The organism is Corynebacterium lowii (genome assembly GCF_001412085.1).
GTDB lineage: Bacteria > Actinomycetota > Actinomycetes > Mycobacteriales > Mycobacteriaceae > Corynebacterium > Corynebacterium lowii.
The window spans coordinates 621232-678902 of sequence record NZ_LKEV01000001.1 but is presented as its reverse complement, the minus strand read 5'-3'; the positions used below and the strand labels follow the sequence as shown (position 1 = coordinate 678902).

At 59.0% G+C, this 57671-nt stretch carries 55 protein-coding genes, 1 tRNA gene and 2 pseudogenes (2 of these 58 only partly in view); 15 read left to right on the top strand and 43 right to left on the bottom strand.

The features are described 5' to 3' along the window. The 4 genes from ftsX to Clow_RS03280 all read right to left on the bottom strand — a co-directional run. Window positions 1-586, bottom strand: the 5' portion of a protein-coding gene (gene ftsX / locus Clow_RS03295) for a permease-like cell division protein FtsX (RefSeq protein ID WP_055176155.1). 317 nt of this gene lie to the left of the window's left edge; only the first 586 of its 903 coding nucleotides appear in the window; the start codon lies at window positions 584-586; the stop codon falls past the left edge of the window. An 18-nt stretch (window positions 587-604) separates the two neighbouring features. After that, the gene (gene ftsE / locus Clow_RS03290) at window positions 605-1291 is read right to left on the bottom strand and encodes a cell division ATP-binding protein FtsE (RefSeq protein WP_055176152.1); all 687 of its coding nucleotides are present in this window, start codon (window positions 1289-1291) and stop codon (window positions 605-607) included. Window positions 1292-1421: 130 nt separating this feature from the next. Next, entirely contained in the window at window positions 1422-2531 is a 1110-nt protein-coding gene (gene prfB, locus Clow_RS03285; RefSeq protein ID WP_055176148.1) for a peptide chain release factor 2, read from the bottom strand. A 105-nt stretch (window positions 2532-2636) separates the two neighbouring features. Then, entirely contained in the window at window positions 2637-3155 is a 519-nt protein-coding gene (locus Clow_RS03280) for a hypothetical protein (protein ID WP_211256916.1), read from the bottom strand. 107 nt (window positions 3156-3262) lie between these two features. On the opposite strand from Clow_RS03280, the gene Clow_RS03275 reads away from it, so the two are divergent. Beyond that, complete coding sequence (locus Clow_RS03275; RefSeq protein ID WP_055176142.1) at window positions 3263-4126, top strand: inositol monophosphatase family protein; 864 nt, start codon at window positions 3263-3265, stop codon at window positions 4124-4126. Next, window positions 4119-4892, top strand: coding sequence for a histidinol-phosphatase (gene hisN, locus Clow_RS03270; RefSeq protein ID WP_055176139.1), 774 nt, complete (start codon window positions 4119-4121; stop codon window positions 4890-4892). The genes Clow_RS03275 and hisN overlap by 8 nt, the downstream gene beginning before the upstream one ends. A gap of 6 nt (window positions 4893-4898) precedes the next feature. Here the strand turns inward: hisN and Clow_RS03265 are convergent, their stop codons facing one another. Then, a complete protein-coding gene (locus Clow_RS03265; RefSeq protein ID WP_055176136.1) occupies window positions 4899-5768 on the bottom strand; it encodes a GDSL-type esterase/lipase family protein in 870 nt (289 codons plus the stop codon). A 222-nt stretch (window positions 5769-5990) separates the two neighbouring features. Between Clow_RS03265 and Clow_RS03260 the strand changes: the two genes are divergently transcribed. Together Clow_RS03260 and Clow_RS03255 are read left to right on the top strand one after the other, a co-directional pair. After that, on the top strand, window positions 5991-6179 hold the full coding sequence (locus tag Clow_RS03260) for a hypothetical protein (protein ID WP_055176133.1): 189 nt from the start codon (window positions 5991-5993) through the stop codon (window positions 6177-6179). Window positions 6180-6341: 162 nt separating this feature from the next. Then, the gene (locus tag Clow_RS03255; protein ID WP_055176131.1) at window positions 6342-7940 is read left to right on the top strand and encodes an inorganic phosphate transporter; all 1599 of its coding nucleotides are present in this window, start codon (window positions 6342-6344) and stop codon (window positions 7938-7940) included. Between the two features lie 135 nt (window positions 7941-8075). Here the strand turns inward: Clow_RS03255 and Clow_RS03250 are convergent, their stop codons facing one another. Continuing rightward, a complete protein-coding gene (locus Clow_RS03250) occupies window positions 8076-9194 on the bottom strand; it encodes a glycerophosphodiester phosphodiesterase family protein (RefSeq protein WP_055176128.1) in 1119 nt (372 codons plus the stop codon). 157 nt (window positions 9195-9351) lie between these two features. Between Clow_RS03250 and Clow_RS03245 the strand changes: the two genes are divergently transcribed. The 4 genes from Clow_RS03245 to Clow_RS03225 all read left to right on the top strand — a co-directional run bounded on the left by Clow_RS03245 (window position 9352) and on the right by Clow_RS03225 (window position 12116). After that, the gene (locus tag Clow_RS03245) at window positions 9352-9615 is read left to right on the top strand and encodes a hypothetical protein (RefSeq protein ID WP_055176125.1); all 264 of its coding nucleotides are present in this window, start codon (window positions 9352-9354) and stop codon (window positions 9613-9615) included. A gap of 282 nt (window positions 9616-9897) precedes the next feature. Continuing rightward, window positions 9898-10785, top strand: a complete 888-nt coding sequence (locus tag Clow_RS12225; RefSeq protein WP_082418488.1) for a tyrosine-type recombinase/integrase — start codon at window positions 9898-9900, stop codon at window positions 10783-10785. Next, entirely contained in the window at window positions 10782-11384 is a 603-nt protein-coding gene (locus tag Clow_RS03235) for an AAA family ATPase (protein ID WP_055176120.1), read from the top strand. The genes Clow_RS12225 and Clow_RS03235 overlap by 4 nt, the downstream gene beginning before the upstream one ends. A gap of 267 nt (window positions 11385-11651) precedes the next feature. Further along, on the top strand, window positions 11652-12116 hold the full coding sequence (locus Clow_RS03225) for a hypothetical protein (protein ID WP_055176114.1): 465 nt from the start codon (window positions 11652-11654) through the stop codon (window positions 12114-12116). A gap of 640 nt (window positions 12117-12756) precedes the next feature. On the opposite strand, the gene Clow_RS03220 is transcribed toward Clow_RS03225, so the two are convergent. The 22 genes and pseudogenes from Clow_RS03220 to Clow_RS11650 all read right to left on the bottom strand — a co-directional run bounded on the left by Clow_RS03220 (window position 12757) and on the right by Clow_RS11650 (window position 31603). After that, window positions 12757-13545, bottom strand: coding sequence for an NgoMIV family type II restriction endonuclease (locus Clow_RS03220; RefSeq protein WP_082418487.1), 789 nt, complete (start codon window positions 13543-13545; stop codon window positions 12757-12759). Next, complete coding sequence (locus tag Clow_RS12280) at window positions 13494-13835, bottom strand: BglII/BstYI family type II restriction endonuclease (protein WP_483772854.1); 342 nt, start codon at window positions 13833-13835, stop codon at window positions 13494-13496. Before Clow_RS12280 ends, Clow_RS03220 begins: the two co-directional genes overlap by 52 nt. A gap of 142 nt (window positions 13836-13977) precedes the next feature. Then, the gene (locus Clow_RS03215; protein WP_245625675.1) at window positions 13978-15186 is read right to left on the bottom strand and encodes an esterase/lipase family protein; all 1209 of its coding nucleotides are present in this window, start codon (window positions 15184-15186) and stop codon (window positions 13978-13980) included. Between the two features lie 99 nt (window positions 15187-15285). Continuing rightward, a complete protein-coding gene (locus Clow_RS03210) occupies window positions 15286-16236 on the bottom strand; it encodes a trypsin-like serine protease (RefSeq protein ID WP_055176110.1) in 951 nt (316 codons plus the stop codon). Between the two features lie 2 nt (window positions 16237-16238). After that, window positions 16239-17108, bottom strand: coding sequence for a DUF418 domain-containing protein (locus Clow_RS03205; RefSeq protein WP_082418510.1), 870 nt, complete (start codon window positions 17106-17108; stop codon window positions 16239-16241). 884 nt (window positions 17109-17992) lie between these two features. Further along, window positions 17993-19144, bottom strand: a complete 1152-nt coding sequence (locus tag Clow_RS11335; RefSeq protein ID WP_211256915.1) for a DNA cytosine methyltransferase — start codon at window positions 19142-19144, stop codon at window positions 17993-17995. A 19-nt stretch (window positions 19145-19163) separates the two neighbouring features. Beyond that, window positions 19164-19676 (bottom strand): IS1595 family transposase, encoded by a 513-nt coding sequence (locus Clow_RS11665; protein WP_156334570.1) that lies wholly within the window; start codon window positions 19674-19676, stop codon window positions 19164-19166. Between the two features lie 459 nt (window positions 19677-20135). Then, the gene (locus Clow_RS11325; RefSeq protein ID WP_082418486.1) at window positions 20136-20981 is read right to left on the bottom strand and encodes a PrsW family intramembrane metalloprotease; all 846 of its coding nucleotides are present in this window, start codon (window positions 20979-20981) and stop codon (window positions 20136-20138) included. Continuing rightward, window positions 20974-21507, bottom strand: coding sequence for a hypothetical protein (locus tag Clow_RS11660; protein WP_156334568.1), 534 nt, complete (start codon window positions 21505-21507; stop codon window positions 20974-20976). Before Clow_RS11660 ends, Clow_RS11325 begins: the two co-directional genes overlap by 8 nt. A gap of 421 nt (window positions 21508-21928) precedes the next feature. After that, complete coding sequence (locus tag Clow_RS03180) at window positions 21929-22393, bottom strand: Abi family protein (protein ID WP_055176094.1); 465 nt, start codon at window positions 22391-22393, stop codon at window positions 21929-21931. A 556-nt stretch (window positions 22394-22949) separates the two neighbouring features. Next, complete coding sequence (locus tag Clow_RS11950; RefSeq protein ID WP_055176091.1) at window positions 22950-23192, bottom strand: Eco29kI family restriction endonuclease; 243 nt, start codon at window positions 23190-23192, stop codon at window positions 22950-22952. A gap of 402 nt (window positions 23193-23594) precedes the next feature. Beyond that, window positions 23595-24104, bottom strand: a complete 510-nt coding sequence (locus Clow_RS03170; protein ID WP_055176087.1) for a restriction endonuclease subunit S — start codon at window positions 24102-24104, stop codon at window positions 23595-23597. Continuing rightward, on the bottom strand, window positions 24098-24655 hold the full coding sequence (locus Clow_RS03165) for a restriction endonuclease subunit S (protein ID WP_055176084.1): 558 nt from the start codon (window positions 24653-24655) through the stop codon (window positions 24098-24100). Before Clow_RS03165 ends, Clow_RS03170 begins: the two co-directional genes overlap by 7 nt. Further along, window positions 24652-25719, bottom strand: a complete 1068-nt coding sequence (locus Clow_RS11945; RefSeq protein WP_211256914.1) for an HsdM family class I SAM-dependent methyltransferase — start codon at window positions 25717-25719, stop codon at window positions 24652-24654. Before Clow_RS11945 ends, Clow_RS03165 begins: the two co-directional genes overlap by 4 nt. A 69-nt stretch (window positions 25720-25788) precedes the next feature. Further along, window positions 25789-26646, bottom strand: a complete 858-nt coding sequence (locus tag Clow_RS11940; protein WP_211256913.1) for a hypothetical protein — start codon at window positions 26644-26646, stop codon at window positions 25789-25791. Between the two features lie 150 nt (window positions 26647-26796). Further along, window positions 26797-27555 carry a helix-turn-helix domain-containing protein gene (locus tag Clow_RS12020; protein ID WP_055176081.1) on the bottom strand — a complete coding sequence of 253 codons (759 nt, stop codon included), beginning with the start codon at window positions 27553-27555 and terminating at the stop codon, window positions 26797-26799. Window positions 27556-27899: 344 nt separating this feature from the next. After that, on the bottom strand, window positions 27900-28124 hold the full coding sequence (locus Clow_RS03150; protein ID WP_055176076.1) for a hypothetical protein: 225 nt from the start codon (window positions 28122-28124) through the stop codon (window positions 27900-27902). A gap of 715 nt (window positions 28125-28839) precedes the next feature. Continuing rightward, window positions 28840-29811, bottom strand: a complete 972-nt coding sequence (locus tag Clow_RS03145) for a hypothetical protein (RefSeq protein ID WP_069724555.1) — start codon at window positions 29809-29811, stop codon at window positions 28840-28842. Continuing rightward, window positions 29808-30749, bottom strand: a complete 942-nt coding sequence (locus Clow_RS11305) for a DNA-methyltransferase (RefSeq protein ID WP_211256912.1) — start codon at window positions 30747-30749, stop codon at window positions 29808-29810. Before Clow_RS11305 ends, Clow_RS03145 begins: the two co-directional genes overlap by 4 nt. Window positions 30750-30856: 107 nt before the next feature. Beyond that, window positions 30857-31113 (bottom strand): annotated as a pseudogene (locus tag Clow_RS12220) (helix-turn-helix domain-containing protein). Then, a complete protein-coding gene (locus Clow_RS12215) occupies window positions 31103-31240 on the bottom strand; it encodes a hypothetical protein (RefSeq protein ID WP_156334566.1) in 138 nt (45 codons plus the stop codon). Before Clow_RS12215 ends, Clow_RS12220 begins: the two are co-directional and overlap by 11 nt. Before the next feature lie 114 nt (window positions 31241-31354). Continuing rightward, window positions 31355-31603: a hypothetical protein gene (locus Clow_RS11650; RefSeq protein ID WP_156334564.1), complete on the bottom strand. Its 249-nt coding sequence runs from the start codon at window positions 31601-31603 to the stop codon at window positions 31355-31357. Window positions 31604-33014: 1411 nt separating this feature from the next. On the opposite strand from Clow_RS11650, the gene Clow_RS03135 reads away from it, so the two are divergent. Then, window positions 33015-33374, top strand: a complete 360-nt coding sequence (locus tag Clow_RS03135; protein WP_055176071.1) for a primase alpha helix C-terminal domain-containing protein — start codon at window positions 33015-33017, stop codon at window positions 33372-33374. 804 nt (window positions 33375-34178) lie between these two features. On the opposite strand, the gene Clow_RS11645 is transcribed toward Clow_RS03135, so the two are convergent. Then, complete coding sequence (locus Clow_RS11645) at window positions 34179-34349, bottom strand: hypothetical protein (RefSeq protein ID WP_156334562.1); 171 nt, start codon at window positions 34347-34349, stop codon at window positions 34179-34181. Window positions 34350-35463: 1114 nt separating this feature from the next. Here Clow_RS11645 and Clow_RS11640 point away from each other — a divergent pair. Then, the gene (locus Clow_RS11640; protein WP_156334560.1) at window positions 35464-35628 is read left to right on the top strand and encodes a hypothetical protein; all 165 of its coding nucleotides are present in this window, start codon (window positions 35464-35466) and stop codon (window positions 35626-35628) included. A 160-nt stretch (window positions 35629-35788) separates the two neighbouring features. On the opposite strand, the gene Clow_RS03125 is transcribed toward Clow_RS11640, so the two are convergent. The 5 genes from Clow_RS03125 to Clow_RS03110 all read right to left on the bottom strand — a co-directional run bounded on the left by Clow_RS03125 (window position 35789) and on the right by Clow_RS03110 (window position 41201). Continuing rightward, window positions 35789-36361: a hypothetical protein gene (locus Clow_RS03125; RefSeq protein ID WP_055176065.1), complete on the bottom strand. Its 573-nt coding sequence runs from the start codon at window positions 36359-36361 to the stop codon at window positions 35789-35791. Window positions 36362-36658: 297 nt separating this feature from the next. Continuing rightward, window positions 36659-37240 carry a hypothetical protein gene (locus Clow_RS03120; RefSeq protein ID WP_169786562.1) on the bottom strand — a complete coding sequence of 194 codons (582 nt, stop codon included), beginning with the start codon at window positions 37238-37240 and terminating at the stop codon, window positions 36659-36661. Window positions 37241-37437: 197 nt separating this feature from the next. Then, window positions 37438-37584, bottom strand: coding sequence for a helix-turn-helix domain-containing protein (locus Clow_RS12210; protein ID WP_425388404.1), 147 nt, complete (start codon window positions 37582-37584; stop codon window positions 37438-37440). A 432-nt stretch (window positions 37585-38016) separates the two neighbouring features. Next, window positions 38017-38093 (bottom strand) — tRNA-Met (locus tag Clow_RS03115). A 132-nt stretch (window positions 38094-38225) separates the two neighbouring features. After that, on the bottom strand, window positions 38226-41201 hold the full coding sequence (locus Clow_RS03110) for a UPF0182 family protein (protein ID WP_055176059.1): 2976 nt from the start codon (window positions 41199-41201) through the stop codon (window positions 38226-38228). Between the two features lie 203 nt (window positions 41202-41404). Between Clow_RS03110 and Clow_RS03105 the strand changes: the two genes are divergently transcribed. Both Clow_RS03105 and Clow_RS03100 read left to right on the top strand, forming a co-directional pair. Further along, entirely contained in the window at window positions 41405-41926 is a 522-nt protein-coding gene (locus tag Clow_RS03105) for a PPA1309 family protein (protein WP_055176056.1), read from the top strand. A 52-nt stretch (window positions 41927-41978) separates the two neighbouring features. After that, window positions 41979-42611, top strand: a complete 633-nt coding sequence (locus tag Clow_RS03100) for a hypothetical protein (RefSeq protein ID WP_055176053.1) — start codon at window positions 41979-41981, stop codon at window positions 42609-42611. Here Clow_RS03100 and Clow_RS03095 read toward each other — a convergent pair. The 3 genes from Clow_RS03095 to Clow_RS03085 form a co-directional block, all read right to left on the bottom strand. Further along, complete coding sequence (locus Clow_RS03095) at window positions 42608-43036, bottom strand: DoxX family protein (RefSeq protein ID WP_055176343.1); 429 nt, start codon at window positions 43034-43036, stop codon at window positions 42608-42610. The genes Clow_RS03100 and Clow_RS03095 overlap by 4 nt on opposite strands. A 75-nt stretch (window positions 43037-43111) precedes the next feature. Further along, the gene (locus Clow_RS03090) at window positions 43112-43777 is read right to left on the bottom strand and encodes a S1 family peptidase (RefSeq protein WP_156334558.1); all 666 of its coding nucleotides are present in this window, start codon (window positions 43775-43777) and stop codon (window positions 43112-43114) included. Window positions 43778-43885: 108 nt separating this feature from the next. After that, complete coding sequence (locus Clow_RS03085) at window positions 43886-44947, bottom strand: YlbL family protein (protein ID WP_055176047.1); 1062 nt, start codon at window positions 44945-44947, stop codon at window positions 43886-43888. 81 nt (window positions 44948-45028) lie between these two features. Here Clow_RS03085 and Clow_RS03080 point away from each other — a divergent pair, with 81 nt between their 5' ends. Both Clow_RS03080 and Clow_RS03075 read left to right on the top strand, forming a co-directional pair. Next, window positions 45029-46432, top strand: coding sequence for a zinc-dependent metalloprotease (locus tag Clow_RS03080; RefSeq protein ID WP_055176044.1), 1404 nt, complete (start codon window positions 45029-45031; stop codon window positions 46430-46432). 30 nt (window positions 46433-46462) lie between these two features. After that, window positions 46463-47907, top strand: a pseudogene (locus Clow_RS03075) (amino acid permease). On the opposite strand, the gene mmuM reads toward Clow_RS03075, so the two are convergent. Together mmuM and Clow_RS03065 are read right to left on the bottom strand one after the other, a co-directional pair. Then, entirely contained in the window at window positions 47816-48724 is a 909-nt protein-coding gene (gene mmuM, locus Clow_RS03070) for a homocysteine S-methyltransferase (protein WP_055176041.1), read from the bottom strand. The pseudogene Clow_RS03075 and the gene mmuM overlap by 92 nt on opposite strands. Beyond that, window positions 48721-49248 (bottom strand): M48 metallopeptidase family protein, encoded by a 528-nt coding sequence (locus Clow_RS03065; protein WP_055176038.1) that lies wholly within the window; start codon window positions 49246-49248, stop codon window positions 48721-48723. Before Clow_RS03065 ends, mmuM begins: the two co-directional genes overlap by 4 nt. A 28-nt stretch (window positions 49249-49276) precedes the next feature. Between Clow_RS03065 and Clow_RS03060 the strand changes: the two genes are divergently transcribed. Continuing rightward, the gene (locus tag Clow_RS03060) at window positions 49277-50146 is read left to right on the top strand and encodes a hypothetical protein (RefSeq protein ID WP_156334556.1); all 870 of its coding nucleotides are present in this window, start codon (window positions 49277-49279) and stop codon (window positions 50144-50146) included. Here Clow_RS03060 and Clow_RS03055 read toward each other — a convergent pair. The 4 genes from Clow_RS03055 to Clow_RS03040 all read right to left on the bottom strand — a co-directional run. Continuing rightward, entirely contained in the window at window positions 50120-52180 is a 2061-nt protein-coding gene (locus Clow_RS03055) for an ATP-dependent DNA helicase UvrD2 (protein ID WP_055176032.1), read from the bottom strand. The genes Clow_RS03060 and Clow_RS03055 overlap by 27 nt on opposite strands. Then, a complete protein-coding gene (locus tag Clow_RS03050; protein ID WP_055176340.1) occupies window positions 52177-53202 on the bottom strand; it encodes a potassium channel family protein in 1026 nt (341 codons plus the stop codon). Before Clow_RS03050 ends, Clow_RS03055 begins: the two co-directional genes overlap by 4 nt. A 124-nt stretch (window positions 53203-53326) precedes the next feature. Then, window positions 53327-56623, bottom strand: coding sequence for an ATP-dependent helicase (locus Clow_RS03045; protein ID WP_055176029.1), 3297 nt, complete (start codon window positions 56621-56623; stop codon window positions 53327-53329). After that, window positions 56613-57671 carry the final stretch of an ATP-dependent DNA helicase gene (locus Clow_RS03040; RefSeq protein WP_082418485.1) on the bottom strand. The gene runs 2013 nt beyond the window's last position, so the window shows 1059 of its 3072 coding nt (coding positions 2014-3072); its start codon lies beyond the right edge, outside the window; its stop codon occupies window positions 56613-56615. Before Clow_RS03040 ends, Clow_RS03045 begins: the two co-directional genes overlap by 11 nt.

Sequence of the window (57671 nt, the reverse complement as noted above, 5' to 3'; positions counted from 1 at the left end):
GCACCATGTTGGCGATGAGGAAGATGGCGGCCACGGCCTGCACGGCGGCGAGCAGGAAGGTGGCGTTACGCACGGAATCGAGGTTATCCGTGGCACCTTGAAGATCGTCCACCTGATCCACAATCTCGGAGACCTGGCTCATGGATTCCACGGCCTCCAAGGGGGTGGTATCCAACGGGTCGGTCAGCCGCACGTGCAGGGCGGCGGGCAGGGCGTCCTTATCGGTCTCCTTCACCAACTCGGGGTCGGTGTTTTGAAAGACCTCCACGAATCGCTCATAGGACTGCTCGCGGGAGCGGAACTTGACGGACTCCACTCCCTCCGCTCCGTCGAGAGCCTCGTAGACCTCTTGACACTCATCGGAGCTACAGGTCTCATCCTTGGCGGAAATCTCCTCGTCGAGCTGGATCATCACCTCCACGCGATCGAGGTAAATCTGCTTGGTTTCCGAGGTCATGTGGGTGACCAGGAAACCGGTGGCTAGCAGGGCCAGGGAGATCGCGGTGGTAATCACCAACGCGATGGTCATGGTGATATTGCGGCCGAGGCCCTTGAAGGCCTCGCGGAACACGAATCCGGTATTCATCTCGTGGCTATGCCTTTCTTATCGCTCGCCGTACACGCCGTGGGCGTCATCGCGCACGAGGTCACCGAGTTTGAGTTCAATCACGCGGCGGCGCATGTCATTGACGGCGCGGGCGTTGTGTGTGGAGGCGATCACGGTGGTGCCGGTGCGGTTAATGAGGGTGAGCAGGTTCATGATCCCGTCCGAGGTATCGGGGTCGAGGTTGCCGGTGGGCTCGTCGGCAAGCAAAACCGACGGCCGATTCACGAAGGCGCGCGCGATCGCCACGCGCTGCTGCTCGCCACCGGAGAGTTCGCCGGGCATGCGGTTGGCCTTGGCCGCCAGGCCCACCAGTTCCAGGGTCTCGGGCACGGACTTATCAATCTCGCGGCGCTTGGTGCCAATGACCTCCAGGGCAAAGGCCACGTTGTCATACACACTCATCTTGGGCAGCAGGCGGAAATCCTGGAATACGTAGCCGATGCTGCGGCGCAGCTCGTTAACCTGCTTGCCGCGCAGCTTATTCACGTGGAAATCGCCCACGTGGATATTGCCGGAGGTGAGCGTTTCCTCCCGAATAAGCAGTTCCAGGAAGGTGGACTTGCCCGAGCCGGAGGGACCGATGAGGAATACGAACTCCCCCGCCGGAATCTTGAGCGAGATCTTATTGAGCGCGGGCCGGGTGGAGGTTTTGTAGACCTTGGTGACGGAGTCGAACGTAATCACGTTTGATGAGTGTAGCGAACTCCCAGGACATATGAAACGCCTGTGGCGAAAGTGAAAGGTTTATGCCCGGCGCGCCCCACCGCACCGCCTGCGACCTCACCCCGGAGCGGCGTCGATAAGCCCCGTGCTGTTACGCCGATTCCTCCTGCTGCTGGGCCATGCGCCAGCGGATACCGGATTCCAGGAGACCATCAATATCGCCATCGAGCACCTTGGAGGGGTCTCCCACCTCGTAGCCGGTGCGCAGATCCTTGACCATCTGATAGGGGTGCAGCACGTAGGAGCGCATCTGATTGCCCCAGGAGGCATTGCCTCCGGCGCCCAGGGCGTCGAGCTCCGCGCGCTCTTCCTGGCGCTTGCGTTCCAGCAGCTTTGCCTGGAGCACCCGCATGGCCGAGGCGCGGTTTTGAATCTGCGACTTCTCGTTTTGGCAGGTCACCACGATTCCCGTGGGAATGTGGGTGAGGCGCACCGCGGAGTCGGTGGTGTTCACCGACTGTCCTCCCGGCCCCGAGGAACGGTACACATCCACGCGCACCTCGGTTTCTGGAATCTCGATGTGATCGGTCTGCTCCACCACCGGCAGCACCTCCACCTCCGCAAAGGAGGTCTGGCGGCGCCCCTGGTTATCGAAGGGACTGATACGCACCAGGCGGTGCGCGCCCTGCTCCACGGAGAGCTGGCCGTACATGTAATCGCCGTGCACCACAAAGGTGGCGGACTTAATGCCGGCTTCCTCGGCATAGGAGATGTCGTACACGTCCACGGAATGTTCGTTCTTTTCCGCCCAGCGGATATACATGCGCATGAGCATTTCCGCCCAGTCCGCCGCGTCCACCCCACCCGCGCCGGAGCGAATATTAATCACGGCCTCGCGGGCATCGTATTCCCCGGAAAGCATGGTCTTTACTTCCAGGGATTCGATGGCCTCGCGCAGATCGGCGCGCTCCTGATCCGCCAGGTCCAGGCCGCCTTCTTCCTCCTCGGCCAGCTCGTACATCACCGGAAGATCGTCCAGGCGGCTGCGCAGATCCTTGAGCCTGCGCAATCTCGCCTGCACATTAGATAATTCCGTGGTCACCCCCTGAGCATGCTCGGGGTCATCCCACAGGCTCGGATCTGCGGCCTGGGCCTCTAGCTCGCGGACGCGCGCCGCCATCTCCTCGGGGTCCATCACGCGCTCGATGGTCGTCAGCGTGGAGTCAAGGGCCTGAAGATCTGACGTAATTTCCGGTCGCATGGGTATTTATTCTACCGGCTCCCCTCCCCCATCTTGCGGTAGCCTGCCTCGCCGCTCACAGGGGCTGCCGATGCCGCGCAGCACTCACTCGGTACCGCTCAGTACTCACTCGGTGCTGCTCGGCGCAGGCACGCCGTGCACACGCAGGGCCGTCACCGCCAGGCTCACCAGGAAAAGCCCCAACCCGCCGCCAGCGGCGAGAAGAAGAAGCCCCGCCGCCGATTGCCCGGTAGAATCCTGGGCAACCTCGCCAAAACCAAAGGCCAGGCACACCCCGATCATCGTGCCCACCGCCGCGCTCAGGGGGCCGCTGAGCCGCCACCGCGCCCAGAAACCCAGCCCGACGGTGCCGGCTACCACGCAGGCCACCGAGCCGAGCACCTGCCAAAGCGGATAGGAATTGCGCGCGGCCCCACCGCCCCAGGAGTACCAGGCGATCATCCAGATCACCCCGCTGAGCAGGGCGAGGAGCAGCACCGCCCACCACTGCGGCCCCGTGCTCGTATCCCAACGCTCTGGGTTCTTGTGCTCCGCCACGCGGTAGAAGGCTATGAGAGCCGCCGCCATCGCCGCGGGGAGGGCACACACGAGGAGAATGGAGAGGAACACGCTGGGGTAATCCATGAGAATCATGGTTGCCAAGGAATCCGGTGCCGTCAAGGGTGTTACGAGAAAACATCACGGCTGTGCCTCACCCGACGCCGCCACGGCCTTGGGGCACAATAGAGACCATGACGAAACCCACAGAACAGCCCGCCAGCCTAGAAGATATGGTGGACGCCCTGGCCAAGACCTTTGCCGTGGCGCACGCCGAGGACCCCGACGAGCACCTTGCCACCGCGCTCGTTTTTAATGCCGGACGCCTGGCCTGGCGCATGAGGGAAAGCGGAATCACCACCGATTACAAGACCTCGCGCACCGATGTGGTCACCGATGCCGACCGCGCCGCCGAGTGCTTCGTGGCTGAGGTGCTGAATCTCTTGCGCCCCGAGGATGGGCTGCTGGGCGAGGAGGGCGCCGCGCGCGAAAGCCGCAGCGGCCGCACCTGGGTGATCGACCCCGTGGACGGCACCTATAACTTCGCCTCCGGCTCGGATTATTGGTGCTCCGCCCTGGCGCTGGTGGAGGGCTCGCCCCAGGACCCCACCCGGCTCATTCTGGGCGCGGTGCACCGTCCCGCGATGGGTTATACCTGGTGCGGCGGGCCGGAGCTGCCCACCACGCGGGATAAGGAGGGCGTCGCCACGCTGCGCGATACCCCCCTGGCGGAGATCAGCCTCGCCACTTACCTGCACCCCACCTGGATGGCCAAGCCGGAGGTGCGCGCCGCCTGGCAGGCCGCGGCCCTAGGGGCGGCCACGTTGCGCATGCTCGGCGCGGGTTCCGTGGACCTCGCCAGCGTGGCCGATGGCAGCCTGGGCGCCTGGGTGCAGCACAGCGTGCCCGCCTGGGATTGGTTGCCAGGCAAGGCGCTGGTGGAAGGGGCTGGCGGCAGCACCCGCGTGGTCAGCGCCGGTGGGGTGAACTGGCATATTGCGGGTAATGCCGCCGCCGTTAATGACATCGCTACCCTCTTGGAGGCCACCCATGAATGACCTTGACCTCGCACTGCGCCTTGCCGACGCCGCCGACGCCATCACCCTGTCCCGCTTCGAGGCCTCCGACCTCGCGGTGAGTTCCAAGCCGGACATGACGCCGGTCAGCGATGCCGACCTCGCCTGCGAGCGCGAGTTGCGCTCCCTGATCGCCGCCGCACGCCCCGAGGATGACGTGCTGGGGGAAGAGTTCGGCGGTACCCCCTCTTTCCAGGGCCGCCAGTGGATCATCGACCCCATCGACGGCACCAAAAACTACGTGCGCGGGGTGCCCGTGTGGGCCACGCTCATTAGTTTGCTTATCGACGGCCACCCCACCCTCGGCGTGATCTCCGCCCCGGCGCTGGCCCGGCGCTGGTACGCCGCCACCGATGAGGGGGCCTGGCGCACCTTTGCCGGGGGCGAACCGACCCGCCTGCATGTTTCCCAGGTGAGCGACCTCAGCGATGCCTCCCTTTCCTTTTCCTCCTTGGAGGGGTGGGCGGAGCGGGGCCTGCGCGATTCCTTCCTGGCGCTCACCGAGCGCACCTGGCGGCTGCGCGCCTATGGCGACTTCTTCTCCTATTGCCTGGTGGCCGAGGGGGCGGTGGACATCGCCGCCGAGCCCGAGGTATCGCTATGGGACCTGGCCGCCCTCTCCTGCCTGGTCATGGAGGCCGGGGGACGGTTTAGCGCCCTCGACGGCACCCCTGGGCCGCACGGCGGCAATGCCGTGGCCACCAATGGAATCCTGCACGAGGAGGTCTTGGCGGCGCTGTGGGCTTAGGCCTATTTAAACGTGCGGGGCGATCTGATCGGCCATGAAGTGCGAACCCACCACCGTGGGATGGAACACGATATTCCACTGCGGGCTGGTGAAGTCCACGATTCCGGCCACCATGCGCTCGGAATCCTTGGGCGCGCAGGTGCCGTTATCCCTGGTGCTATCGCGCAGGTTCACAAAGGTAAGGCCGTTTTCCGCGGCGGCCTGGGCCTGACGCGAGGAGTTTTCATCCTCCACCTCGCCCAACAGCGGGATATGAGTGCCGCCCGGTACTAGGCCGGGATTATCCGGGTGGATATTCACCGCACAGAATGAAGGCCCCGTGGATACCGAGGGCATGCCGGAGAGCACGATCTTGGCCTCCGGGGCTACCTCGCGGATGCGCTGGGTGGCGGTCCGAATATCGTCCAGGAAGGCCTGGCGATGGCTGGGGCCGTCGAGGGGGTTGGTGCCATCTTTCACGCCAAAGGGGCCAAAGTTATTCATGCCGATGGCCATGACCACAGCGCGGGTTTCCGCGTGCAGATCGCCCGTGGCTATCGCGCGATCCAGGCGGCCCAACATGGTGCGGGAGGTCTGTGCGGTGCAGGACCAATCCGCCACCGCGGCACCCACCTGCTGACCCACAAGGCGCGGCCAGTTATCCGGGGCTTGGAGGCAGCCCTCTTGATTGGGGTAGTCCTCCGGAACCAGGCCCGGCACGACTCCACCGAAGTTCTTGTACAGCGCCGAGGGATTGGCGGTAAAGGAATCGCCCAGGGTGACGATATTGCCCGCCGGGGCGGCGCTCGCGGCCGGAGCGGCGAGCGATGAGGCTACCGCGAAGAGCCCGGCGGCAACTCCGGCCCGACGTTTCAAGAGGGAAAAGAACGTATGCACGCAGCACAGCCTAGTGCTCTTCTACGGCAATCAGCCAGCCTTAGGCCAGACCTTAGCACCGGCTTTCTCGAAAAAGGCGCCTTTACCTCGGACGATGCCGCGTTTCCCGAACCGAAAAAATGTCACTCTAGCCACATCTGCCACATGCGCATTGAGCCAAGCAGACCTTTAGCCTTAGAATCATGAGAGTTCCTTACCCCCATCTAGCGCTCAGGAAACCCCATGAAGCCCCCTCCCCTTCTCGGCGTGGTTGCATTGGCCGCCATTGCCCTATCCCTCAGTAGCCTTATCCCCATTCCGGCCCTTGCCACCGGCAGCACGGCAACCGTGGAGGGGTCGTCGGCAGCCAATGCCCTGTACTTCATCGAGAACCTCATCCCCCTGGCCTCCCGCCTCGTTCCCCTCCTCTAGGTGCGGGACACGCGATTTTTAATATCTAGACTTTTTGGTTAACTCCGCGTTTACCTTAACCCTCTATAAATATGTGACTGGCTCAACGTTCTTCACGCTTTGTTGCTAAAGAACAAAAGAGCATACATGAAATACCTTCTTACACCGAGGACTTTTTCTATTATGTCTGAAGCGGCGGCTCCACAAAGCGCACAAACCGCCACCGGCGACAAATGGTGGCATCTTTCCTTTGGGCTTCTACTCGCAGTAACCTTTGGCACCTTTGTCCTGTGGGCGATTGGGGAAGTCGACCAATCCATTCACTACGGGGTGCTCATCCTCACCATCGTCTTTGGCTTCTTCATGGCCTTTAACATCGGCGGTAACGATGTGGCCAACTCCTTTGGTACCTCCGTGGGCGCCGGAACGCTCACGATGAAACAGGCTCTGATGATCGCCGCCGTCTTTGAGGTTGGCGGTGCCATCCTCGCCGGTGGCGACGTGACGGAGACCGTGCGCTCCGGGATCGTCGATCTCGACTCCACCGGCATGGAGCCGATGACCTTCGTGTACATCATGATGTCCTCCCTGCTGGGCGCCGCCCTCTGGCTCCTGGTGGCCACCCGCATGGGCTGGCCGGTGTCCACCACCCACTCCATCGTGGGCGGTATCGTCGGCGCGGCCCTGTGCGTGGGCTTCCGCGATCACAGCGGCGGCTGGGAGATGGTGCAGTGGGATCAGATCGGCCAGATCGTTATTTCCTGGTTCCTCTCCCCCGTGCTCGGCGGCGTGGCCGCGTACTTTCTCTTTGGCACCATCAAGCGCGGCATCCTCGTGTACAACGAGGAGGCCGACCGCAAACTGCGCGCCATCAAGCAAGAGCGCTTTGAACTCAAGAACCGCCACAAGGAATCCTTCGAGCGGCTCAGCGAGATTCAGCAGATCTCCTACACCAACGCTATGGCGCGCGACGCCGTGACCACCCAGCGCGGCAACTACACCCGCGATGATCTGGAATCCGACTACTACCGCGAGCTCTACGACATCGAAGCCAAGGCCGACGACGTCGAGGCGCACCGCGCCTTAGAGCGCTGGGTGCCCCTGCTAGCAGCCTTCGGCGCCATCATCATCACCGCCATGATGCTGTTCAAGGGCCTGAAAAACCTGCACCTGAACATCGACAACGTGGGCAACTTCCTCATCATGGGCATGATCGGTGCCGCCGTGTGGATGGCCGTATTCATCTTTGCCCGCACCTTGAAGCGCCAAGACCTCGATAAGTCCACCTTCCTGCTCTTCTCCTGGTTGCAGGTATTTACCGCCGCGGCCTTTGCCTTCTCTCACGGATCCAACGACATCGCCAACGCCGTTGGTCCCTTTGCCGCCGTGCTTGACGTGCTCAAGACCGGCGAGATCAACTCCAAGGCCGAGGTTCCCCCCGCGCTGCTGCTCGCCTGCGGCATCGCCCTGGTGTGTGGCCTCTGGTTCATCGGCCGCACCGTGATCGTCACCGTGGGCTCCGGCCTGACCAAGATGCACCCGGCCTCTGGCTTCTCTGCGGAGCTTGCCGCCGCAGCCGTGGTGATGGGCGCCTCCCTGCTTGGCCTGCCCGTTTCTTCCACCCACATCCTCATCGGCGCGGTACTCGGCGTGGGCATCGTCAATCGCGCCGCCAACTGGAATCTCATGAAGCCCATCGCCCTGGCCTGGGTGATTACCATTCCGGCAGCCGCCGGTGTGGGCGCGGTGAGCGTGGTGATTCTCCAAGCCATCTTCGGCTAATTCCGCTTAAGCGGAACTGCGGGGCTTAGGCCCCGCTTTTCTTTTTGCGCCGTTCTTTTGTGCTACTTGGCGGTGATGACTCTACTTTTCTGGTGGGATACTCCCGTGGGAATACCTCAGCGGGGTGCCTATTGCCTAAAGTAGCGCTATGCCCCGTTCATTGAGGATGGACAATGCGCGGCCCGGATAATCGGTAATGAGGCCATCCACACCATAATCCAGCATAAGGTGAATATCCGCGGCCTCATTTACCGTCCAGGGAAGCACCTGCAAGCCCTGCTCCTGGGACTCCACCACGGACTGAGCAGTGAGCATCGTGTAATCCGGGGAGAGAATCTGCACGCCGAGCTGCTTTGCCGCCGCATTTACGTCCCCACCTACCTCCCGATAATCAATCGGGGCAATCCAGGCAGAATCTTCTTTCCACGTGGTCTCATCGTAGAGCGCTGCCAAAGTCAAACCCGGCTCCTGCTCTTTGAACAGCGGCAGGGAGCGCCAATCAAAGGACTGAATGGTGCTGCGCTCCACGGCGTTATGCTCGCGGATAACCGGCAAAATGGCGGCCACAAACTCCTCCGGGGTGGCCGACTGCTCCGGGTTTTCCGCCTCAATCTTCGTTTCAATATTGAAGCGCATGGCCGGGTCCTTCTGCGCAATGGCGAAAACATCGCTCAGCCGAATCATCTTATTGCCCACCACCGGCTGCTGCTCGGGGTAAGCCTCCAGCTTCTTATCGCAGTTCAGGGTGCTCAACTGCGCCCAATTGAGCTTATTGACGTCCTTGCCCACATAGGGAAACTCCGGATCATTGGGGGTGGCCGGGGCGGTATCGGAACACTTATCTTCCTGGACCACCGGGTCATGCCAAACCACGGGGGTGCCGTCCTCGGCCACCACAATATCGAGTTCCAAGGTGCTCACCCCCTGAGCCACGGCGCTCTCGAAGGCGGTGGCAGACTCCTCCGTGTACTCCCCTCGCCCGCCGCGGTGGGCTTGGAGGTCGAAGGGGGTGGGCTCTTCTTGCGGCTGGGCCTGGTTTTGGGGCTGGGCGTAGGGTGCGCTGGAACCAACCGGAAGATAGGGGCTGTAACCAAAGTCTGCTCCGGGAAGAGCCGGGAGGCTCGGGAGTGCGGGGAGGCCGGGAATCACCGGGGTGCTGCTGGCTGCGTGAGCGGTGGTGGCAGCGGTTCCGGTGCTCAGGGTGATAAGGGCGGTGGCGGTCAATGCGGTGACGCGGGAGAAGAATCGTGACATAGCCAGCACGTTAGCAAGAGTGGAGGTGTTTGGCTGGGTGAACGGGGAAGGTCTGCTGCTAAGCCACTGGACGCCTACATGGTTCTACATTGGATATATCGCTGCCCTATCCACGATATGAAGCTAAGTCTCAGTACCGCAATAGAAAGAACAAGGCATGAACCTCAACATCACTCCCGATAGTTCCTACAAAGTAGGAGACCACATTAGTGGTTTCACGCAGGAAGAACTAGATGACATGGTTACCGAAGCCGAAGCAGGCTACGACATTGCTCCCGACGCATGGCTAGAGGGACCAGCCTCCATGCTCCATCATTTTCCCCAAGAGATACGCGCTGCCATTATTCAAGTTTGTCTTGATACCAACCAGTCTCCAAATGATGTTATTAAAAGCATCGTAGTGGAGCACTTCCACGGTTAGAGACTATAAAAGAAAAATAAGCCCTAAAGGGACATTCCAGCGCACAGGCCAAACATAGAAATATCCCCTGCCCAACATAGTTGCTGGTCAGGGGATATTTCCTAGTAGCGGGGGCAGGATTCGAACCTACGACCTCCGGGGTATCAAGCTAGCAAGCTGGCAAGCTGGCATTCTAGCTTGCTAGCTTGCCGACATGCCAGCATGCTTCCTTGCTAGCAAGCTGGCAAAGAAGTTTGACAGAAAGACCTCGCCCGTAGGCACGATAGGAGTAATGATTATCACATGCTTATATCAGACAGCCCATACCCACTCGGCATTCCCAATGCATGGAAGAATGAACTCCGCGAGTGGGAAATCTACCTGCGAGCTTCCGCCCTCAGTCCCCGATCTATCGACACACGGATCCGCCACCTACGCTATATCGCACGATCCATCACCACACCCCCACACCTGGTCACCTCCAGAGACATCATCCTCTGGTCAGGCAGTCGCGACTGGTCTCCGGAAAGCCGCCACGCTCTATACACCTCAGCCCGCGCCTTCTTCACTTGGAGATGCAAATGGTACCAGGCAGAAAACAACCCGACAGAGATACTGCCCTCGGTTCGGCGCACCACAGGAACACCTCGACCGATACCAGAAGGAGAACTCACAGGAGCACTCTTCACCGATAACCCTCGAACAAGCCTCATCTTACGACTCGCCGCAGAAGCAGGACTACGCAGGTCAGAGATCGCAGTGGTACACCGGGACGACATCGTCACCCATGAAGGCCACCACTACCTCACCGTCCATGGAAAAGGAAACAAAATCCGAACTATCCCCCTTACCCCTTCCTTACATCAGGCCATCACCACCTTCATGGGACCGACCCAGCACTGGCTCTTCCCCGGAGCAATCAACGGACACCTCTCACCGGGGAGAATTGGGATCATCGCCTCCAAAGCACTACCCGAAGGCTGGAGCCTCCATTCCCTACGCCATCGATTCGCCACACACGCCTACCACGCAACACATGACATCCTCGCCGTACAAGAAGCACTAGGACACAACTCACTAGAAACCACCCGCCGATACACCAAAGTCGCACCGAGCAGCCTGCACAAAATCACTACTGCCACAGAAATTCGACTCAGCTGCCCAGAACCACAACAGGAGAAAACATCATGAGCACCATCATCACCATCTGCCACCTTAAAGGGGGCACAGGTAAAACAACCACCACAATCCTCCTCGCAACCGCACTCACCCGTCTCGGATATAGCGTCACAGTCTACGATGCCGACCCGCAAGGGTCCGCATCCGAGTGGGAGGCCCAAGCCGCAGAGAATGGCAACCCCCTACACTTCTCCGTCACAGTGGCCAATCCGACGACCCTCACCCGTATCCACACGAACACCGACTACGTCCTCATCGATTGTCCGCCTGGTGGAACTGCCGCCATCAACACAGCAATCAAGGTGGCCGACGAGATCATCATCCCCACCAGTCCCAGCGAAATTGAAGTGGACCGCATGTGGGACACGCTCGCTCTAGCAGGGGATAAGACCGTGCGAGTCCTCATCACCAGCGCACGGTTAGGCACCAATGCGTTAAACAACATGAGGTCCGCACTGAAAAGCGAGCATGTCCCAACCTTCCGAACCGTGATTCCACTTCGTCAAAAAATCAAAGCCATGTGGGGCACCAACCCTTCAGGCTACCTACACGGATATGATTCCCTGGCCGATGCCATAGCAGGACCCATGAGACTGAAGGAAAGTGCCTAGACCATGAACAGCATGCTTCCGCGGCGCACGCGACCGACCACGAAAATCACACGCGCCGAAGACACTATGCTTAAAGCACAGGACAATCGTCCTAAACTAGCCATCAGGATCGATGCTTCCCTACGAAGCAGGTTCAAAGCCCATGCAGGAATGCGGGGAATCACGATGGAATCTCTCCTGAGCGATCTCATTGAGGATTACCTAGATGACAACGAGACCTAAACACATCAACGCCGCCACACCCCAAAGAGAAAAGAGCCGAGGTTCATGACAACCACAATCCATGCTCTTGACATCCCCTCCGCCACCGCCAGCATCTACGGAATCATATTCTGGGCAATACTACTGGGTCTCCCCCTTCTCGTCTTCATCCGAGGCAAGGGAATCATCAGTCGCACAGTCGGAGCTATATTCATGATACCATTTTCTGCGCTCCTTGCTTTTCTATGGGGACTATTCGGAATGGTTTTTGCATTCTCCGGAACTATCCTAGAGGAGACTAAAGATAATTATGTAAAAGAGCATAATGAAAGAGTGATAAGAAATGGTGAAGGGACCCTGATCCCAACACCCACTCTAGAGCCAGGGGAAAATCCCTTCGACAAAAGTTTTCACGGATACAAGTACGTGTACTACGAGAAATACGGCTGCGTACCGCAGGAAATCCTCTATCCATGCCCCGATTGGGTATTAGAACTTGACATGGCTGACGTCATGTCAGACTCCGAATAGCAGTAAGGAAATTGCCCTCCCACACAGGAGGGCAATTTCCTTATGCGCATTCCGGTCTATAGCACGTAGATGATGTATATAAGATTCATATTCGGCGCTTGTGCGCCTAGCGCCTCCGCTGTGGTGGCCAGTCTCGACCACCACAGCGGAGGCGAAAACCACCACCAGGATCGCGCAGCTAACCACAGAAGCGATGAAGCTGCCGCTCAGCTGGTCTCATCAGGAACATCACATATCCTTTCCGGGATACGTGGCCCCCTCTTTTTCACGACAGCCAGGGGGCTGCCACAACCTACTGCAGCATCCACCACGCTGCCTTGCCAGCAAGCCAGCAAGCCAGCAAGCCAGCAAGCCAGCAAGCCAGCAAGCCAGCAAGCCAGCAAGCCAGCAAGCCAGCAAGCCAGCAAGGATAAAGATACTCGCAGCATCATAAGGGGTACAACCGAGAGATCTCCGCCAGTACGCCCCCGACTTCCTCAGCGCCACTGCCACCATGTTCGGCGAAGCGATCCGGGATGCGTACCCCCAAAGCAACGGGCACCACCCTGAATCAGCTAAGAGAGAAACGGGCGACCCATGAACTTTGAAGAAGCACAGGAAGAATTCGTGGCCATCGAACCTTGCGTCGACTTCTTCGTCTTTAGACCGCAAGGTCAAGTGGCATGTCCGCGATGTCTCGCAATCGATCCCCTTTGACCAGGGTCTCCAACATCTCCTGTGCATCATCGGTGCCCACCTCTTCGGCAGCGCGCATCAGCTCTGGGAGGAAAGCATGGTAGACGATGTCAATGTCTCCTGTACCCAGCGCCAGTGACGCAATTCGCGACAGTGAAGGCTCTGCAGTAACCGCAACGATGTGTGGCGTCCTACCCTTGCGATTCCGAATGAGGTTAAGGGCCTCCGACCTCGTATTTTGCGATCGGTCACTTCGCATAGTCCATTTGCAAGATATGACAGCATGGACGAACTTTGGTATTTGGCCTGCTAGCTCGTCTTGGCGAATTGCGTTGGACGCACGGAATGGCGACATGAGCCCTGTGAGATCGTCAACGACCTGCTCCATACCAGAGTTGAGCTCTTCGTCAGTCACGGCATCACGCAGTAGCAGCACATCCGGGCTGACAGTGTAAGAATTGCCGAGGATCGACTGCAGCTCTCTATTGAGCTCGATTGCTCGCGCTAGATCATCAAGATGCCGGTAAGGGTGAAAGTGAGCCACGTGATCAGTGGCGCGTTTTCCTCCGACGTTCTGCACAGTCCAATTCCCTAGCCGAACAGCTGAGAGGTGAGGAAAGCTTGCTTCAACGAAATTCTTTACTGCGGTTTCGAAGTGTCCTCCGGCTGTTTGGCCAGGATTTTTTGCGAGTTCGAGTGCCCCTAGTTGACGTGCGGTATGTAGGGCGATGGCGCGTAAGGATGAAGGTGCCAAGCGATAAAAGAGCCCGTAAAGGCATTGAAACTGGGCAAATCTGAGAACAGTACGAGCAGGAGCGCATCACACGGAACGCCGGGCAGAGCGACTGTACAGACGCGCGCCTCGCGCCAACCGCGTGAGCGGAAACTCTCGTTGAAACGGCGTGCGAGGCCAGACTCCTGACCGCCTGCGAGAAGCAGATCATCAGTGATGACCTCGAACTCGTTGAGCGCGATGACAAGCTCGTTGAATAGTAACGGTTCGGTAGCCTGCAAAATCGTCGCAGCGTTACGCGTCTCCTGTATCTAGTAGCGAGACAGTATCTCTTCAGGAAAGACACTCGTATAGGAGTTGGTCAACTGCATGTATCCTAGAGTATCTAGCTAGCAAGCTGGCATTCTAGCTTGCTGACATGCCAGCAAGCTAGCAAGCTAAAAGCGATAAGCGCTAGGAAGACAGACGAGCAGACATCTCATCGACAGGGCTGAAACCATCCACAACTCCAGGCAACGTCGCAATATTCGACGATCCCACCTCCGGAGAGCTGTTCTCCGAGGATGCAGTCATGGGGGAACACGGAACTTCCACGTCGCGCCCTAGGGCTCGAGCCGTCATAGCAATCGCGCGGGGCGAGTACGTGATACCAAGATGCTCAGAGGCATCCAGACTACAGCCTTCCTGGAGAACATAGTTTTCTGCTCCAGGATCCGTGTACTGCGCCGCAGACAAGGGGGTAACGGCCTCATCAAACTTGCTAGCGATAGAAACATACTTCACACCGGGCACTTCGATGGGACCATCGTGCAGGGCCTTGTTGAAGTCGCTATTAGGCAGCAGGTCACGCACACTCGGGCTGGCAATCAAAGCAGTCACAAGGTTGCCCATGCCATTAAGGCCGTTGAGCTTTTCAAGCCCGTAGGACACTCCCAGCAACCCGGTACCGTGAAGAACACCAGCGATCGAGACAACCGTACCCACACCTTCACCGTGGACTTGCTTCGTATAAGCTGTGGCGATAGTAGCACCGGCTGAGTGCCCGACGAGATCAACCTTTTGCGCGCCAGTCATGGCCTTGACCTGGGCTATCTTTTCGCTGATCTCCGCAAGAGAATCATTGATAGGAGCCATAGCCCTAAACATCGGAATCGATCCTAGGACTGAGCTTCCATCCGGCTCCAGAGTGCCAGAAATCTTACCCACGTTAAAGGCATACACACACTTACCCATACCAGCAAGGTCTGGGGCCATAGCAGCAAAAGTTTGGTACGAGTTGGAATTGAGCCCGTGCAGAAGAATCACGGGATTCTCTCCAGGCTGCGGCACACATGCCACATTAGATCCCAAGGGGCTAATGTCCTCCGTGAGACCTTGCTTTGCCATCACATCAACAAAACCGTCAGCACGCTCCCCCTGCGGCCCCATGCCAGTCCACTCAAGCACATCACCACCAGCGCCGAACGCCGATTCGCTCGATCCAGGCTCAGCAAGAGCTTGCGCCCCCCCAGCAAAAGTCGCTATAGCCGCAGCACAGGCAAGCGATAGCCGTAAAGCTTTCATGAGATAGCGCACATCCTTCCAGAATAGGAAAATTCCTGCAAGTACAGGCAATATCCTAGAATAGAAGAAATGATCCAGACCTACAAGCAGAGACCACATGACATATACCACAATTTGGGCTTATAAAAAGCTACCATATGGTCTTAGGCAGCCGCCACCGCGCGAGACAACGATAGCGGTGGTGGCATGTCATCGCGATCACCTTAAAAATCTTTGGAACACGGTAGCGCCAATAAGACCAAGAACAGCGATAGCAAGGTAGAACCACATATGCTCCCCCGCAGTCTGAGGAACTGCGGGTATGCTACACTCAGACTGCGTCACAATACTTTTAGCATCTCGACCGCTGACGATGCCCTGAATCCAATCTTTACTATCACTAAGAGCAGTGATTGCTGCCCCTTGCGACGGCAGATCAGGGTTGCCCACATCAGTACCTGCGGTCATGACACCTGCGAGCCGCCCCTCCACAAAGAACGGCCCACCCGAATCCCCTGCCTGTACCCCCGCACCCGAAACAGATTTCGTAGCCATAAGAGTTCCGCCCATCAGCATAGGTGCCGCAGCAGATTCAGCCGGGAATTCTTCATTTTCCCCCGACGGAATTTCCGCCTTAAAATCTATTGCTTTCTCATCAAATTGAGCAGCACCCTCAGAGCCACCCCCAATTTGCCCAATAACCTCTTCGACCTTCATTTCAGACACAGGGAGCTGGTTCTTCCTTGCCATCCTAGAAAGATTACTCCACCCGTAAAAATTACCTTTTTCACCCTCCTGAGGAGTCCTGTCGGCTATGTCAGCAGGATGAATATCGGTCACCTTCTCCTCAAGACGCAGCAGACCAACATCAGAGACCGGTGATACAGCCCACGCATCCACGTTATAGACCTTGCCGCCTAAGCGCACTTGGCTCCCTTGATTATCCGTGGACTGTAGACAATGCCGAGCAGTAACAACCCATTGATCAGATATAAGAGTACCCGTGCAGTTACCAAAGCTACCAACTTTTCCAATTTTAAGAGCAGCAACAGAACTTGCCTCTTCACTACTTGGTGCGGATGAAGCGTGTTCCAGTGCATAAGATGGTACAGTGGTGGAAACTGCAATTCCCAGAGCAATAACGAAGGGGACTATTCTTGATGCCACCATAGTTAGTTCTCCTTTTCTTTCGGAACGATCTTATTTACCGACATGGAAACAAGCCGCTCGGCTGGCCCTTGGTGAAATTTTTTCTTCCATAAACTAGCAGCGAGAATAAACAGTGCAATAAACCCTACTGCAGTTGCCGTAGAATATAGGACCACGTTCTTCTGCCAGTAATAAGCAGTAAGAATATGGACAATGTAGAAAGTCAAGGACATGGAACCAAGAGCAGCAAAGGGATACAAAAGCTTCGGTACATAATCTCCCACAACTAGACAGATATGCATGATGACAGCACAGAGTGCGACAGAGAGCAGAATTTCCCCTAGCGCTCCGCTATGACCAGTAAATTGCAGCCAGTTCGGAACGCTTGTCTCAAACCTCAAGTACAGCCCTACCATAGATATAGGTAAGCAAACAGCGGTAATGAACAAACGTAGCCGCTGGGTATTCCTATGAGGATTAATGTACACCTCGTAGAGAATCATACCCGCAAGGAAATACGAAACCCATGCCATGATCGGATAGGTATTCGGCAAAGGCCGTGATGAATACAGTACCGTTGCGATCACCATAGACGCCAGGAAAAGTGCAATTTTCCACTTATAGTGAAAAGGCGGTACCCAGCATAGCAGAATCATAGATAATCCCATGGCAACAAGGACGATCTGTATCTCACCACCCACCGGCAATAAAACAATTCCCGCGAGAACAATAATACTTCCCCGTACAAGTATCCGCAGTAAACTATCAATATTGTTATTTGCGCTTACGAGCATCAGGGTTGTTCCGGCGATAATTGCAAACAAAGCAGCCGGAATACCGGAAATAATAACTTTTGCAGTCCACAGCAATGAAGCCATATGAGCGACAATCATACCCATAATTGCAATCGCCCTCACAACATCAACACCAATAATGCGAGATTGCAAAATCTATACCTCCTTCTTTAAATAAAGAAAATCCACTAAGGAAACTTACCTACCTCGAAGGTTGAAGTTTGTAAAACTTGCAACCTAAGAACAAGTATATAGATACATTTCGGAAATCGGTAAGAACGTGATACGACGCATGTGGGAAACATATAAGAGATTCATGTGAACGAATTCAGGCCTAAAGGAATCAACGCTAGGGGCACAGTCAAGTCAACTTCCGTGAAGGCTGCTCCCGAGATTCTACGCTGCACACGGGTGCCGAAAGGCCTCAACTATGGGCTTGCAGCATACAACCTTTACGGGGCTCTGCTACGGCGTACGTGGCTTACGCGTGATACACGCGCACGCGACGCAACCCCTTTTACCGTACTGCCTCCTTGCGATCACCACTGCACAAAGAGCACATTCTAAACCCCACGGCTGTAAACCACGTTGAACCGGGACTCGTGGATAGGATGATGTATCCTCCACGCTCGGAGCGGGTCCCCGCTGCTCGTATAGATTCCAACCAGATCCTCCGTGAGCTTCACCATCTAACTTTGCTGACCGACAACACAATATCAAGCGGTGAAAGCCCAAGGAAGCGATACCACCGAATTACTACGCAGGCCCGACAGCAAAAAATTAGGGACCCATATACTTGACTCACCACGAGAGTCTTATGCCCGCAACCGGCGTCATCTGGTTAATGATCATAACCGATTCTATATGAAGCGATGTCGTCAGGTGTAATTTCATCAGCGGGAACGAGTTGGTAATGAGCCTCGTTCCTGACACGCATGGCGTTGTCCTGTACTTCGAGTTCAAATAACGCAATTAGACCGTCGCTAGCAAACTGTGCTGCGACAGGACGTGCGATCATGTCCGGCCATCGCTGAGAACAAACAGCCAAGTCCTGTTCGGCTTGAGTGATGCCAATCTCGTCTGAGCCGCCCTTGGCCTGGACGGGGATGACAAACTGCCCCCCTGTCCGACGCAGTGCCCGCACGTAATGTATTACAAATACCATCGGGATGAAGTCGCAAAAATCGACTAATCGGCTCTGTCGTTCCGGGCTCAGTCTGCTCGAACCTCGTAATTGACTTTTCCGTATGAATAGTACGCGCAGATGAAGACAGTAGTTCGGGAGTAAGGGGACGTGGGCGCGAGAAGTCCAACGGGTCAGACTTTTCGCCACGTAAATACTTGGAATATAAAGAGGCCGAGAGGGGCCACTTTGTATTCACGGAGTCGACATGAAGCAACTCTTCAAAGGAATCCGCATCCGGTATATCCTCGATGGCCTCACGCACGCTGGGCCCTATCGGCAAATCGGTTGAGGTCACTATGGTGCCCTTTATGCTTCGTGGAGTGACGGTGGGCGCGGGATAATCAGGAAGTGGGACATCCGATCTTGCACCAAGGAGAATCATCCGCTTGCGCGATTGTGGCGTCCCATAATCAGCTGCCTGCAAAACGCGATACGGCTCAAGGATGCGGTATCCACCATCCCTTAGCAAAGCGATCACTTCGTCAAGAAGTTGACGGTGCTTACCTACTACCAAACCAGAGACATTCTCCATCAGACAATAGCGTGGCTTCAGTTCAACAACTAGTCGAACATATTCCTTCAGTAGGGCATTACGTGGATCATCAATCGCAAGCTTGCCGATTAGTGAAAATCCCTGGCACGGCGGCCCTCCGGCCACCAAGGCGATTTCCTGGTCGCGAATATCCGATTTCTCCCGAATCTCCCGACCACTGATCGTGGCTACATTTCGCGCAAATGTTTTCCCGTAAGGGAAGTTATATTCATGGACAGCAGCGTGGACTGGGTCGTACTCAACAGCAGCCGCGATGTCGAATCCAGCCTGCTCTAGACCGAGTGACAACCCCCCTGCACCAGCGAACAGATCCACTACAAGCGGCCTACGAACATCGATCGACACGCGTTTGAAAGTACCACAGCGCATGGCCTTGAAAGGAATTGAGCTGGCCACGCTTGCCCTAACGACACCTTCACCTTCCCACTACCTGTTTGTAGGTGATTCGTGTTCCTATCATCACTGCCAACACGTCGACTGCTTGTTGTTCTAGGCTCATGCGGCAGCGGGAGAGTCGGAAGCTGAACTCCGTAAGATAGAGCCGAAGGTGCGCAAGGCTTACGACATGGTACACACCGACGATGCCGCGCTTGAGTACTGACCATACAGACTCAATACCGTTGGTATGGATCCTGTCATCAACAACCTGCTTTGCTGAGTGGTTGACGCTATTGTGGTTGCCCCATCCGCGGTAGGCGGGGTGCTCATCACTGTAGAGGACTGTCTCCCGGCCAATGGTGCTATTGAGAAAATCCATGATCGTGACGGGAGTCGTATCGGGAAGATGCTTGGCCGTCACCTTGCCTTCACGAGTGCGTACACCCACAACAGCAGCCTTCCCCTTAGGCTCGCGTCCATCATGATTCTTCTTTGACTCATGCTTGTTGCGTTCTTTGCCACCGACGTAAGTCCCATCTGCTTCTACCACACCGGTAAAAGGCCAAGAGCCTCATTGTCGCACGCAGCGCGCAGGCGTTGCAGCATGAACCATGCAGACTTCTAAGTCACACCAATCTGGCGCGACAACTGCACCGAGCCGATTCCCTGCGGGAGGATACGAACAGATAGACCACGAAAATCCACTTATGCAAACCAATATGCGAGCGCTCCATCACCGTCCCCGTGCGCACAGTGAACTCCGCCCTACATGCAGACTCCCTGCACCAGAAATACCCAGGGCGAGACTCAAGCACATACGGAGTCCTCACGACCTCACACACAGGTCACACCTCCGGGAGTCGATCCTCACCCCAGCGCTGAGCCTCCAAGAGCACTCTTGCCGCCCCTTGGTCAGGGAATCTCTGAAACAAGTCCAATCAAACTGAGCTACTTCACAAGGGCTAGTTAAAAAAATCGTGGTGAAACAGGTATACAATCCTCGAATATATCATAACCCTACAGAATTCATCTCCCGATTCTCCCTATAACATTTTACTGCGAGGTAAATGAAAGCACCATACCCAATGACTGCCGCAGAGGCCATTGCCACAAGACTAACCGCCATCGACTCAGGAGAAATATTCCACAGGAAATGACAGCCGAAGCCAAGAGCAAAGAACGCCGCCGCCACCCCCCAACGCCAACGCATATACCTCCCCTCACTAAATAAAGCAAGGCCCAGACCAAAACCAATAATCCCAGAATAGACTGCGTGCTGGGCAGGTCCAGCAAGAGTCCGAATCATCCACACACCAACAACACCAGAGACATCAGAAGAAGGATCCAACAAACCAGCAACAGATCCGTAGCCAATATCCTCCAGAATAGTAAAACCGAGCCCGACAAAAAAACCTACAACAAGACCATGCCAAGGTTTATTCAAACTCCTAAAAGATAGGAGTATTAACAGGACCCCAACTGCCTTGCCAATCTCTTCTGGCCACGCGCCAGCGAAGGATGCGGCAAAAATCGAGAGGCCTAGCTGAGGAAAAAGATCTCTCATCCCCTGCCCCGATTCATATACGAGCGTCGTCACAGTTCCCGAGCCCCATAAAATCGCAGCAGGAAGCCACACCACATACCGAGAAGGAAGAAGCTTCAATAAAAAGAAAAGAGAACTAAAAATAACAATGTAGCACAGGCCAAAAAGGGAACCCAGGATCACGCCCGTAGGATTAAACTGAAGCGTAGCAGCAATATTGCGATAAATAGTTACCGCCCCCACAAAGAGACCGGAAATAAAAATTAAAACAAAAGGAAGCCGATTAGTTTCTTGGCTGGAAGACTTAATCACCTACATTATCTCCTATCTTTTCTGCAACACTATCCACATCGGAGATGTTCCCCGTAATGACAGTAACAACTTCCTTGCCGTTCTTCTCGAAAGAAACTGCAAGAATTTTCTCGGCTTCATCAACATGAGAAATACCGAGCTCTTCGGCCTGCATAGAATCAAGAGACAAAACATGAAACTGTCCGTCTTGCGTGGAATTCTGCATCGGAAGCTTCGATGAATGCGCCGCACGAAGCATACGCCGAAGAGTCAAGTCAGGATCATCGGTGACCCCAACCGCTATAGTAGATACCTTAGCGTCACCACAATGGTAAGTTGTCATAAGACTCAGGGAATCGTTACGGCACTCAAGATCTTCCAGAACCACAGAAGCCTCACCCTCCCCAAGCTCAACCGCCTTAAGCTCACTGACCTCATGAAGTGGGGGGAGAGCGTGGGAAATGACATTGGGCACCGCAATCAGGGCAAAGACCCCGCAGACAAGACCACCAGCACACAGCCAGGATCTCTTTACATCAGAAAGCATAGGATAACCATATCGAACTGCCAGATAAAAACCAACAACAACTTCGAACTAGTGGATGCCTGGCCCCACGCGCGTCGTTGACGCTCAATAGTGAGACCGCCCATGTACGGATCAAGCGAGTTCAGCAGATAAATAGCTACCCGAAGCGATACAACAGCAAGACGAGAGATGGTCATGCACATCAAAATGCTGTGAAGCTAGATTGAAACGAAAATCCATTCACATCGCTTAGCTATCACGTTGATATTTTCCAACCATATGATCGCATCCGCGAGATTCCAGAGAGACCCGCTCATTCTATCAGTTTTGGAATAATCATGAGAAGGTTTGCACCAGGTGTGTAGGTTAAGGAGGAACGCCCATTCTTACCCTCTCGTCTACCCAGTCGGGGCCATAGGAGGCACACAACACCACACACCGATCAGGGGGAAAAATTTCGACACGGTACGATACACATCATGGACCGTCCCCCCCCCACCCAGAGGAAAATCACGGGCGGTGCAGTCGGATAGCCACCACCCCGGCAAGCGGTATCCAGGTGGGTGCTACCGCGTGCGAACATCCCGGTTACCCCAACACGGCAACCATAGGCATAGGCGAACCGGGTGCGTAAGAGAACCTCAAGGGGGTGCAGGAGCTCATCACAGACAGCCATCAGCTCCTGCTCTGCGTCATAGAGAGCGCGAATCGTCTCAAATGAGGCACCCTTGAAGAACTGGTTGTCGCCCCGTGCTGGGTCATGCTGCCAATGCCGGAAGTATCCGGAGAAGCGATAGTAGTTGACCCGCGCGAGAAATTCAGCTGCAGATGCCTCGTCATCGATGCGCATACCGCGCTGACCGAGTAGCTCTACCTGTTGCTCGTAGCTCAACCAATCCTTCGGCATCGGGTATGCCTCCATAGAAATGAAAGGCCCCGGTCATTTGTGCATTCCCCTCACGGGGAAGAGGCCTGACCGGGGATCTATTGCAACCCACTATACAGCACCTCTCCCAACGGATACAAAGTTGCTGCTGTCAGGGTGTCCGGATTCGCGTGGGCTCAGGGGCGTATGCGTGAGAGCCCGACGCGGTCGCACCCGTGGCTTGCTGGAATTCACGTCAATCCTGGCTCTTAGAAGGAGCCAGTCATGGCTACGAGAGATCTATCGGTATTCGCCATAGGACCATCATACGCCCTGCCGCCGCACCACAGTCAGCGCGATCCCCGATCCGGCTCAGTCTCACCATGAATGGCATACCAACAAAAAAGTTTGCGCGGTACGCACGCCCAGACTGAGCTGCCTAGGGGCAACGAGTCCGGCGACGAGATTCAACCTCAGAGCAAAGCACACACAGGTTACGGCGGGGGCAGTGCAGTCGGATAGCCACCACCCCGGCAAGCGGTATCCAGGTGAGTGCTACCGCGAGCATACGCACGTGGAAGCCCTCTGCGTGCAGGTTTTAGGCGGCGTTCATGGAACTCCGGTGGTTGCGCACGCGGTTGAACAGCTTTGTTCCTACGGTGACGGTCGCTTGGTCCGCTTCACTGTTCCGGGCGCTTTCGGCTTCCGCTTTCCCGACGTACAACACCCAGAAGCCCGGCTGCTCGCGGTTGCACTCAGCGAGGAGCTCGTAGGCGGGAAAGTCGCCGGTGTAGTACAAGGCATAGATCCCAGCACCATCAAATCGCTGGATTTCGGTCAATAGGACGACGGGTTCGTCGTCTAGGGCGCGGGCGATGGAGACACCGAGGTTGCCATAAGGACAGGGGATCGAAGGCCATCATTTAGCTCACCGCCCGGAGGTGTCCTTGAATGGGCAGTTGGTGTATGTGACGCATGGCGGTGTCTCGTTCGAGGTGTTTTGCCACGCTGAGCATCACGATCTGGGCGAGGTGGACGGGCACGGCGTTGCCGAGTTGACGTAGTGCTTCTACCTAGGCCCCATGGAGGGCATAGCGGTCGGGGAAGGTCTGGATGCGGGCGGCTTCGCGTGTGCTTCCATGAGCCGTTCCGCGCTGACGTGTAACGCCATCAACCGAGGAGGGGGTGCGGAGTGCGCCCTGCGTTGGCGAGTTCAGGTTGAGGGGGTAGTTCTACTCATGGCTCACGCAGGCAAAGCACAATTCATGCGACTTTCAACTTGTGCAATGAGCCACCGGCCGTACAGCTCGATACTATCCCAATCGACCTTACGGTTGCCGTCATTGTCATAGCTGACCGGCACCATAAAGCGCGTCTTCGCCAATCTAGTTGCACTCGCCTTATGTCCCCACGAGAATTTTTCTAACGCGCGTTTGAGGCTAGCCACCAACACAAGGGCACTTGCCTCACTTAGCGAAGAGGATCGGAGCTCAAATACCTTTGTCGCACCGTAAAACGGTACCGGTTGATAGGCCACCACCTGTGTGTCGATACCAACTGTAATTGCGTTTCCTGGATTCGGGTGTTGCTGTTGTTCACTGATAAAACCCGCAACGCTGTTGGCATTGGCCGAGTTCGTAACGTGGGGATAAAGGGCGAGGCCCGCTACAACCTCGTTCAAGTTTAGCCAGGAAGGCACCTGCCTATACGTTTGAAAGACATCCGTGATCAGCATTGGCTCGAAGGTCAGCACAGGTGCCTCCCCGACATGATCCGTGACAGATGGTCGAGCACGGTGTGTGTGCGTGTGTGGATTTCAGTAAACAGTTCGCGACCGAATTCGGATATGCCGTCCCAGTCGACGACGATTTCACCCGAGCTGGAAACGGTCACGGGAACCATGATCTTTGTTGCCTTCAAGCGGACCAGGGATGCTCCGTTACCCCACTGGAATTTTCCCATTTGTTGCCGAAGTAGTGTCACAAGGACCGGCCCTGTAAGCTCGTTTAGTCGATGATGTCGGAGAACCTGAATCTTCACTGACGTATAGAACGGCATGGGTTGATAAAAGACTGTTTGTGTATCAACGCCAATAGTGATCGCGTGTTCCGGATTAGGGGGAAGACTCTGCTTCCCGATGACGTCTTCAAGGCCGTTAGCCATTGCGGACCGACTCACATATGCAAACTGCCCAGCAGAACTGACTACCTTGTTCTTGTCGTACCACGCCTGAGATGCCTGCATCGACTCAAACACGTCAGTAATCAGCATTGGCTGGAATTTCAGCGTGTCGTAGATGCTCATTTGACATCCTTTTCTACGTCTTTGGCCGGGGTGATGAGATCACCCAGTCCATGCGTGTGCATGTTGACTTGCCAGGTCACGTAGTCGGCAACGGTCGAAAGGAACTCTTCCTCTGTTGGTGGCTGGTCATTGAAATAGAAGTAGCTGTGTTGCCACTCATCTGTCGCCGTGACTTCAGTACGTACGATGAAGTGCGTGTCGTCTGGTACGCCGTCGTTAAAGACTGACATTAGATGCTTGCGACGATCCTCGGCCCGCCCATCGTCTACAAGTCCGACGTGTTGGCGAACCTTATATCCGTCATCCTTGAAATCAATGAAAGCTGTCTTTTTGTGTTCAGGATGAGGCACCCCTGCAGTGAACAGTGCAACTACGACGTGAGTCCCGATGCCGTGGAATGTGTCAGGGTTCATGGTCAGCACTGCGTCAAGCGTGTGCTTCTTCATGATTGCGGCCTTCAAGGCCTTGTCTTCGCGGGTCTTGCCTACCATCGCCGATTGGGGGACGATAGCGGCTAAACGCCCTCGTACTTCCAACAAGTCAAGCGCGTAGCTGATGAACGACAATTCAGAAAGATGTCGAGTCGTCTTGTCCTTCGATTGTGAATACGGAGGATTCATCAGCACCTTTGTAAAACCTTCTAGCCGTCCTGGACGCTCCGGATCATAGGGGAAGAATCCGTCACGTGTTACGTCGAAGATCGAATTGCGCTGGAAGTTCGCTTTACCGTCCCCTCGAAGAATCATGTTCGTCGTTCCAACAGCGAACAGCTTTTCCTGCAGTTCTACGCCATGGAGTTGGAACCGTTTGATTTCATTGAGTTTACCCTCCAGCTTGTCAGAGTCTTCTTTGAACCTGACTACTGCGTCATTGAACATCTGACGCATCGCCGCAATAAGAAAGGATGCTGAGCCTGCTGTGGGATCTAGAACAACGTCATCACAGTTGACGTCGATAAGCTCCGACATCAAATCCGTGATGTGGTGTGGTGTAAGCACGATGCCAAGGGAATTGCCGTCCGATCCGCCGTACTTGACAAACTCCCCGTAGAAGTTTCCAAGCACGTCAAACGCCGAATAGGTTGGGTCAGATACGACTTTGAATACGTCTCGATCCAGAACCTCCGCGAAGTGTCACAACGGGGTCTTCCCAAGATCATTGTTGTGAGCGTTCAGGAGTACATGGCGCTGAATGAACTTGAAGCGGTCGAACATGATGCCGATCTTTTGTTTGGGCCCGAGATCTGCTTCGTCACTTTCTAGGTACTTCTGGGCGGCACGATAAACCTTTTCCCCGTCTCGATAGCCATTGCGCTTCTCGCCAGTAAGGTCGTTAACAAGTTCCGGCCGGTATTTCAGAGCTAGCAAGATTGCGGAGACAAGGGTGGCTTTGTGCTCATTCTCCAACGACGCGTAGTTACGCATACCTTCGTGAAGCTCCGCTGCGACTTTGCGAATCTCGCGGACGCTTTTCTCCTCTTGAGGAAGCTCTCCAAGCACCGCTACTCGATAGAACTCATCAATCGCCTTAGGCGAAAAACTCGTGAATGTATCAATCTGCTTGTCAAGTACCTTAGGAGCTCGCTGTGGTGCTGAGAAAGCTACTTGAATGGCATTGTGTGTCTCGCTACCAGCCACTCCGATGGCAAAGACCTTCTTGCCTGTCTTCGCAGCAAATATCTCGGCATAGTGCATCGCACCGTTTAGAGCGAAGTCTTGTCGCGCGGGATACTCCAGATCAACGGCACCATCATCGGTGGTTTTCACAATCTGATCAGCACGTGGTTTGTCTTCGATGACAACGATGAACTCGCCTGACTCGACAACGAACTCTGGCTTTCCTCGACCGCCACCCTGCCCTTTCGAAGCGCCTTCCATGGCTTCATAGAGATAGGCGGGTGCATCATTGATGCTCTGTTCCCACGGCCGCGTGAAACCGATGTCTCGCAGCATATCTCGAACGAACTGATCCGTGCTGCGCTCATTCGCCATGTGAATGCTCCTTATCTATGGTGAAAACGTCTGAGTTGTATTGGCTGCCTTCTTGACTCGTGGATGCTTCCCAGAGTGGTTGCTTATCTGTATTTCTAGTGCCGTTTCTACCGAGCATTCGATATCCCTCGTTTAATTCGCTTCATTACCTTACGACTCGTTAGGTGAGTCAACAAGTACGATCTCGCAGATTTCTGGTAGTCCACAATCCAAGTACTGACAAATGCGTAGCAGGGTGTCTGTGGTGACGTTGTCACCTTTGTTGAGACACGCTATAGATGCTACCGATACCCCTGCCTCGCGTTTGAGGTCTTCCTTGTTTCGTTGTTTGTCAATCAGGAGCTTCCACAGATTGGCGTAGTCGAGTCTTATGGTCAATACGGACGTCTTCATGCCTTGTTGGACGAAATCGAGCCTGTCGATGCGTACCCGGTAGGACGCCGCGAGCTCTTCGTAGCGGGCCCCCAGAGCACTTGATTCTGCGAGGCCTTCACGCACCTGTTGGAGCTGCCCGACGATCCGTTGCCCCTCTGCCATGGCTAGAGCAACGCGGTCTTGCCCGGCCCCGGGAAGGCTACCTGCATGGCGCCCAGTACGGACTGCGTAGGAAAGATTCTCCGCTTGCGTTGAGACTACAACATGGCCCGGCCCAGGCCGCACGCACAGTGGTTCATTGCACTGATGCTCAGCGACCATCCCGAGAGGAATCTTTTCCCCGTTGGCGCAAAGCGAGAACCTGTGTGCGGACATCGTGCATTGCTCACCATCATGCTGCCAGGTGTAGCGCCCATAACCATCGGGAGTGGAGATAGCTCCCACCCAGATCCAGCATTCATCCGCGGCTACCACATGGGAGTAGAAGCGCTGCCGATCCGCCTCGGTGATCTCTAAGGACGACACAACCTTCACGCGAGACTGGTGCCTTTTCCCCGAACCTGATTCTTGAGGCCTCTCCGTAGCAGTAGGGCACGGAAAAAGAGACAGCTGCTCCCAAGGCTGTCCTGGATTAGACCGCGCTTGCTGCCCCATAGCTCACCGCCACATCATCCCAGTCAACATTGCGCACGTCATCTTCAATCATACAAGTCCCGAGCACGTGGGTAACCGGCAACCGCGTTCGCAACGCATAATACGACATGGCCACTTGTCAAAAGGCGATAAGCACGCCCGCCTGCTCGAGATTCTCGATGCTGTTTTCTTCTTAAGAGTTCGTCTCGCATCCGGTTGTGAAAAGACTCGACATACCCGTTATATCACCGCTGACCTGGCGGGATGAACGCTTGGATCGTTGCATCCTTAGCCGCCCAGTCTTCTAGGGCATAGGCGATAGCGACGTGCTCGCGAGTGTATTTATCGATGATGTTGCAGATCTTGATCATTTTACCATGCCACGTCGAATCGAACTGGAAATCCAAAGCATACACATCGCGCGGGTATTGTCCGGCCCAGAACATCTCGCAGGCCGTGGCTATTGACACGTGTAGGCTTCTTGCGCGGTAGGACGCGTAGCCCTTCCTTCACACCAGAGGCGACGGAAGGTTTCTCGGCATGCCCTGAGGGCCCTCAGCCAGGGCGCTCCTCCAGGCGCGCCGGTGTCTCCACCGGCGGTGATCACGCGCGAAGTCATGCATCCATTCGCGCAGCTGCGCGTATGTATCAGGCTCCCTGGCGCAGGTCCTGGCATGCTGATAGACGCTGTAAAAAAGCCCGACGATCTGGCAAGCGTCTCTGTTGGGAGTAGCCCAGCTCGACTAGGTGCCAGACGGCATCATGGCGGCGAGCTGGGCTCAGAAATTTGCCTTCGATAATTTTTTCCATGCCGTTTTTCTCGCTCTGCCTGGCCAAGTAGGTGTGTGAGGCGGGTGTTTTCCTCGCGCAGTCGCTGGAGTTCTTTGGTTTGGTTCTTGGTTATCGCCGCGTACGGTGACTGCCGTCGATTCAGTGTGGCTTTACTGATATCGAGCTTGGTTAAGATCTGAGCCGTGCTTGATCCTGTTTCTTTCACGTTCTCGAGCTTTATCGAGTTTGTGAACAATCTGTTCGGGAGTGTGTTTACTGAACTTCTTGACCATTTATCCATTCTCTCCTCCCCGCCCACAGGCAGGGCATCAATGGACAATACTTAAGCCACCTGGACCTAAAACCTAAGGCACTCCACAAGTGTTCTCAACCTTGACGAGCTCTAACTATCTCTTATGTGTCGAGGTGCCAGTCGGTTGCTTCCACTGGACGATCCCCTCGAACATCAGCATCATTATCTGGGGCTTGCTCGATGAAACGGGGTAGGTCGTCGATATAGAACTTGTCAATTCGATCAATATGGGCGGCCAGTAGAGGATCCGTCTCCATCTGAGGAAGGAGATCACAGTAGTAGACGCCGTCTAATGCGTTTAGCTTGACCGTGTATCCTTTGAAATGCCCAGGGAGGAACGTATTTGAAGTTCTATAGTTAGGTTCTCTTCCGGCTCGCTGTACGTCATGTAAGAAGATCGCGAAATGTGGTGTAGCAACCCCGGTCAGTCTGTTGTACAGGAACTTATCGATGAAAACCTTGTCCAGGCGGTCCTTACTGGAAGTTTTTACTGACCCAATCGCCCTTAGCTCACCCTCCACCTCGACCATCAAGTCGTGCTGGTATTTCATTCCGAAAAGTTCATTGTCTTCCGAATCTTTCACAGGAATCGTGAGAACTCCAGATCGACAATCGACTCCACAGGATTCGATAGTCAGGCCAATAAGGCGCTCAAAAAGATCCCCATTTACCTTCCTTGCTGTATTAGAACGCGAGGCGGGCAAGGCATCCAGAGACGCTCCTATAGATTGCTGAAAGGTGTAAATAGCACGATTAAGCGACTCTCTATGTACATCGGTGTGCTGCTCGCTGTCACGGACCATTTCTAGCGCTTCGCGGAATAAAGGAACGGCGCTATCGAGATCATCCGGCGTGTAGAAGAGATCAGAATTTATCGGTCGGGTGAGTTGATAGTCTGCCTCTGACTTGTATTGAAGAAATCGGTAGCTCGGATTGTTCCTTGCCACAAGCTCGGCCTGAAATCCCTGCTCTGCTCGGAAATCACAAAATGCCCGCGCAAAAGCTACATATCCTTCTAGGCTCTGAAATCTCTCCTTATCCGATACCCATCGACGGAGGCGATCTACGTTCATCGGATTCCTTCCCTCCTCTGCGCGTTAGAGCGATCATATTCAAACCACTCGTCTTCTGTTCGTTTTTGGATTCGCTTCAGGCGTGATGCCGCCCAGCTGTTGTATTCAGGATCCAGATCGCATGCAAGAAATTGGCGGCCTAGCTGAGCCGAGACGACCGCTGTAGTACCGGAACCTGAGAACGGATCAAGCACTACTTGCCCCGAAGTCGTTCCAGCAAATATGAACTTCCTTACGAGTTCCTCTGGCTTTTGTGTCGGATGAGGAGTCTTTTCATTCATCCCGTTACACGTCGTGGGTACCTCAATTACATCCTTCGGCTTTGCTCCCATTGGGTTAGGAGTCCAATTATCTCTCTTGATTTTTCCCTTCCCAAATGCAGACGAGTCCGCTTGGGGGTGTGATGGATACTTCAGCGTGTGAGCTCCATAAGGAATCCGTATATGGTCAATATCAGCCAGCTTTTGCGACTTAGATTTCCTGAAGTGAAGAATTGACTCGTGCGCTCGTCCCCAGTCGTTTCCCAAATTGGCCTTGTTTCGATAGTGCCAAACAAGCCAACGACAGCCTGCAAAGTACTTCATGGAAGGATGCTTTAGGTCGGCAAGAATCTCCGAAAAACCACAGACATAAAGGCTGCCCTTTGACTTCAGTACCCTACTTGCTTCACTGATCCACTCCATGCTCCACTGAATGTAGGCTTCTTGTGATTCAAAGCTGTCCCAATCAGCCTTCTTAATGTTGTATGGCGGGTCAGCAAAAATCATGTCTACTGACCCAGAATCTAATGACTGTAGCCAGCTGATCGAGTCTCCTTGAAATATAGAACCCTCGGGAGCCTCTACTTGCAACTGGTAATGAGGACTTCCGACAGCCTGAAACTCGCTAAAATCGGCGTAGTCTATCACTTTTCGATTCAAGACGGTCTCCTCAGACACAAGTACCTCTTGGGTTCCGATACCCTCCAAAGCCACTAATCCTTTCGTCAATCATGAGTAGAAGTCTCTTTGCTTGCGTGCTCGCCGAAAAGTCAATACCCCATCAACTAAGTAGGGATAACCACCGCATTCAAAACTCCTTTTCCTGTACTAGAAGGTATAACTTCGCAAATGTCGGAAATATCACAGTCGAGGACTTCGCACATTCATGTAAGGACTTCGGTGGTCACGTTTGCGCCTTGCCAAGTTTGGCCATGGTCGCGGGGCTGGCTCCTGCGAGGTCTTGGAGCTGTGTCTTATTGAGGTCCTTGTCGATGAGGAGTTTCCACAGCCGCTTATAGCTAAAAGTTCGACTAGTTGTCATCGGTCTCCTCCTTGTCGTTGAGGTCTTCGTCAGTCATATCGATGAGGAACCCGAAGCGTCCTTGGTCAGTGCGCCTCGTGAAGCGGATGAAGTTGCAATCTTTGTCAATGGTGTCGAGGTCCGGCATGAACTTGGTGTTGTCGGCGATGATGATCTGGCCATGGTCTTAGACGTTGATGAAGTGCTCATATAGTGCTTGAGGGATCTTTTCGCGGACGTCCATCAACTCCGGGTCAAGCTGCTAGTCATCGAGGCCCAGCAGGGGTGTGTCGATGACCAGCAGGCCGGGATTGTGGCTGGCTTCATCGCTGGCGAGGTAGTCGCGAAGCACAAGCATGACGGCGATGTTAACGAAGGAGCGGTAGCCCTTGCCTTGCTTGGCTTTGCTCTTGCCATTGATCGTCGCATCGAACAGCTGTCGTGAAAACGTGGCCGTCTTGAGTGCTGGGAACGCGCACGCACCGAGCGTGTCGAGCAGATTGGTGCCCATCGCAGTCCAGAACTTCGGGGAACTCTCCGAGTGGATTGAAGGTGCCTTTCGTGAACTGCTTCTCGCGGCGCTCCTTGATCGTCGCCCATTTGGCGCAAGGTCTGATTGAGATCTGCGAGGCGCTGCACTAGTTCGTCACGCTCTGCGGCGGTGGAATCAGGCACATGATTGGGCATCGCTGGGTCGAGCTTGTTGTCACAAACTGGGCATGAGTGGGCCGCAGGGCGCTCGCTCAATAGATGCATGCCTTGTTGGACGAAATCGAGCCTGTCGATGCGTACCCGGTAGGACGCCGCGAGCTCTTCGTAGCGGGCCCCCAGAGCACTTGATTCTGCGAGGCCTTCACGCACCTGTTGGAGCTGCCCGACGATCCGTTGCCCCTCTGCCATGGCTAGAGCAATGCTCTGCTGGACCGGCTCCATGCGCTGGCTTATCTCGCTGATGTGGTGCTTGATCTCGTCCTCATTGCTAGTGCCTAAAGCTTTCTTGATCGATTCGATACGCATCGCAAGCTTTTCTGGTTGCCGCTCAAGATACTCAATGACTGCGTTGTTCTTGAGCTTCTTCGTGTCTGTTGATTCGTCTCGTGCCCATGCCCCGTAGTCCCGTCCTGTAATGAGAGCTGCAAGCGCACACTTAGCTGCAGTCGCCGACGTGTTTTGGGATGGCAAGAGAACAGATGGCTTGCTCGCGATCCGGTCTTCATAGGCGCAGCAGGCTGGCCAGAAGGTCCGCCATGTAAAGGCCTTGGTCTTGAAGTCCTGGCGCGTGATGACCATGAGCTTCTCGGGATTCTCGTAGCCGATGAGCTGTAAAAGGGTCGAGCCTACTAACCAGTGGTTCTTGGTGTGTCGGCTCTTGTAGGTGCCGGACTCAACGCCGGAGTTGGTACTAGTGACTTCGACGTTGGTATTGCCCTTACCGATGGGGCGTTTGCGGGTGATGTTGCCGCCGAAGGTGACCTCGTCGCGTTGGCTAGCGATCTCACTAGCGAGGTTCGCGAGCAATAGTGACGAGCCATTCACATCCCCCTTCCACAACGCGACACTTCGAAGTTGAAGGGCGCTCCGCTCGCCGTGAGCGTCTTGGTCTGCTTGCATGCTCATGGCGATGAGCTCGGCCGTGAACACGTCGAGTTTTCGAGTGCCCTTCATGAGCGGACGCACGACAGTAATCACTTCACTGAACGGTGTTGTTCGAGCCATCACTGCCTCCTCTCATCGAGGTTCATCGCATCCCATCGCTAACCCAGCCGCTCAGCAATCGCCGATGCGGGATTGTTGAAGCATCGGATCGGCAGAGCGCGTAGATCGTCTACGGGAATCATACCGGTTCACTACGTCAACAACGCATTCATCTTCACAAACGTAAAGGATGCTTCACCTACGGCCACAATGCTCCGCAGGTCACCGTGGTCGAGGGTGACCACACCGTCGACGCCTGGCTTGCTGACGCGGTGGATGAGGACGTGTTCGCCCAGTGGGATGACGCCACACAGGCCATCGAGGAAGGCTCGCGTAATGCGACGTTGTCGAGGTTTGCTGGCAGGGTGCTGATTCGCCTCGGCACGACCAATGAGGCACGCGCCTTGTGTGACCGCAAGGCCGTCCGCCGCACCCCGCCGCTGCCCGAGGCGGAGGTGGAGTCCATCTGGCGGTCGGCCACCCGGTTCGCTAAGACGGTCGAGAACCAGCCGGGGTATGTGCCACCAGAGGATTTTGAGACGAGCCTGGATTCGGTACGCCCCGCCGATTACAGCGACGTCCGGTAAGCCCACGCCTTGACCAAGGGTTACCCGGACTCGCTGCGCTACTGGGAGGCCACCGACTGGCTCACCTATTACGACGGTGGCACATACTCGGGTTTACTCAGGTTACCGTGACTCATTTCTTGCCCCTTATATTAGGCCCTAACCTCGATCCTCGTACACCAGGGGAACACGACCACTCACCTAAATACCGCTGCAGATGCACCCCTCCCCCACGTGAGGCACCGGAAGCCTGACAGGGATCATCCCACGGTCCGGACTCAATCCCCACTCGCAGCTGCATCACTCACTGAACACGATCCAGAAGCCCCACCCGCATCCCGGCCTTCAGGTGATCCTTTTTCCTCATCGCAATCATCCTGGCCTCCCAACCCAGTCTCCCCCGCAGCATCTTTCGACAGCTCTTCTGCAAGCGTTACCAGCCTCCGACGCTCCGCAGGCTTGAGCCCCGTCTCTCGTGTCAATATCCGTGGCGACATGATCTCCAGCGCGCCCTTAAGAGCACGCCCCACCTCCACGCGTGCGTAATGAAGCTCTACTAACGCTGCGTCCACCTTCGCCAGCGCTACAAGCTCACGATCGCGATCAGCAAGTGCTTTCTCCCGCCGCGCAGCCAACGCAGCTTCCACACGTTTTTTCCTTGTCACGAAAGCTCACACCTTTCCTGGACTCCATCACGCCACCTGACTCCCATCGGCGTTCTCACGCTCACGAAGCCGCCGCGCAGGGCGGGGAAACCCTCGACCCCCACCACACACAGGCACCAACAGCCGAACACACATCACCCTACCAAAACCTGCAACAAAATCATCGACACACCGCCACCAACCAGACCCAAAGCACTACCACCACACCCAACACCAACGCCAGCAACATCACCACCCAAAAACCACAAAACCCCAGGCCATCTACGCCGACCAAGTCGCGCGCTGCGCGCACGACCACAAAAACCGACAAACCTCTATCCTGAGCAATCATCCATACCCCTGCCTTTCCCCGTTGTCGCTCGTGACGATGGCTTCCTCGATAAAGCTTGATCGATAAGCGCACGACGATGTTTCCGGGCTTCCACCCGCTGCTGCGGGCTCAACAGCTCGTCTGGTCGTGGTCTGTTCGGCGCACGAAAACTGCTCGGATGCCCACTCGCATTACCACCAGGCTTTTTCGGGGGTGCCGCATACGGTGGCACATCATCACGCAATCGGGCTTTCACCAAGCCCGGTAGATACCTCACCTCACTCGGTAACCCACGTGCACCAAGGGTGCTACGCAATCCACGTAACGTCCAACCGCCACGCATCCGCTGGCGGATCATCTCCGCGATCCCTGGGACCTCCCTCGGCGGAAGATCCTGCATCGCCTCGGGAAGAGCACCCTGGATCAACTCCCAATCATCCACCCGAACCGCAGATGGCAAATCAGGATCCTCGTGATGTTCAACCATCTCACCTGAAGGCCATTTTCCGGCGTCGAGACCCCCTATGTTACCCTCGGTACCACTGGAGGGGTTTTCATTCACGAGAAGGCCCTTCTCGCGCGTTTTTGCCCCATCTGGGATCATCACCCCCACTCCAGCATTCTGAGAAGCAGCCCCAGAAGCGGGACCCGCGGCATCTGGAGCAGGATTCTCATCCCCGCCAGATAAGCGCACGGCAGGAGCGTCACACAGCTCAGCAGTCGCAGACTCGGCTGGGTACCCAGCCGCATCCGGCGTCGCATCGCTACGGCCGGTCTCGGGCGTGGAATCGGGGCCGATCCCGCCAAGATGATCACCTCGCGGCGATGATGAAAATTCCTCTCGGGGATCCTGCCCCGCCCCAGGCGCGTGAGCGCCGTCCCGCCCCTGCCCGGTCGTCACGTCTGGCTCGTCGGTGCCGAGGGGGATGGAGGGGGAGGGGTTGGTATTTATGTTTATCTTTCTAGGGGTGTCACCAGTGACACCCATACTCGGGGGTTTTTGACACCCATACTCGCCTTTGGGTGTCACTTTGACACCCTTAGCCTTACCTGCGGTTTTGGGTATGGGTGTCATTTTGACACCCATAGGTGCCTCATCCTGATTTTCCCGTCTTTTAGGCCTGTGGATAACCCTGTGGATATCCTCGCCGTGGAACCGGCCTGCCAGGATTCCCGGGAGATCGATGACGTACTTTTTGGTCGCTTGGCGGGCCTGGCCGCCCTCATCAACGCACCACCGCTTCTCGATGTCGATGATCCCGATCTCATGCAGGAAGCTCAGCTGGCGGAGCACCGTTGACCGCGACTGCGCGGTCCTTCGTACCAACTCACGGATACTTGGCCAACACTCCGCTTTACCATCACCGCGATCCTTCTTATCTGCACGATCCGCCAGCATCGCAAGAGTAAACTTCGGCCCGGGCTTTAACGTGGTGACGTGCTCGACGACGATGCCCATTTCAACGAATCCCATCACGATCCCCTTTCAAGCGCTGATGCACCGCAGCCATAAAATCTCCTACCATCTCAGCGGTGTCCACGATCGGCGCGGCGCACTCGGCCACCGTCACGACGCGATCCCCACATCGGTGCCCACGCAGACTCACCCAAAGGCGATCAACAGGATGACAGAAGAAGTACTCAGCGGTGACAGCAGAACAATCCCCACCGGCAGCCTCGACCGGCCAAAGCACGGCCTCGTAGGCCACCTGGGCGCTGTGATCAACCCAGGAGCATGTCACCGCTACGATCTCCTGCGCGAGGCAATGAGACCGCCCATCACACCCAGACCCAAGCACCACCCCGAGTGCCGTGGTCTGCGGGATAGCAGGCAGCACCTGCCAGACGCGGTGAAGATCACCACTAGCAATCCTTAGGGGTGTCCCTGTATCCATGGTGGCCACCCCAGACCGACAATCGATCTGACATACGCGCTGGCACACCTGGGTGATATCCACCCGGGCGGCAACCTGCCGGGCTAACCCCACCACGGCGATGCCGTAGGCGAGGTCGTACTCGTCGGATAAAAACACGTGGTGTAGCCGCCCGTATAGACCTGGTGGCGCTGGGCTATACGGGTAGTCCTGCCATCGACAGCGCAGATAACGCCCCGCGTGGCGATCACCAGTAGTAGCGCTGTTGTAGTGGCAGGTACCCCAAAGATCCGGGGCTGGACCAGCTGATACAGATTCAGGTTGCGGGTGGGACTGTGCCATGCTATCCTCCTTCACAAGAGGTTCTCCCTCTTTTTTAGATGATTTTCGGGTTTTCCTTCTCAGGAAAAACGGGTCAAGTACCCCCTCTACTCTGCGGAGGGGGTATTTTCATGCCTACTTCCGAGCACCTATGCGATGGGTACGACGTAGCATCACGGCGATCTGCTGCGGGGCCCGCACGAAAAAGTGCGGCCATAAATGCAGCTGCAGGGGGAGCTCATCATCGGGGTCGATGGTGTGGCGGCGTGTAAGCCAGGCACGCGGTACACCATGGCACAGGGGCATAAAACACGCCTGGTAGGCCCACTGATGGTCTTCCCAGTGATATCCCACACCGACTAGTCCCCTCCCCAGCCAAGGGTCAGGCTCCTCGCCGTGGATGACAAGGCCGATCAGGCCGCAGGGTGCCGCGTCCATCACAGGGCGGATCAGGCCATGTGCGTAGTCCTCAAGGGCATCCGGATCGTGCTGCGTGCCCGATGCATGGGGGTGCGCCATCACAATCGGGTCGATGACCACACTGGTGGTATCCGGGACATCGGGGATGAGGTGGTCGGCAGCGAGCTGAGTAGCAAGCCCGTGGAGGGCATCACAGTAGCGCGTGTCCTCGTGGTGCGTCAGCGGGATCGCACTGATGGGATAATCCCAGTGATGGGGTGCCCACCCGTGCCACACCCGAGCAGCCACACCAGCCACGGGTACTGTAGCGGCCTGTCGTATCGAGTCATGCTTGATCGTGGTGGGAGGGCCGATCTCTACCGGGGACAGGCGGGAAGCAGGACGCAGGCAACGGTGTGACCCTATCAACAGCACGTCTACCCCCGACGCGACAGCGCGCGGGGTCCCGATCATCGGTGACGGTGGCACCTCGGCCAGCAGTGCAGCAGACGCGCTCATGCCGCTACCTCCCCCGCGATGATCGCCTCCACCGCAGACACAGGGATACGCCATCGGCCACCAGGAGTCTGCCACGCACCCGGCACCCTGCCCGCATGACACCACCCCCTGACCGCCTGCCCGGACACACCACCAGGCACCATCCGCCCCACCTCAGCAGGACTCACCCATCCACAATCATCAAATATGAAACTATTAATTTCATCCATAGTCACAGAATGCCACTCGCTTGATGCTTGTGCAACTTTGAGTTGCACTTATTCTTTGAGTGGGCTACCATGTAGTCATGACAGCAAAACCCGCATCCATGAGTGCAAGTGAAGCCATTGGCTTAAAAGTAAATAACCTCATGCTTCGCAACCGAGGAACACGCAAAGAGCTGGGGTCTGTCCTGAACATCAGTCCCCAGGGCGTCAGTCGCAAAATCCTCGGCCAGGTCGCCTGGTCGATCGATGATCTCTATAGTACGGCTGATTTTTTCGGGGTGGATATCACGGATCTGCTTCCCCGTCGGGTGGTAGCCTCAGACATGCAAGAATCCCCGGAGACCGTGGTCTCAGGGGATTCCCGGAGGATGGTAGCGGGGGCAGGATTCGAACCTACGACCTCTGGGTTATGAGCCCAGCGAGCTACCGAGCTGCTCCACCCCGCGTCGAATACTTTTCAGTATCGCGCCGCCTTGGCGACGTGTAGGAACTATACGCACTATCCCCACAAAGAACAAACTCCCTGCTCACCGCCTTTCGAACGGCAAGCAGGGAGCAGACCAGAAAGAACCCGAGCCTTAGGAGTTATTCTCCGCAGAACGGTAGTTCTCCACGGCACGGTCGAGGTCGTCGAGAGCCTTGCCGTACTCCTCGAAGGAGCCGTCGCGGGCGTCCTCCAGCTTGCGCAGGGCGTCGTTAATGCGCCCGATGGCCTCGCCTTGGGCGCCGGAACCACCGGCGGGCGGCGTCGGCGTCGCGGCTTCCTGCTTATCAGTAGACTCCGCGGAATCAGCAGAATCGGCAGAACCCTCAGCTGTGCTGCCGTCTACCTCTCGAATCTCCTGGGCGGCGCGCGGGTCAATGCCCACCTGGGTCAGCGCCTCGGAGATGGTGGGCGCATAGCCGATGGAGCCCTTGTAGCTCACCAGCACGCGCAGCAGCTTGGGGAAGGCGGAATCCTGGTTCTTGCGCTGCGAGTACAGCGGTTCGACGTACAGGATCTCTCCCCCGCCCACCGGGAGGGTGAGCAGGTTGCCGTCCTTGAGATCGTTGGTGCCCTCCCACAGGGTGCGGTCGCGGGAGATTTGGTCGGAAGAACTCATCGTGTCCTGCACCAGGCGTGGCCCCTGGGTGAGCGTGTCCGTGGGGAGCACGCGCACGGTGATGTGCCCGTAATTCTCCGGGTCGGAGGTGGCCGTCATGTGCGCGGAAAGGAAGTGGCGCTGAAGGCCGCGGAAGGGGGTGATGAGCTGGAAGGCTGGGTTTCCGGTCTGAGGGTGGGCCGCCACGATGTGATACGGCGGCTGGGGTAGTTCCTTGCCGCTGTCATCGGTGGGGTCGGCGGGCACGGACCAGAAGGCATCGTTGGTGAAGAACACGTGGGGATCGTCCACGTGGTAGCGGGCCAGCAGTTCGCGCTGCACCTTGAACAGGTCCTCCGGGTAGCGCAGGTGCTCGCGCAGGTCCTCGCTGATCTCGGAGTTGGACTTCACGGCGTCGGGGAATACGCCTCGCCAGGCCTTAAGCACCGTGTCCTCGGTATCGAACTCATAGAGTTCCACGGTGCCGTCGTAGGCGTCCACGGTGGCCTTCACGGAGTTGCGGATGTAGCCCACCTCGTTATTGATGAGGCGCTGGGTGGTTCCATCGGGGGTGAGCGCGTCCTCCGTGACGTTTTGCAGGGAGGTGCGCGTGGAGTACGGCAGAGCGTCGAGGGTGGTGTAGCCGTCCACGATCCACTTCACGCGGCCGTCGATCACGGCCGGGTAGGTCTTGGAATCCGTGGTGAGCCAGGGAGCCACCTTCTCCACACGCTGACGGGGATCGCGGTCAAAGAGAATCTTGGAATCGGAGCCCACGCGATCGGAGAGAATGAGCTTCATCTCCTGGTACTTCAGAGCGAAGGCCGCACGGTTAGCCCAGTTGCCCACATCGACGCCGCCCTGGCCGGTGTAGGTGTAGCTCTGGTCGTCGGTGTCGTACTCCACCGGTCCGTTGCCGGTATCGCCCACGATGGCGTAATCCGCGCCGTCGCGCGCCGAGGCAATCACGGGGCCGAAGTAGATGCGGGGCTGGTCCACCTTCATGCCCAGCTTCTCGGCGTCGCTATTGCCGGAGGCATTGGATTGGAGATCGGAGACGGTGTACACCGGGTAGCCACCGCGGGTGGAGCCCACGTCGCGGGCCACCTCGTCCACCTTGTTCGCGGGCGCGGCGATGAAACCATTGCCGTGGGTGTACACGGTGTGGCGGTTAATCCAGTCCGCCTGGTTCTCCCGCAGGGAGTTCGGGTTGAGTTCGCGGGCGGCCACCACGTAATCGCGCATCTCGCCTTCGGCCTCGTAGCGGTCCACGGAAAGGGTCTCCGGGAAGCCGTAGAAGTTCCGCAGTTGCTGCTGCTGGGTGAAGGTGGGGCTGAGCACGTCGGGGTCGAGCAGGCGGATATTGGAGATCGTGGCCTCATCGGCGGCCACCTTCTCATCGCTGGCGCCGTCGGCTCCCCAGTTATCCAGGTAGGTGACCTTATCGTCGGTGAGCCCATAGGCCGTGCGCGTGGCCTCGATATTGCGGGCGATGTACTCGCGCTCCTTGGCCTCGCGGTTGGGGTTCACCGAGAAACGCTCCATGAGCAGCGGCCAGGCCGTCCCGATGGTCAAAGAGGAAACGAGCAGCAGCACCGCACCCAGGGCCGGAATACGCAGATCCTTGATAACCACCGCAGAGAAGAAGGCCGCGGCCACCACCAGGGAGATAATCATGAGGATGATCTTGGCCGGGAGCTGGGCATTAATATCCGTGTAACTAGCACCCGTGAAGGTCTCATTGGCGTTATTCATCAGGTCATAGCGATCCAGCCAGTACCCGAAGGTCTTAACCAGCATCCACAGCCCGGCAATCACCGCCAACTGAATCCGCGCCGCGCGGCTCACCTGGCCCTTCATCCCGGCGGCCTGGTTACCCACCCGGATACCACCAAGGAGGTAGAAACCCACGGCGGAAACGAGGAAGGCGATCACCAGCAAGAGGGACAGGGAGGAGGACAAAATACGCAGCAAAGGCAAGTCAAAAGCATAAAAGCCTAAGTCCTTGCCGAACTGCGGGTCCGTGGTGCCAAAGGATTCCCGGTTGAGGAAGAGCATGGCGGTGCGCCAGGTGTTCTGCCCCACAAAACCCGCCAGGATTCCCACGAAAATGGGAATAACGAGTAACAGGCCGCGCACGGACTGCTCGATCACCTTGCGGTACTGGTGCACGGGAGAATTGAGATCGTGCCCGTAGAGTTCCTTGGGGCGATTGCGCCAGGTGAAGTACCCCGCGAGCCAAGTAATCAGCCCGGCGACCACGCCAAAGAGAACAAAGAGGACAATGCGGGCAATGACCACGGTGGAAAAGACACCGCGGAAATCAACCTCACCGAACCACAGCCAATCCGTATAAAACCCCACCACGATGGGAGCGAGCATCACCACAAAGGCGAGAATGCCAACGATCCAGCCGATAGCTTTAGGCGGCCGCTTGAGGGGAGTGGACGGTTGGGAAAAACCATTCGCCAACGTGGGCTCCTTACCATATATGTATGCCGATGACAGCGTGTATTACGCGATATAAGCGTATTCCCCTACCATACGGAAGCAGAGGGATAACTGACCACACGCGGCCCCATCGACAAATGCAGCCGACGCCGCCCGACATCACAGCAACAGCGGCAGCAGCCCACCTGTAGCACCCGACGTCGAAAAGCCAAAGAAGGAAACCCATGCCCGCCAAAGCCCAGCAAGCACTCAACCGCGCCATGATGGAGGCCGTAGACTTCATCCACGCCGAGGGATGGGATGCCTCCCCCACGCTTTTTGGGCTGGTACCCAGCGAATACATCCCCGAGCACGTGGATGATTCCGAGGGCGCGGCGCTGACCCTCGTGGTGCAAGATTCCCTCCCCGACCTCGCCCCCGGCTCCCCGGAATTGGCGGATTATCTCTCCCGCATCGCCTGGCCGCCCCAGGTAGAGGGCGTAATTCTGGCCCAGGAGATTCGCTTCCGCGATACCTCCGAGGGCGAGCAAGCCCTGCCCCAGCAGGCGCGGCTTTTTTCTGGGGTTCTGCGCAGCGGGGAGGAACTAACCCTGGTGCAGCGCCGCCCCTCCGAGGAGGAGATGGAGGCCGCCGGGAGCTTCGCCCAGGATGAGGTGGAGCTGCGCGGAGGCGATGCCGTAGCCCCCGAGGTGATTGTGGCCCTACGCTACGGGCTGGAGCAAGACCCCACGGCCTTCGATGTCTAAGATAAGAACCGTCGCCGTGCCAAGAAAACAGGAGCATAAGGAGAACACAGCCGTGCGCAGCAGCAACCAGTGGAAGGCCCTTCCCCTCCTCTTTGCCGCAGGGCTCGGCTTAAGCGCCTGCTCTTCCGGTACCACGCAGCCAGCAGAAGAAGCCGAAGCAGAAAGCACGCAGGCCGCCGACTCCTCCACGAGCACTACTCCCAGCGAAACCAAGGGAGCCACGGAGGTAGAGCAGGTGGCCGCCACCTATTCTTCCCTGGCCCCCAAAGATCTCTTTGAGAAGTTCGATTCCTGCACCCCGAACGGGCTAGAGGGTTCCCACGAGTGTTCCGGCTCCGAGGTGGGCCAGTTCCAGTTCTACGACTCCTCCGCCAAGGCCACCTCCAGCACCCAGCAACTCACGCAATTGCGCAGTTCTCACGTGATGCGCGATACCGGGGACATGGTGGTGGGGTGGTCCACCCTGGGTACCTCCGCCGTTATCACCGTGGTGGATAACAAAAAGGGCCTGGTGATGCAGCAACTGGTCTCCTCCGACAAGGTGGACCCCGAAAAGCGCATCGTTGAGCTGGGGCTTGCCGACGCCGAGGAGTCCCCCACGAGCGCCACCCCCAGCACTAGTACCGCCGCGGGAACGACCTCCGCTGCGGCCGAGGGGGCGTCGGAAAGCCCCGAGAAGGACTAGCGCCGACGCTCCGGGAGCCCCGCAGCCCACAGCGCGGCGGCGATGAGCGGGATTTGGCCGAAGAGCCGAGCCCTGCGCTTGGCGTCGGTATCGAGCCCGAAGGAATCGCGGCGCTCCACGTACTGAGCCACGTTGCCGGGGAAAATGAGCACGTAGAAGGCCGCCAGAGCCAAGCCGGTGAGACGGTGGTGCTTGGGCAGCCCCAGCAGCGCGGCGCCCAGGCCCATTTCCGCGATGCCGGAGCCGATCACCACGGCGTCGGGATCAGCCGGGAACCACGGCGGCACCTGATCCTGGAAGTCCTTGCGGTGGAAGGTGAGGTGCGAAAAACCGGCGTAGGACATGAAGGCACCCAAAAGAATACGGGTGCCCTTCTGAGAGCGGGTGGGCTGGCGGCGGGGCCGAAGGAATGATGGCAATTTCATCGTCATAAGAACTCAGGCTACGCCTGCCCCACACCCGCGTGGCGACGACCCGGGCACATTCAAGCAAAGTCAGAATTAAACGGAACCAGTTACGGGAGCGATCGTGCTATAAACCCAGGGCAGCAGCGGAGCAACGGAGGTGTAATTAGCCCCAACGTGCCCCTCGTCGTCCTTGGCTCCCACCGAGGAAAGCACGCCAAAGACCATCGGTCCCATGTGGAAGGGGCCTCCGGAATCACCCGGCTCCTGGTTTCCCTCCACCCCACGAGTGACGAACATCGAAGCCCCGCCGCGTGCGTTATCGGTATAGCGTCCCTCTACTCGCGCGCTACCCTGCTGCATGGGGAAACGCCCCGCGCCCCACCCGGACGTCTGGCTGAATTGCCCCCGCACCGGTTCCACGGTGGAAAGCGCCGCCGGGATCACCGGCATGGGCTGCGCGGTGTGCACGAGGGCCACATCACTGCCGCCGGGGTCCACCACCACTCGATCCACGGAAAAGCTCTGCTCCGCGCGCTCCCCGATGCGCACGGTACCCGCCTGATAATCTCCCACGCAGTGCTGGGCGGTAAGAATCCAGTTCGGGGCGATCACGGAACCGCTGCACAGGCCCTTCACCAGTATCTTGGCGGACCACGGCGTAGCAATCGCGTCATGGCCGCCTTCGATGGCACCGGAGGTGGGAGCGGTAGATACCGCCAGCGCCAGGGCCGCAGCGGCGGCGGCAAAAGTCTTTTTCATATTTTTCACCCGGCTAATGTAGCCCACCCCACCATAAATCACAATGCCTTATCTACAGGACTTTCCACTCATTGCCACAAATAGTTGCCATATCTAATTACCGCAGGACTAATTACCGCAGGTTTTTATCTCGCGCCCGGCGGCAAAATCCGACATCGCCGTGATGGCATCATCCAAGGTATTCACCGAGGCAAGCACGGTATCCCCGCCCTCCGGCAGGCCCGTCAACGCTTCCTGACAATTAGCCTCCGGGGCCAAGAAAAGCTCCGCCCCCAAATCCGCCGCCGCGCGCACCTTGTGCTTAATTCCGCCGATCGGCCCCACTGTGCCGTCCTCGGCAATAGTGCCCGTGCCCGCCACAAACTTGCCGCCAGTGAGTTCCCCTTCGGTGAGTTTATCCACCACGGCCAGGGAGAAAATCATGCCGGCCGAGGGGCCACCAATATCGCTGAGGTGATAATCCACGCTCACCCCATCGGCCGATTCCGACCCCATGAGCACCCCCAGGCGCGGGCGCTGCGAATCCTGCGGGTCCTCCCCCAGCTGCACCGCGACGTCGGCCAAATGCCCCTCGCGGCTCACCGCCAGGGTTATCTCATCCCCCGGCGCGCGCTCCCCGATGAGATCGCGTACCTGGCCCGGCTTATCCACCGGCGTGCCGTCCACCGCCGTAATCACATCGCCTTCTCGTAGGTGCTCGGCTGCCGGGGTGTCCTCAATGGTGCCCGCCACCGTCACGTGCAGGGGACGGCCCAGGTGATTTAACGCCGCCACCGTGGCGCTGGCCTCGGAGGTATTGAAGGCCACCGCATTAGCCTCCTTGACCTGTTCCGGGGTGCTTCCCGGGGGGAAAATCTGCTCGATGGGCACCAGGGAATCATCGGTGAAAAGCCAGCGCGCGGTGGCCTGCGCCAAAGTCATATTGCTGCGCACGGACACCGTGGTCATATTCAGCTGCCCGGTGGTGGGATAGGTCTGCGCCCCCTCCACCTCAACGACGTCGGTGCCCTCAACCTGCCCCAAAGTATCCACGCTCGGCCCCGTGCCCTCTGCGGCATAGGGCACGGTCAGGGCGATATTCGTGCCGGGAATATGGTCGGTGGATACGAGCACGGCGAGCGCCACAACGGGCAGCGCTCCCCAGGCGACGGTTCGGATTCGGCGGTTCACATCGCATTAGGCTACCCGTGTTCGCTCTCAGCGTTGCATATTCGATGGCTCAACCCCTCAGATCGCCGGTAGGTTGGTGCTATGAATAACGGCGGCTTTGGTTTTTCCTTCGGCAATAACAACGGCGACGATGACGATGAAAATAAGCGGCGCGGGGAGCAGCCCTTTGGGGCCTTCGGCTTTAGCGGCGGCGGCCTGGGCGATATTTTGAATCAGTTTGGGCAAATGCTCTCCGGCATGGGTTCCTCCATGAACTCACCGGAGGGGGCCGGGCCCGTTAATTATGACCTCGCCCAGCGCATTGCCCGCCAGCAATTAGGCGGCAATACCCAGGACATTCCCAAGAAAGAAGCCGAGGCCGTGGCGGAATCCGTGCGCCTGGCCGAACTATGGCTTGGCGACGCCACCGCGCTGCCCGAGGCGCATAATTCGGTGGCCTCGTGGACACCCGAGGATTGGCTGGATAAGACCATGCCCATGTGGAAGCGCATGGTCACCCCCGTGGCGGAGAACATGAACCAGGCACAGCTGGATTCCCTGCCCGAGGAGGCCCGGCAGATGATGGGGCCGATGAGCCAGATGATGAAGCAGATGTCCGGCATGAACTTTGGCATGCAACTCGGGCACGCCCTGGGCGACCTCGCCGGGCAGGCGCTCACCGGCTCGGACTTCGGCATGCCCGTGGCTCCCGCCGGGGTCACCGCGATTCTGCCCACCACCATCGAGCGGGTGGCCAAGGATCTCAACGTGCCGCACCAGGAGGTGCTGGTATACATCTGCGCCCGAGAGGTGGCCCGCCAGCGCCTCTTCCACCACGTGCCCTGGCTGGTGGAACGCCTGGTTTCCTCCGTGGAGGAATACGCTCAAGGCCTGGTGATTGATACCTCCCACATCGAGGAGGCCGCCCGCGGCCTGAACCTGGATTCGGGCGATCCCCAGGCCATCCAGGAGGCCATGCAGCAACTGCAAAACATGGACATGAGCCCCAAGATCAGCTCCCGCAACGCGGGTGCGGTGTCCCGCCTGGAAACCCTGCTGGCCCTGGTGGAGGGCTGGGTGGAATACGTGGTCACTCAGGCGATGGGCGAGCGCATCCCCTCCACCGCCGCGATGAATGAGGCGTGGCGACGCCGCCGCGCCACCGGGGGCTCTGCCGAACAGGCCTTTGCCAAGGTGGTGGGCATCGAGTTCTCCGCCCCCAAGGTGGCCGAGGCGATGGAACTGTGGCGGCGCGTGGATACGGCCGTGGGCGTGGAGCGGCGCGACGCCGTGTGGGATCACCCGGACTTCCTCCCCACCGCCGAGGACCTGGATAACTCCGCCGAGTTCATCGACGGCCTACTCGATGAGGGCGGCGTGCACGGCTTTGACCCCATCAGCGAGATTGAGGAGCTGGAAAAGCGCCTGGCGGAGGACTCCAAGGGGGACTCCCAGGATGATTCCCAGAGCGAGGATGAAAATAAAGGGGAGGACGGTTCCCAGTAATATCTCGCCCCTGGGCTAGTCTCACTGCACATGACGGCTCAGGAATCCCAGGGCGTGCAGCGCGCTCTCCGCTCCCGGCACCTCATGATGATCGCCCTGGGCGGAGTGATCGGCTCCGGGCTCTTCGTCAGTTCCAGCTACACCATCGCCCAGGCCGGGCCGCTGGGAGCGGTGCTGGCCTATCTCATTGGCGCGGCCGTGGCGTGGATGGTCATGGCAAGCCTGGGGGAATTGGCCGTGGCCTTCCCCGATTCCGGGGCTTTGCCACCTATGCGCACAAGACCATCGGGCCCGCCGCAGGCTTCGTCACCGCCTGGTTGTATTGGCTGTGTTGGGTGGCGGCCCTGGCCTCGGAGTTCACCGCCAGCGCACTCATTATGGGCCGCTGGTTCCCCGGCGTGGATACCTGGGTGTGGTGCCTCCTTTTTGCCGCCGCGCTCTTTGGGCTCAATGCCTATTCCGTGCGCTGGTTCGGGGAGGCGGAATCGTGGTTTTCCACCGTCAAGGTGGCCACCATCGTCGTCTTTATCGTTCTCGGCGCCGCCCTGATTCTGGGCTGGCGCGCCCCCGATTCCGGCGCCCCGCTCCTGGGGAACTTCCTCACCCCCGAGGGCCTCTTTCCCACCGGGTTGAGCGGTGTGGCGCTGACCACCCTGGCGGTGTTCTACGCCTTCTCCGGCACCGAACTCATCGCCATCACCGCCGGTGAAACCGCCGAACCACAGCGCACCATTCCACGGGCCCTGCGCGCCACACTGCTGCGGCTGCTGCTCTTCTTCGTCGGCGCGATCTTTGTGGTCGCGGCCCTGCTGCCCTATTCTCCCAACGGGGAGGCTGCCGAAGAGACGGTGGAGAACAGCCCCTTCGTGATGGTCTTTGAGCAGGCCGGTATCCCCTATGCCGCGGACCTCATGGCCATCGTGGTCATCATCGCCCTGCTCTCGGCCGGGAACTCCGGCCTCTACGCCTGCTCGCGCCTGCTTTATTCCCTGGCGCACAAGGGGCAATTACCCGCCGCCTTTGGGCGCACCACCGCCAAGGGCGTGCCCCTGCTGGCGGTGGCGGTGAGCCTGGCGGGCGGGCTCTTCTCCCTGTTCAACAGCGTGCTCTCCCCCGGTGGGGTGTACCTGGCCCTGGTCTCCATCGCGGGCTTTGCCGTGGTGGCCGTGTGGATCATTATTGTGGTGGCCCACCTGAGTTACCGGCGCGCCTACCTCGCCGCCGGTGGCTCGCTGGCCGATCTCCCCTACCGCGCCCCCGGCTATCCCTGGGTGCCCTACCTGACTCTGGCCGCCTGCCTCGTCTCCCTGGTTGCCGTGGCCTTCGACCCCAATCAGGTGGCCGCTCTCCTCTTCGGCGTCCCCTTCGTGGTGTTGTGCCTGGCTATCTACTATCTCGTTGTTGCGCCAGCCGGGCGATCTCCCCAGGGCCTACCCGGCAACAGCCGCCGAGAAGGGCCACGGGGGCGTCGATAAGCGCCAAGGGTGATTCCTGGGGTGCGGATACCCAGCGCCGGGCGGCGGCGTCCCAGCGTTCCCCGGAGTTGGGGTAGGCCAGCAGCGGCACCGTGGTTTCCTGGGCCAGGAGGTTGAGGGCCTGGCGGGCCTGCCCGGCGCTGCAACAATTGACCCCCACCGCGCACAGGGTGGGAATCTGCTCCACCAGGCGGGTGGCGTCGAGCAGGCTGGACCCATCGCGCAGGCGGCCACCTGACACCGTGAAACTCACCGCCACCGGGGTGGTGCCTGGCATGTCAGAGAGCACCCGCGCCAGGGCCTCGGCCTCGATAAGGGAGGGGATGGTTTCCGCGAGGAGGAGGTCAGGGCCGGTGCCCGCCAGAATCTCCGCGCGGGGTGCGTGCCAGCGCGCCAGTTCCCGCGCACTCTTGCGATAGGCGCCGTCGTACTCCGTGCCCTCGCCCGGCCCGGCCCCATAGGGGCCTATCGACGCCGCCACCCAGTGAGGTTCGCCCGTGGCTTCTTCCGCCTGCCGGGCCGCCTCGCGGGCAAGACGCACGCTGCATTCCAGCAGGTCCTGGGTGCGCTGCCCGCAGCCCTCGAAGGTCACCTGATAGGAGCAAGTGGTGGCGATCTGCGCCCCGGCGGCGAAGAAATCGGCGTGGGCGGCGCGCACCTCGGCGGGCTTGTCCTCCAAAATCTGGGCGGACCACAGCGCCCCGCTGATGTCATGGCCGCGCTGCTCTAGGTGGGTGCCCAGGCCGCCGTCGAGAAGCAGCGGGGTTCCTGCGGTAGCGGTTTTTGCGGCGGCGCGCAGGTGCTCCAGAAAGGTCATTGCCCCTCCCCATAGCGTTGATAGGCTTCCAGGAAACCTCTGGCGCGCTCGGCCTTGGGGGCGCGGTCCGCCCAGCGGTAGAACTCCGCGTTGTGCCCGCCGGGTACGAAGGTGTGCACGAGTTCGTGGATCAGCACGGCGTCGAGCACATAGCCCGGCACCTCCCGAAGCCGATCGCTGAGCCGAATCTCCCCGGTGCCCACGGTGCAGGAACCCCAGCGGTGCCTCTGATTGCTCACCCACCGCACCGAGGTGGCCCGGGCGCGCCCCTCCAAGTACTGCTCGTTGAGCCTGCGGGCGCGCTGCTCTAGCTCCTCGGCGCTATCGCGGGTGGAAATCTTGCGACGCAACGAGGCCACCACCTGCGCCACCGCGTGCTCCCGATCCGCCGCACTCATCGCGGCGGGCACGCGCACCTGAATCCGCCCATCGACCAGGCGCGCCTGCACGGACTTCCGACGCCGCGCCGAGGCAATCACCTCCACCTCGGGTTCTTCTGCGCTTTGTGGTTGTGCAGCGGACATGCCACGGAAGTGTACCTATGCTGTATCTGTGGAGGGAAGAAACGGGGGATTAACGATGGATATGGTGGTACTCGCCCAGGCCGCGCAGGTGTTGGTGCGCGATGAACGGCACGTGCAATGCGGGGTGGATTCCCGGCGCGCCGGAATTATCGAGGTGCCCGACGCCCGAGCCGTCGCTACGGCTCTGAGGGAATTGCGCCAGCCCACAGCGCGCACCGAGGTCATCGCGCGCCTGTGCGAGGCGGGGTTGCCACCCCTGGCCGCCGCCTCCCTCCTCCACGAGCTGCTGGCCTATCGGGTGCTGCGTGTGCCCTCCCACCTGCGTCGGCCGGTGACCATCGTGGGGCGCAGCCCCTTAGCCCGGCTCAGCGCCGACCTGCTCCGCCAATCCGGGCTCACCGTGCGCCACGCCCTCGGTGCGCGCGACCTCGCTCAGGCGCGCGGCCCGGTGCTCGTGATTGATTGCGCGGATCGCTACGCCCACCTCAGCCCGCTGCTCCTCGCGCACTGCCCCACCTTCCTGCCCGCCCTGCTTATCGACGCCCAGGGGATCATCGGCCCCTTACGCCTCCGGGGAGCAGGCCCCTGCCCGCTGTGCTACGTTCTGCACCGCAACGAGGAGGACCCGCGCTGGTTCCCCGTGCTCGCCCAACGGGATTCCGCCCGCTCCCCCGCCACTGTTCTCCACGCCACGGCGGCTCGGTTGAGCGCCCTGGGTGCTTGGTTGGCGGGCGTTCAACCCGAGCCTCCGGGGCATGCCCCGATGACCTTGAGGCCCGGCGAGGTACTGCGCCTCTCCCCCTATAGCCCCGGCGATATGGAGGAACGCAGCGCGCTAGCAGCCCACCCGCGCTGCGTGCTGTGCGCCCCCTCAGCGGTAGGCGTCCAGGGTTTCTAGCAGCGAGGTCCCAAAGCTCTCCACCTTCACCGGCCCCACCCCGGAAATATCCAGCAGCTCCTCCTCCGTGGCGGGCAGGGCCTCCGCGATAGCCACGAGGGTGGCATCGGTGAACACGATATAGGGCGGCTTCTGCATTTCCTTGGCCAGCGCGCTGCGCCAGGCCCGCAGCCCCTGGAATACTGCGGCGTCCTCTCCCGCGGGGCAATCCTCGTGGCGGCCCAGTTGCTTCTCCGTGGCCCCGTGCAGGGGGCGGCCACACACCCGGCAGCGCTTGGCCTTGGTGCTGCGCGGGGGCACCTCTCGCACATCGAGTTCCGGGGCCACCCCGTCGAGGAATCGCGTGCGCTTGCGCGAGGCCCGGCCACCCTCCTGACGCGCCAGCGACCAGGAAAGATGCAGGTGCTCCCTGGCGCGGGTGATACCCACGTAGAACAGGCGGCGCTCCTCCTCGATCTGGTGGTCACCGGCCTTAATGGCATGGCTGATGGGCAACATATTCTCGGTGAGGCCCACCAAAAAAACCGCGTCCCACTCCAGGCCCTTGGCCGCGTGCAAGCTCGCCAGAGTGACCCCCTGCACCGTGGGGGGCTGCTTGGAATCCGCGCGGCGGCGCAACTCCGCGAGCAGACCGAATAAGTCCAAGCCCTCAATATCCCTGGCCAACTCCTCGGAGAGATCGGCCAGGGCTCCCAAGAGCTGCCAGCGCTCCCTGGCCTGGGCACCGCTGGGTTCGGTTTCCGTAAGACCCAGGGGCGCCAGAATCCGGCGCACCAGGGCGCCCAGAGGAAGATCCGGGAGGTCGCCCGCATTGGCCGCCCGCACCATCTGCCCAATGGCCTGAGTGACCTCGGCGCGCTGAAAGAAGCCCTCCCCGCCGCGCACCTGGTAGACAATTCCGGCCTCGGAAAGCGCCTGTTCAAAGGCCGCCGATTGGGAGTTAATGCGGTAGAGCACCGCTATCTCCGAGGCCGGTACACTCCGGCTGAGCAGAGTGAGAATCTGCCCGGCCACCTCGCGGGCCTCGGTGGGTTCATCGGCATAAGAGTGGTATTCCGGCTCCGGGCCGGGCGCGCGCATACCTTCCAAACGCAAGCGGGTACCCGCCAGGCGGCCACTGGCTTTATCAATAACCTCATTGGCCAGCTCCGTGATCTGCGGAGTGGAGCGATAATCGCGCTGCAACTTCAATACCGTGGCGTGCGGATAACGGCGGGAAAAACGCAGCAGATTCTCCGGACTGGCCCCGGTGAAGGAATAAATCGTCTGGTTGGCATCTCCCACCACCGTGATGTCGTCGCGTTCCCCCAACCAGGCATCGAGCACCCGCTGTTGAAGGGGTGTGACGTCCTGGTACTCATCCACCACAAAGCTGCGGTAACGCTCGCGGAACTCCTCGGCTACCGCCTGGGAACTCTCCAGGGCTCCGGCGGTGTGCAAAAGGAGGTCGTCAAAGTCCAACAGCATGCCCTCGTGTGAGGTCTTGGCGGCTTCGTAGCGTCGGTACACCTCCGCCACCTTCTGCGCGGAGGTCGGCGGGGTGCGGTGGGTGCCCTGGATACGCTCGGCGTACTCGTCCGCCGTGACCAGGGAGGCTTTGGCCCACTCGATCTCGCCCAGCAGATCGCGCAGCATTTCCGTGGTTGGTTCTACCCCTGCCCCACGCGCAGCGCGGCCAATCAGGGGGAACTTATTGTCCAACAATTTCCACGGCAAATCGCCCGCCACCTGCGGCCAGAAGTAGCGCAATTGGCGCAGCGCCGCCGCGTGAAAGGTCAAAGACTGCACCCCGCCAATACCCATGTGATTGAGGCGATCGCGCATCTCTCCGGCGGCCCGAGAAGTAAAAGTTACCGCCAGCACCCGCTGCGGGGCCACAAAGCCCTGACCAATGAGGTGGGCCATGCGATAGGTAATCGTGCGGGTTTTACCCGTACCCGCACCCGCCAAGATACACACCGGGCCGCGCGGCGCAGTGGCCGCTACCCGCTGATCTTCGTCGAGGTCAGCGAGATTCAATGCCGACTGACTCATAGATCGTCCACGTCCTGACCCATCACGCGGCGCACGTAGAGCAGACGGTCCCCCGGCTCCACCGTTTCCGCCTCCGGGGAGTCAATGCGGTACAGCTCCCCGGAGCGCACCACGCCCAACACAATATCGGCCAGGTGGCGCGGGTTCGCTCCCACCTCGTCCTCGGCCACCGGACGCTCCGCCACGGAGAAGCCCTCATCCGGGGAAAGCAGATCCTCCATCATCTCCACCACCGAGGGGGTCACGGTGGCCAGGCCTAGCATGCGCCCGGCCGTCTCCGAGGAAATGACCACGGAATCCGCCCCGGATTGTTCCAGGAGGTGTTGATTTTCCGATTCCCTCACGCTGGCCACGATCATGGCGCTCGGGGCGAGCTCGCGCACCGATAGCGTGACGAGCACCGCCGTATCGTCCAGGTTGGGGGCCACCACCACGGAACGCGCGCGGCTCACACCTGCGATCTTGAGCACATCGGCCTTGGTAGCCGAGCCATGTACCGTCACCAACCCTTGATTCTCAGCCTTGGATAGCGCCACGCGGTCCGTATCAATCACCACGATCTGGTGGGCCGGGACGCCGTCGGCAAGCAAAGCCGCCACGGCGGAACGTCCCTTGGTGCCATAGCCAACGACGATGGTGTGATTGCGCACTCGATTCCTCCAACGCTGTATTTGCAGAGACTTCCGCGATTCCTCCGTGAGCACCGAGAGCGTCGTGCCCACCAAGATGATAAGGAAGGCGATGCGCAAGGGGGTGATGAGCAAGATATTGACCACGCGTGCACCCTGGGTGACCGGCGTAATATCGCCATATCCCGTGGTAGAAAGCGAGACGGCCGAATAATACAGCGCGTCAATGAAGGTGAGCTGCTCCGAATAGCCATCACGGTCCATGTAGACGATGACCGCCACAAATACCAGCAAGATGAGCGCATAGCCCACGCGGGTACCGATGAGCACCCACGGGCTGCTGCGCGGCTTGCCCGGAATGGAGATCACCCCGAGGAGGGCGTGCACCGGCATGGCGCTGAGCTGACCATCGGCGCGAAAACGCTCCCGAAATCTCTTAGCCACCGCTCCTCCTTGCTTGCCTTCTTAACGATCCCCTGACACCTTAATCCCCTTCTGTGTCCCCGTGGGATGGCACCTAAGAATCCCGGGTGGATTGTGTGATGAGCTGAGCCAACTCCTCACGATCCGGCAGATGCTCCGGCTCCAAGGTACGATTCCAGGCCACGTAGTGAAACACCGCCCGGATATTCTGCGTACCCAAAAGCTCGCTCAGCGCCACCCGGTACACCGCCAGCTGAATCTCCGCCGCGCGGCGCTGCGGCCCCATCGGCGGAGCTCCTGTTTTCCAATCCACGATGATCCACTCGCCGGTTTCCTGATCTTGGAAGATCGCGTCCACGCGCCCGCGCACCACCGCCTCGCCAATGCTCACTTCAAAGGGGTGCTCCACATACACCGGCGTGCGCTGCGCCCACTCGCTTTCCAGGAAGGCCTTTTTCAGCCGCTCCACATCCACCGGGGTTTCCTCCGGCTCTCCCAGGCCCGGCAACTGGTCCTCATCGAGCAAGCCCGCGCCACCAAAACGCTCCTCCAACCACTCGTGGAAGGCCGTGCCGCGCTTGGCATAGGAATTGGGTTTAAACGGCACGGGGCGGCGCTGACGCCGGGCAAACTGCACTGGGTCTGCTTTGAGATTCACCAGGTCACTCGCCGTGAGTTCACCGGGGAGCTCCACCTCCACCACGGGGGTACTCAGGGCCTCCTGCTCCTCACACAGCGCGGTCACGTCCGCCTCCCACTGGCTAAAGAGCTCGCCTTCCTCCTGAGCGGGCAGATTTTCCAGGGCCGCGCGCACTGCTTCCGCTCCCCTACCTAAGGCCGCCGGGACCCCAGCAGCGGGGAACCGAGCCTCGGCGGGGGGCGGGGGGCTGGGAAGTTCCTGTTCCTCGCCATCTGCGAGGTCTTGGGCGCCGTACCACGTCACGACGCCCCCCGGAGCCTGCTCTTTGAGGGCTTCCAGGTGAGCGTAGGGGGCCACCGGCTTTGTGGCCCCACGCAGGGAACTACCGCTGACCATGAGGCAACGCTCCGTGCGGGTGAGCGCCACGTAGAAAAGCCGCGTGGCCTCCTCGGCCTCGGCCTCGCGCACGGCGGCCAGATACTCCTTGCCCGCCTCCTCAAACTCCTTGCGGTTTTCTACTCCCGCAGGCAGGAATACCGGGCTATCCTGGCTCGCGCTCGTGGCCTCCTGCACCTCCCCGCGCAGGGTGGCCGGAACCCTCTTGATCTGGGTGAGAAAGGTCTGCGCCTTGGTATCCCAGGTGGACTTATCCGCGTGCGGCACCGCCACGTATTCCCATTCCAGACCCTTGGACTTGTGCACCGTCATAATCTGCACTCGGTCGCTGCGCAGGCTCACCGCCCCCGGTTCCAGGCCACGATCCTTGGAACGAGCCAGATCGCAATAATCCAGGAAACCACCCAGGGTGGCCCCCGGAATGGCAGAGAAACCCGAGGCCTCTTCTAAGAGGCGATCCAGGTGCACGGTGCCCACCGCGCCATCGGCAAAGGGATCACGGCGCGCCAGCACCTCCGTGCGCACCCCCATCACCTGCTCAATATCACCCAGAATCTCCACCAAGGGCTTGCCCAGGCTACGGGTGCGTAACAAACGCAGCTTTGAGGCGAGGGATTCCACACGTCGGCGGCCCTCCTCGCTGATTCCAGCCCCCTCGCCCAGATCGGCCACGGCATCACCCAGCCCCGCCTTCTGCTCCCTATCCAGGGGCAGAGCCTCGGCCACCATGCGGCGCAGCTTCTCCTCCGGGTCTCGCGTTTCTTCCACAACAGGGTCCCGATCCGCGCGGGCACGCCCCGCCAGGTTGCGGGCGCGCTGGGAAAGTGCGCGCACGTCCGCCCAACCCAGCCCCACTGCGGGGCCGGTGAGGATGCGCAGGGCGGCGGCATCGTCAAAGGGGCGGATCATCAGCCGTGCCACCGCGAGCACATCGGCCACCTCCGGGACGTCGATAAGCCCGCCTAAGCCCACGATCTCGCAGGGCACCCCGCGCTGTTCCAGTTCCGCGGCGAGCGGGGCGCTGTGCTTATTGGCGCGCACGAGAATGGCGGCGCTAAAGGGCTTTTCCTCGCGCTGGGCCTGCTCATAGTGCCGCGCCATGCGTTCGGCCACCCAGGCGCGCTCCTGTTCGATGGTGGCAAACCAGGAAAGTTCCACCTCTCCCTTTTCCTCCCCGAAGGCCACCAAGGGCGCCACCGTGCGCTGGGGATTATCGGGAGCGCCCAGCACCGTGGTGGACACGGCATTGGCGAGTTGGAGCACGGAATCGGGGTTGCGGAAACTCACCGTGAGTTCCTTCTTGGGCGCCGGGTGCTCGCCCGCCGGGAAGTCCTCCATGAAGGCCTCTAGGTTGGCCGCCGTGGCCCCGCGCCAGCCGTAGATGGCCTGCATGGGATCGCCCACCGCATTGACGGTGAGCGCGGAATCCTTGCCTCGACCATAGAGTTCGCGTAGCAGCACGCGCTGGGAATGGCTGGTGTCCTGGTATTCATCGAGCATGACCACGCGGTGCCTGCGCCGCTCCATGGCACCCACAGAATCGTGGTTGCTGGCCAGGTGGGCGGCCACCGCCATGTGTTCGGCAAAGGTCGCCACGCTCAGGCTGGCCAGTTCCTCGCGCAGAGCCACCACCAGGGGCAGGTATTGCAGGCGGTGCTCCTGGGCGGCCAGCCACTTCTGCATGGTCTTATTGAGTTCTTTGCGCTGGCCCTTAGCTGGGGGGAGGTCCTGCATATCTTTGATGAGGGCTTCTGATTCCTCCCAGATCTGCCTCGGCTCAATCTGGTGATTGAGCATTTCCCCATGCAGGGCCAGCAGGTTATCCACCACGGTATCCGGGGTGTGTTCCACACCGAGGACACCCCGATAATTGCGCACCACACGGGAGGCGATGGTGAATAGTTCCGTCTCCGAGATGCGCCTGGCCTGCGGTTCCACGGGGGCCAGCAGGCCGTACTCCTTGACCAGGCGGCCCGCATAAGCATCGTAGGTGAGCACCATCGGCTGCGCGTTTTCCAGGTGCTTGGCCAACTCCCCGCTGGGGTCCACATCCCTCAGTGCTGGGCTGAGCGCCAGGCTGCGCAGACGGCCCCGGATACGCTGGCGCAACTGCTGGGCGGCCTTGCGGGTAAAGGTGAGGCCCAAAATCTGATCCGGCTCCGCATAGTCATTGGCCACCAGCCACACCGCGCGGGAGGCCATCGTTTCCGTCTTGCCCGCACCGGCACCGGCCACCACAAGCATGGGACCGGGCGGGGCGGCAATCACTTCCGCCTGCTGCTCCGTGGGTTGATTACGGCCTAAGAGGGCGGCGAGTTTGTTAGGGCTGATCTGCCCCGTGGTTTTAGCAAGCAACGGTGGATTTCCCTTCTGGTTGCACCGGGCACACCAGCTTTAAGGCGCACTTATCGCAGTGTTCGTTCACGCGGGCCAGCAGGTGTGGGCCGCGCAGTTCCTCGGCCAGGGTGGGCAGGTGCTCCTCCACCTCGGCCAATTCCTCCGGGGTCAGCGCCGCCTGCTCGCGGGTGGTTACCGACTGAGCGTCCGTAGCCGGATAGACCAGCACCCCGCCGCCAATCTGGGGGTGGTTACTGCCCGCTCTTATTTCCCCGCCGCGAATCTCCCCACGAGCCAGGGCCAATTGATAGGCCCGCAGCTGCATGTTCTCTTCCGCCTTGGCCTGAGGAAGGACAGAGGCTCCCGTTTTAAGGTCCACGATGTAGTGGTCTCCCGCGGCGTCCTTGTCCAAGCGGTCCATGCGCCCGACGATCTCCACCGATTCCCCGATGGGCACCGCCACATTCATCTCCACACCCACGGCCACACCGCGTGCCTCAATCCAGGAGCAGGTGCGTGTGAGCAGCCGCTCCCACTCTTCTTTGACCTGCTCCTCACGCCACTGCGGGCCATCCTGGGAACCCAGCCAGGCCTGGGTGACGATCTCCTTGGCTTTATCGGCCTCCACCCCCCTGGCCAGGGCCTCGGCATAGGCATGCACGAGCGAGCCTTTGAGCAGATGCGGGGCGTCCTCGGTGGAGAGGTAACGTTCCCCCACCGCCCGCAGCGGACAGGCTTCTAGCGCCTCAATACGAGAGGGGGAAACGCGCACCCTACCCGGCACCACCAGGGTCTCCTGCGTGGAGGCCTCCCTGGCCGCCCACCACTGCTCCGGGTGCGCTCCGGGCACCCCGGCCTCGGCCAATCGGGCCAACTGCCGGGCCGCCTGGCGGCGCACCGCCTCCGAGGTCTCCTCGGCACACACCGCGCGGCGCAGTTCCGCTACCGCTGCGGGTACGGAGAGCACGGCAAAGCGCGGAGCTTCGCTCCCCTCCGCCTCCGTGCTCGCCACCTCGCTAGAAGCGGCCTCCACGCGCTGAGCACCTTCTACCTCTTCGAGGAAACG

Coding starts and splice junctions, on each gene's coding strand:
- Clow_RS03205 (WP_082418510.1), bottom strand. CDS start 17,108: ATGATTGTCGCTCATATGGCTTCATTGCTGTGGACTGCAAAAGTTATT.
- Clow_RS03245 (WP_055176125.1), top strand. CDS start 9,352: ATGAACCTCAACATCACTCCCGATAGTTCCTACAAAGTAGGAGACCAC.
- Clow_RS03210 (WP_055176110.1), bottom strand. CDS start 16,236: ATGGTGGCATCAAGAATAGTCCCCTTCGTTATTGCTCTGGGAATTGCA.
- Clow_RS03275 (WP_055176142.1), top strand. CDS start 3,263: ATGACGAAACCCACAGAACAGCCCGCCAGCCTAGAAGATATGGTGGAC.
- Clow_RS03065 (WP_055176038.1), bottom strand. CDS start 49,248: ATGTCCGCTGCACAACCACAAAGCGCAGAAGAACCCGAGGTGGAGGTG.
- Clow_RS03145 (WP_069724555.1), bottom strand. CDS start 29,811: ATGAACGTAGATCGCCTCCGTCGATGGGTATCGGATAAGGAGAGATTT.
- Clow_RS11660 (WP_156334568.1), bottom strand. CDS start 21,507: ATGCTTTCTGATGTAAAGAGATCCTGGCTGTGTGCTGGTGGTCTTGTC.
- Clow_RS03055 (WP_055176032.1), bottom strand. CDS start 52,180: ATGAGTCAGTCGGCATTGAATCTCGCTGACCTCGACGAAGATCAGCGG.
- Clow_RS03050 (WP_055176340.1), bottom strand. CDS start 53,202: ATGCCGGTGCACGCCCTCCTCGGGGTGATCTCCATTCCGGGCAAGCCG.
- Clow_RS03235 (WP_055176120.1), top strand. CDS start 10,782: ATGAGCACCATCATCACCATCTGCCACCTTAAAGGGGGCACAGGTAAA.
- Clow_RS11645 (WP_156334562.1), bottom strand. CDS start 34,349: ATGATTGCTCAGGATAGAGGTTTGTCGGTTTTTGTGGTCGTGCGCGCA.
- Clow_RS11650 (WP_156334564.1), bottom strand. CDS start 31,603: ATGGGCACCAATCTGCTCGACACGCTCGGTGCGTGCGCGTTCCCAGCA.
- Clow_RS03215 (WP_245625675.1), bottom strand. CDS start 15,186: ATGTGGTCTCTGCTTGTAGGTCTGGATCATTTCTTCTATTCTAGGATA.
- Clow_RS12210 (WP_425388404.1), bottom strand. CDS start 37,584: ATGGTGCCTGGTGGTGTGTCCGGGCAGGCGGTCAGGGGGTGGTGTCAT.
- Clow_RS12215 (WP_156334566.1), bottom strand. CDS start 31,240: ATGCCGGACCTCGACACCATTGACAAAGATTGCAACTTCATCCGCTTC.
- Clow_RS03180 (WP_055176094.1), bottom strand. CDS start 22,393: ATGCCGAAGGATTGGTTGAGCTACGAGCAACAGGTAGAGCTACTCGGT.
- Clow_RS03255 (WP_055176131.1), top strand. CDS start 6,342: ATGTCTGAAGCGGCGGCTCCACAAAGCGCACAAACCGCCACCGGCGAC.
- Clow_RS12225 (WP_082418488.1), top strand. CDS start 9,898: ATGCTTATATCAGACAGCCCATACCCACTCGGCATTCCCAATGCATGG.
- Clow_RS03250 (WP_055176128.1), bottom strand. CDS start 9,194: ATGTCACGATTCTTCTCCCGCGTCACCGCATTGACCGCCACCGCCCTT.
- prfB (WP_055176148.1), bottom strand. CDS start 2,531: ATGCGACCGGAAATTACGTCAGATCTTCAGGCCCTTGACTCCACGCTG.
- Clow_RS03105 (WP_055176056.1), top strand. CDS start 41,405: ATGCCCGCCAAAGCCCAGCAAGCACTCAACCGCGCCATGATGGAGGCC.
- Clow_RS03225 (WP_055176114.1), top strand. CDS start 11,652: ATGACAACCACAATCCATGCTCTTGACATCCCCTCCGCCACCGCCAGC.
- mmuM (WP_055176041.1), bottom strand. CDS start 48,724: ATGACCTTTCTGGAGCACCTGCGCGCCGCCGCAAAAACCGCTACCGCA.
- Clow_RS03080 (WP_055176044.1), top strand. CDS start 45,029: ATGAATAACGGCGGCTTTGGTTTTTCCTTCGGCAATAACAACGGCGAC.
- Clow_RS03280 (WP_211256916.1), bottom strand. CDS start 3,155: ATGGATTACCCCAGCGTGTTCCTCTCCATTCTCCTCGTGTGTGCCCTC.
- Clow_RS11940 (WP_211256913.1), bottom strand. CDS start 26,646: ATGGCGAATGAGCGCAGCACGGATCAGTTCGTTCGAGATATGCTGCGA.
- Clow_RS03165 (WP_055176084.1), bottom strand. CDS start 24,655: ATGAGCATCTACGACACGCTGAAATTCCAGCCAATGCTGATTACTGAC.
- Clow_RS03090 (WP_156334558.1), bottom strand. CDS start 43,777: ATGAAAAAGACTTTTGCCGCCGCCGCTGCGGCCCTGGCGCTGGCGGTA.
- Clow_RS03260 (WP_055176133.1), top strand. CDS start 5,991: ATGAAGCCCCCTCCCCTTCTCGGCGTGGTTGCATTGGCCGCCATTGCC.
- Clow_RS03095 (WP_055176343.1), bottom strand. CDS start 43,036: ATGAAATTGCCATCATTCCTTCGGCCCCGCCGCCAGCCCACCCGCTCT.
- hisN (WP_055176139.1), top strand. CDS start 4,119: ATGAATGACCTTGACCTCGCACTGCGCCTTGCCGACGCCGCCGACGCC.